Raw genomic sequence first — 57,671 nt, 5'->3', positions numbered from 1 at the left:
CATCCTGTATATGTATCGATGGCTTTCACGGTAGCGGCTGCATCTGTCAGCAAAGAGAAAGCTCCGAAGGCTGTAGCCAAAGTTTTTATCGGAGTATCCGCCGGCATGGTATTGGGTGTACCGGTGACCAGCTACATAGCGAGTGAGGTGTCGTTTACAATGGGAATGATGTTTTTCACGGTGGTGAATGCGCTGGTATTTGTGGCCACCATCCTTTTCATACCCTCCATGCCCGTTAAAGAAAAGCTATCTTACGGTACGCAACTCAATGTGCTGAAAAAGAAGATTATCTGGTATTCCATTATTGCTGTCACCCTGATAAACGGTGCTTTATTCGGATTCTTCAGTTATATGTCTGATTATCTGAGAACGGTTACGGAAGTTTCTTATAGTGCCATCAGCGTCCTGCTGCTGATATACGGGCTTGCCAATATTATCGGAAACGTCATTGCAGGAAAACAGTTAGCCACCAACCCGATACGCAACACGACTTTCATTCCGTTCGCACTATTCACCTTTTATATATGTATATTCATTTTAGGGGAATGGCTTGCGGCAATGGCTGTCATTATCCTGATTCTGGGTATCCTGGCAGGATACGGGCAAAACACCATGCAGTATATGATAACCGAAGCTGCTCCCGAAGCTCCGGATTTCGCTAACGGCTTGTTCCTATTATCTGCCAATCTGGGCACAACGGTGGGTGCGGCAGCCTGCGGAGCATTTATCACTTTCTTCGATACACGCTATTCCGTAATCGGTTCTTTGCTGTTTCTTGCGGTCAGCATAATATTCGTTGTTCTGAGAATTCGCACGGTGCAATCTTCGAAAACAATAAAACTGAAAGTCGTAGTACAATGAAGCTTTTTTAAATAAGCGATTATAAAAGAAGTATTTGTCTATGTTTTCTGTATACAATGCGATAATCTGTAATTTGGGTTATTATGTCTGTAATCCATCTACAAAGAGTATCACTTTTACACCGTAATTTTGCAATGTAAGTAATAGACATCAATTCTCATTAATCATTCACCCAAAGAAAATATGAAAAAGATATTATTTTCAGTAGTGGCATCCTTTATGATGCTCGGCGTAGGTAGTGCTTCGGCACAAACCGATGCAGACAATTTCTACAAAAGTGATTTAGTAAACATGGAGAAAGTATCCTTCTCCAATCAGTACAAAATGAAAGTGGCCGGAAACCTTTTCCTGCCCAAAGATATGAAAGCAGGAGAAACGTATCCCGCAATCATCGTCGGGCACCCGATGGGAGCAGTCAAGGAACAAAGTGCGAACCTCTATGCGATCAAGATGGCCGAACGCGGTTTCGTCACCCTCTCCATCGACCTGTCCTTTTGGGGAGGAAGTGAAGGAGAACCACGCAACAGCGTCTCTCCGGAGATTTATGCGGAAGACTTCAGCGCAGCAGTCGATTTCCTCGGTACACGCCCGTTCGTCGACCGCAACCGTATCGGCGTAATCGGTATCTGCGGCAGTGGAAGTTTCGCCATCAGTGCGGCAAAAATCGATCCGCGCCTGAAAGCCATTGCAACCATCAGCATGTATAATATGGGTACAGCAAGCCGCAACGGACTGAAACACGCACTGACCCTAGAACAAAGGAAACAAATCATTGCCGAAGCCGCCGAACAACGTTATGTAGAATTTCTGGGCGGAGAAACGAAATATACCGGCGGCACCGTACACGAACTGACGGCAAACTCCTCTCCGATTGAACGCGAGTTTTATGAATTCTACCGTACAGAACGCGGAGAATTCACCCCCGAAGGTGCAACATCCCTGACCACCACGCACCCCACCCTGGCAAGCAACACGAAGTTCATGAACTTCTATCCGTTTGCCGATATCGAAACCATCTCACCGCGCCCCATGCTTTTCATCACCGGAGAGAATGCACACTCACGCGAATTCAGCGAAGACGCCTACAGCAAGGCTGCCGAACCCAAAGAATTATACATCGTGCCCGGTGCAGGCCATGTGGACCTTTACGACCGGGTCAGCCTCATCCCTTTCGACAAGCTGGACTCTTTCTTTAAGGAATACCTGAAATAATACCGTGAAGATTATGAAATATTACTTAGTACTCATTTTTATGACGTTGACATTGTCCGTTTGGGGCACATCATGCAGCGACGATGCTCCTATACCCGAAACAGGGCAACAGATACCTCCGGGAAGTACAGACGACGATGAGCCTCCGGTTAATCCCGGCAATGACGACGATGATGACGATAACCCTATGAGCAACAATCTAAAAATAACAGTCGGCTCCGCCTCATTCAATGCCACACTGGAAAACAATGCGGCGGCAACAGCCTTCAAGGCATTACTGCCTATGACCATAAACATGTCCGAACTGAACGGCAACGAAAAGTACTTCTACCTATCGGGAAACCTGCCTACCGCATCTTCCAACCCGGGAACCATCCGCACGGGCGACCTGATGCTTTACGGCGGCTCCTGTCTGGTACTTTTCTATGAGACTTTTTCAACATCCTACAGCTACACTCGCCTGGGGCGTGTAAATAACCCTTCGGAACTGGCATCCGCCCTCGGTTCGGGCAGTGTAACCGTAACATTCGAACTACAATAAAAACAAAGAAATTATGGAAATTATCAAAGACAAAGAATTCGGAGGCGAACGCCCTCTGTTTGCCACTCACGACCTCCAACTGGAAAATGTAACCATCCATGCAGGCGAGTCCGCACTGAAAGAATGTAGCAATATTGTGGCAGTGAACTGCCGCTTCGAAGGGAAATACCCATACTGGCACAACAATGGCTTCACCATAAAGAACTGTTTCTTCACAGAAGGCGCCCGTGCCGCACTTTGGTACTCGCAGAATGTACAAATGACGGATACCGTAGTGGAAGCACCGAAGATGTTCCGCGAAATGGACGGCATAAAACTGGAAAACGTGCAACTTCCCAATGCCTTGGAAACCCTTTGGTTTTGCCGCAATGTAGAACTCAGAAACGTACAGATTGACAAAGCCGATTACCTGTTCATACACGGTGAGAACATACGCATTGAAAATTACAGCCAGAACGGCAACTACTCATTCCAGTATTGCAAAAACGTGGAAATCCGCAATGCCATCATCAACTCCAAAGACGCCTTCTGGAATACGGAAAACGTAACGGTGTATGATTCCGAACTGAATGGCGAATATCTGGGCTGGCATTCCAGAAACCTGCGTCTGGTGAACTGCAAAATTTCAGGCACGCAACCACTCTGTTATGCCCACGACCTGATTATGGAAAACTGCACAATGGCCGACGATGCCGACCTTGCATTTGAATACAGCAGCCTCCAGGCCACCATCAAAGGTCCGGTTCACAGCATAAAGAATCCACGCACGGGAAGCATCACGGCCGAAAGTTACGGAGCCGTCATCATAGACGAGAACATCAAGGCCCCCGGCAATCGCAAACTGAAACTTTGGGACGACCAGACCTGTTTTGACGAAACGCAAGAAGAGATGCAATATGCAGCACAACTTTGATGAAATCATTCCACGCCGGGGCACGAATTCCTATAAATGGGATTCTGCCACTCCCCCGGGTGTACTGCCGATGTGGGTAGCCGATATGGATTTCCGCACAGCACCCGCCGTGACGGAAGCGTTGAAAAGGCGGGTGGAGCATGGCATCTTCGGATACGTCCGTGTGCCCGATGCTTACTACAATGCAACGATCAACTGGTTCAAAAGACGCCACGACTGGAGAATAGAAAAAGAGTGGATTATCTATACCTCCGGAGTAGTACCGGCGCTGTCGGCAATCATAAAAGCCCTGACCAGCCCCGGCGACAAAGTCCTGGTACAGACTCCGGTGTATAATTGTTTCTTTTCGTCCATACGAAACAATGGATGTGAAATCGTTTCCAATCCACTGATTTATGAAAACGAAACTTACCGGATTGATTTCGATGACTTGGAGAAGAAGGTTGCCGATAGTAAAGTCAGACTCCTGCTATTGTGCAACCCTCACAATCCTGCCGGAAGAGTATGGAGCCGAGAGGAACTGGTACGCATCGGCGAGATTTGCCTCCAGAATCATGTAACGGTAGTAGCGGATGAAATTCATTGTGAACTGGTTTTTCCGGGATATACCTATACGCCTTTCGCCTCCATATCGCAGGAGTTCCTGATGAATTCCGTCACTTGCATTTCCCCCAGCAAGGCGTTCAACCTGGCAGGAGTCCAGATTGCCAACATCGTGTCCGCTGATGCCGATGTACGCAAGAAGATAGACAAAGCCATCAATGTGAACGAAGTCTGCGACGTAAATCCATTCGGAGTGGAAGCTTTGATAGCCGCCTATAACGAAGGGGAAGAATGGCTGGAAGAACTGAAAAGGTACTTGTTCGATAACTATAACTACCTGAGAAGTTTCTTCGCCGAACATCTGCCGGAGTTTCCCGTAACGAAGCTGGAAGGTACTTACCTTGTGTGGGTGGATTGTTCCGCATTAAAGCGTACCTCGGAAGATATAGTGACCTCGCTATTGGAACAGGAAAAACTCTGGCTGAACGAAGGCAGCATGTACGGAGACACCGGAGAAGGCTTTGTCCGCATCAACATAGCCTGCCCCCGGCAAGTATTAACAGAAGGTTTAGAAAGGTTTAGGCAATGGAAGAACCGAATAAAGCAAACAGGAACATAACCGGTATCATTACCGGCTATTTCCTTATCTATGTAGTCTGGGGATCTACCTATTTCTTCATAGGTGTAGCATTAAAGGACCTGCCTCCTTTTCTGCTCGGAGCTTTACGGTTTACGGCCGCCGCACTTATACTTCTCAGCATATGCCATTTACAGGGAGAGAAAATATTCAGGAGAAGCCTGATAAAGCGCTCTGCCGTCAGCGGAATTGTATTGCTGTTCATAGATATGGCCGTAGTGATGCTGGCACAACGCTACTTAACCAGTAGCCTGGTAGCTATCATCGCTTCTTTCACCGCACTCTGGATTCTGCTGTTGGATGCCCCAATGTGGAAAACTAATCTCCGCAATCCTCTTACAATCGCAGGTGGAATCATCGGTTTCGGGGGCGTCATTTTGCTTTATTTGGAACAACTCAATGCAGCAAACCTGCATCCGCACAGTGAACGCGGAATCTTACTTCTTATTTTCGGATGCATATCCTGGGCACTGGGCACCTTGTATGCCAAATACCGTTCTTCCCGCGAAGAAGAAGTAAATGCGTTTGCCGGTTCAGGCTGGCAGATGCTTTTCGCCAGTGGTATGTTCTGGATTTGCAGTGCTGTGAACGGAGATATGCAAAGGACCGACTTGTTGAATGTTTCATCTGCAAGCTGGCTGTCACTGGCTTATCTGATATTCTTCGGTTCCCTGCTTGCCTATTCTGCCTACGTCTGGCTGCTGAAAGTGCGGCCTGCGGCAGAAGTCGGCACCCACGCCTATGTCAATCCGTTCATTGCCGTACTTTTAGGAGTAACCATGGGAAACGAACAAGTGACCTTCATCCAATTGGGCGGACTGTTCATCATACTACTGGGAGTCATGCTGATAAGCAGGAAACAGAAGAAGAAACAACCACCCGAACCCATATAAACGTCTCCGTTTTCTCCGGATAGAAAGGAAGAGAAAGAGTGATAAGGTGGTAAGGTGATAGGGTGATAAAGTAGCTACGCTATATATCGCAGAGATTTGTCAGAATTTATCAACAGCAATACAGGTTTTTATAACTTTCTGATTATCAACATCATTAAACCACGCCCTATTCAGTATACGACTGAACCCTATTAAGTATACGACTGAATGGCATTCAGTATACGACTGAATTAGGTTCAGTATACGACTGTTTTAGGAACATACATCATTTGTAGACAATATACACCACTACCCTGTTTTTTTAGTTCATAACCTAATAATAATAAACTAAATAAAACTACCGATTCGCATAAATTAGTAACTTCGCAAAAGCGTATTTTAGAAACAGAAAAACATCATGGAATATAGAACATTAGGAAATACCGGTTTGTCAGTCAGCGCCATCGCATTAGGGTGCGAAGGTTTCGTTGGCAAAACAGAAGAACAGACATGTGCAGAAATGGATTTCGCCATCAGTAAGGGAATCAACTTTATTGATATGTATGCCTCCAACCCCGATTTACGCAGCAACATCGGCAAAGCGTTGACAGGCCGCCGTGAGCAATTTATCATCCAAGGACACCTGTGCACCACCTGGGAAAACGACCAATATCTGCGTACACGCGACATCGACAAGGCAATCGCCTCCTTCGAAGACCAGTTGGCACGCCTCGATACCGACTATCTGGATATCGGCATGATACACTATGTGGACAGTGAAGAAGACTTTCATGAAATATTCAACGGTCCCGTCATCCGGCTGGCCCTGCGCCTGAAGGAAGAAGGCAGAATCCGCCATATCGGACTGAGCAGCCACAACCCCACCGTTGCACGTATGGCTGTGGAAAGCGGACTGATTGAAGTGCTGATGTTCTCCATCAATCCTTGCTACGACCTGCAACCGCCCACTGAAAACGTAGATGACTTATGGGCCGATGAAAACTATGCTCACTCCCTGCAGAACATAGATCCGGAACGGGAAAGGCTCTACGAACTGTGCGAAGAGAAAGGTGTAGGACTCGATGTGATGAAGGTATATGGCGGCGGAGATTTGCTAAGTGAAACCAACTCACCCTTTGGCAAAGCTATGACTCCGGTGCAATGCATCGAATATGCACTGACCCGTCCGGCTGTTGCCTCCATCATGGTGGGGTGCAGAAGTTGTGATGAGATGCAGGCAGCCATCGACTGGTGCACCGCCAGTAAAGAAGAAAGAGATTACACCGCCGTCATGGCAGGCATGGAAAAGTTCACCTGGAAAGGCCATTGCATGTATTGCGGACATTGCGCTCCCTGCTCCGTAGGCATCGACATAGCAAGCGTGAACAAGTACTACAACCTGACCATTGCCCAGAACGAGATACCCGAGACTGTGCGTGAGCACTACAAAGCCCTCACACACCACGCCTCAGAGTGCATCCAGTGCGGGCAATGCGAAACGAACTGTCCCTTCGGAGTCGCCATCATCGAACAGATGGAAAAGGCTGCGGAGAAATTCGGATATTAGCAGAGCGAACGCTGTTTCACTTTCCACGCATAGAGCAGCACCACGACGAACGAAAGCAACGGAACAATAAACGAGAAAGACATATTGGTCTGATCAGCCACATACCCCATCATGAGCGGTCCTACCGCTCCTCCGATGGGGGACATCATCAGATAGGAAGATGCACGCTTGGTATAGTTCCCCAATCCTCTCAGTGAAAGTGCAAAGATGGTGGGGAACATGATAGCTTCAAAAGCATATCCCATGAACAGGGCTACCAATGATAAAACTCCCAGATCAAACACCACCAAGGCCGTAGTAACCACCGTACCCACCGCACAGAAAAACAACACCTTCTCCGCCCGGATATACCGCATGATCCAACTTCCGGCAAAACGACCGCACATAAACAATCCCAAACCACCGAACGAAAGCACCACAGAAGCATCACGGGCATTCATCCAACCATCATCCACCACATAATTAATAAAGAAACTGTTGATTGAAATCTCCGCTATCTCATAACAGAACAGACTAGCAATACCGAAAATAAACAGCTTGTGCGACCAAAGCCCACGTGCTCCGTCCTCGCCCACTTCTTCCTCATCTTCTCCATGCACAATCTCCGGCAGACGGATTTTATAGAACACCAGTGCCACCATCAGCACTATAATTCCCATCAATGTGTAGGGCAAGGATATATTGCTTTCACCCCCTTCCGAGAATAATAACAACCCACCGATAAGCGGCCCGCATATACAGCCCAAGCCATTGAATGACTGCGCCAAGTTAAGACGGCTGGCAGCCGTTTCACGGTCACCAAGCTCCGTCATGTAAGGATTAGCGGCTGTTTCCAGAAACACCAGTCCGCAGGCTATGACAAACAGGGAGAAAAGAAAGAAATTGAAAGACATCCAGTATTCTCCGGGAATGAAAAGCAGGGAGCCTATCCCGTAAAGCAGCAAACCGAAGACCACCCCTTTACGGTAGCCATATTTGTTGATAAACAGTCCCGCAGGGATAGCCATCACGAAGTATCCCAGATAAAACATCACTTGCACCCATGCCGAATGGGCACGTGTAATAACCAGCACATCTTGAAAGTGTTTATTCAGCACATCCAGTATGGCATGTGCAAATCCCCATAAAAAGAACAGGGAAGTAACCAAAATAAAAGGAATCCGATATTCCTTCTTTACCAAATTTTGCATACAGAATTTTCTTATAAGCAGCGTGACGCTGCACCCGGATTTCCATGCGGGCTAGAGATGCCACGGCCAATTTTCCGGCCGCAAAGATAGGCAAGAAGTTTCATAGTACGGCAAATTCCCGTAACTTTGTGCCTGTATTAAATAGTATAAGATGGAAGCTAAAAAGAAAATAAGATATCTGGTATCATTAATGATGATTCTGATAATGGTCGGTTTAGCGGAATGGACGGGTGAAAAGGAAATTCTATTTCCCGAGATGACGGCACTGATTGTGGGTCTTCTGATTATTGATAAACGAGTGTGGAACGTTAGCCGTTGGCAGATTATCCTGCTGATGTCTCTCGGAGCTGTAGCTGGCATTTGCATCGTGAGATACTCGCCCTTATACTATGTAATCAACCTATGCCTCGCATTTGCTTTCGCCGGCGCCTGTCTGCTGATGAGCCGGGCTACATTGATTCCTTTGATTTCCGCCTGCGTGCTACCCGTTTTACTCCACACGGAAAGCGTCATTTATCCCATTGCCGTCTTTTCGATGTCAACAATGGTGGTAGCGGTGCAAATCATTATGGAGAGATGCAGAATACGAAGCCGGATACCGGAGAATAGTTCCGTAAAACCCGGTAAGAGAGAGTTGTTCAGATGGTTCTCCCTATTATGCTTTGTGGGACTCATATCCATGTTTGCCGTCAGCACCGATTATCCTTATATGATATTGCCTCCGCTAATGGTTACTTTTGCGGAAATGGTAAATTCCAAAGCAGGATTCAGGAACCGTCCCACACAAGTATTCCTGTTCCTGACTACCGCAGCCACGCTGGGAACCGTATTTCAAATTATCGGATACCGTCATCTCCACTTGCCGGCAACCGTCATTGCCTTATGCATTGCAGCATCCTTATTCTTCATCTTCGAATGGACAGGAAAATACTTTGCTCCCGCCGGGGCACTGGCTTTCATCCCCATGTTGCTGCCGGAAGAAGGATTGGCATGGTTACCTTTACAAGCATCCATCGGTGCAGCGCTATTCATTACTATCGCAATGGTCGTCTTCCAGAAATGCTACCAATGGAGTCGGGCGCAAATTATTTTCTGTGCCACCCCTACTCTTTTACGTGAATATATGAACCGCAGAAAACGAAAACAGCAATCATAAATATCCTCCTCGAAAAACAATATGAAAACATCTCCCAAACAATACATTGAAACCCCACGCCTGATTCTGCGCGACTGGAAAGAAGAAGATATCCCCGTTTTTGCCCGACTGAACAGTGATGACAAGGCAATGGAGTTCTTCCTCAACAAACTTTCCTATCAGGAAACCCTCGATTTCTATAATCGTATTCAGAAAGAATTCTCTACCAACGGATACGGACTATATGCAGTAGAAAAGAAAGAAGCCCCTGCATTTATCGGTTATGTAGGATTGCATGACGTTACGTTCGATGTAGACTTTGCCCCAGCCGTAGAGATAGGCTGGCGTCTGCTCCCCGAAGTCTGGAATCAAGGATACGCCACCGAAGCCGCTTCTGCCTGTCTGGAATATGCAAAGACGGCATTGGGACTGAAAGAATTATATTCCTTCACCTCGCTCCCCAACAAACGCTCGGAGCGTGTGATGCAAAAGATAGGTATGGTAAAAAATAAGGAATTCAATCACCCATTAGTCAGTCCCGGTCATCCTTTACGCAGACATGTACTATATAAAATATCCTTGGCAAATATCTAGTCAATATACTGCCCACGAGTACCTGTAAGGCACATAAAAAAGGGCTACACCCTTTATCTCGGATAGCTACACCCTTTACCCCAAAAGGTGTAGCCATCCTGAGAAAAGGGTGTAGCCTTAGAAAAGAAAAGTTTTTCATCTTTAAAGAAAAGCGCAATATACCATAAGAAACTCTAATGCAAATAAAAAACAATTATCGCTTTTTTATTAATAAATCATGAATTAAAAGTTGCCGTATCCAACTATTGTATTACCTTTGTCGCAGTTTGAGTTACGAATCGTTATCGTATAGTTCTCCTTTTTATATCTTATTAAGCAGACCTCTCCTTTAATTATCCCCTCACTCTTACATTAGTATTTATTTAATTAAAATTTCAAATGAACATTTACATTTCAGGTTTAAGCTTTGGCACAAATGATGCCGACTTGAACGAATTATTCTCAGCGTATGGAGAGACCTCTTCTGCTAAAGTTATTATGGACAGAGAAACCGGAAGATCCAGAGGATTCGGTTTTGTAGAAATGACCGACGATGCAGAAGGACAAAAAGCAATTGACGAACTCAACGGAGCAGAATACGACCGGAAAACGATTTCAGTAAGCGTTGCACGCCCTCGCGAAGAAAGACCCCGCAACAACGGATATAATTCCAGACGTTATTAATGTCTACCCTACAAACAAGAACAGGAGATATAATCTTCTGTTCTTGCTTTTTATCAATCAAAAACAACAATACAAAGAAAAGAACATCGCTAAACGAATAGAATACCAGAAGTATATTTATCCGCTTGCAGTCTTGTTACAATATCAATTTTATGAAACCATTTTTTATTGGAAATATAGAGATAAAAACACCTATCATACAAGGTGGAATGGGAGTCGGAATTTCATTGTCCGGCTTAGCATCAGCCGTTGCCAATGAAGGCGGCATAGGTGTTATTTCATGTGCAGGCTTAGGTCTGCTATACCCCAAAGGCAAAGGCGACTATACCGAAAAATGCATTTGCGGACTTAAAGAAGAAATTCACAAAGCCCGCCAAAAAACGAAAGGAATCCTCGGAGTGAACATCATGGTGGCTCTTTCCAATTATGCAGAAATGGTCCGCACAGCCATAAGCGAAAAAATCGACGTAGTCTTTGCCGGTGCAGGACTTCCTCTCGATTTACCTTTATACCTGACGCCGGAAAGCAAAACGAAGTTAGTACCCATCGTATCTTCTTCAAGAGCTGCAAAAATAATATGTGACAAATGGGAGAAGAATTATAATTATCTGCCTGATGCCATAGTAGTAGAAGGCCCCAAAGCCGGAGGGCATCTGGGATTCAAGAAAGAACAGTTGCAAGATGCCCAATACGCTCTGGAAGCATTGATACCCGAAGTAGTAGCTATCGCAACAAGTTATAAGGAAAGAAAAGGCATTCCCGTAATTGCCGCAGGTGGAATCTCCACAGGTGAAGACATTGCACGGTTCATGCAACTGGGAGCTTCGGCCGTACAGATGGGAAGTATTTTCGTAACTACCCAGGAGTGTGATGCTTCGGAAACTTTCAAAGAGGTCTATATTCATTCCAAGCCCGAAGATGTTCTCATCATCGAAAGTCCTGTAGGTATGCCCGGACGAGCCATCGACGGAGAGTTTATCCGCAATGTGGAAAAAGGCCAGGAAAAGCCCAAGTGCTGCTCATTCCATTGCATCAAGACGTGCGACTATCAGAAAAGCCCTTATTGCATCATCAAGGCATTGTATAATGCAGCCAAAGGCAATATGAAAAGAGGATATGCATTTGCAGGCAGCAACGCTTTCCTCTCCGACAAAATACGCAGTGTGAAAGAGGTGATAAGTACATTGAACACTGAATTTCTTTTAGCAACCTGCCAATTAGTCCCAGCGAAAATGAAAACTTAAAAAACAATTCGATATGATGAAAAAGAGTATTATCCGACCAGAGACAGGGTCTTCCAATCAATTAACAGAGAATGCTATCAAAGAGCACAAGAAAAAAGTGGGAGAAGTAATCCTTGTAGCAATCACTCCACGGACAACGATTGAGCTTCCGGCTCATCTATCTCAGGCTGAAATAGCCGAACGTGTAGAGCTTTATAAGAAGCTGCACAGTTCGAAAATATAGTTTCAGTTTATTTTCATCAATTGACTATAACAGAAAATCCCTGAAGTTTAACACCTCAGGGATTTTTTTATAATCATACGACGAGAACCTTTCTTTAAGCTTCTATCCCCGTCACCGTCTTCAATAAATAGCCTATCAGAAAACTTATTCCGGCCACTGAGAAACTCAGTATTGCCATTTCCGAAAAGCGGCGTTTGAAGCTCTCGTTCCGGGCTATGGCATAATAATAATTGAAGAAAGCAATGATGAGCAATGCCATCAGAAGCATAATGCATAACGCCATGACAGGGCTCGACAAAAGAATGAACGGCCCCACCAAAGCTACCACAGTAATGATATAAGCAATACCAGTATAAATAGCCGCCTTAACCGGACGCTTGTTTCGTGTCTTTTCCGATTTTGTAGAAAGATACTCGGAAGAAGCCATAGAAAGTGCTGCTGCAATTCCCGTAATACTTCCGGTCAAAGCTATCAGTTTCGTATCATTCAATGCCAACGTAAAACCTGCCAAAGCTCCCGTAAATTCCACTAATGCATCATTCAGACCAAGCACCACCGACCCCATATATTCCAATCGTTCCTCGCTAATCATTCCTATGAGTTTTTCTTCATGATGCTGTTCGTCTTGCGCCATCTCAGCAAAATGTTCCATATCAGGATACTGAGAATAGACACTCGTTGTTTCTTTCTCTCCCAGCTCCAACCGCCGGACAGCGAATGTAATGCCTAACAGGCGTACCAGCCATACATAGAAAAAGATTTCCCAACGATTGGAAGTAACCTCCCGATGGGTGTAACTGCGTAACGTAGCATAGTGCCTGCTTTCATCTTCTGAAATACGTTGCAGAATTTTCCGGTTTTCCGGATCTTTTTCAATAGTTGCCAGCTTCTTGTATATGATACACGATGTGATTTCTTCCCGCTGGAAGCCAATTATCTTCTTCAGTAACTCTTCTGTTTCCTGTCTCATTTTTCTATTAATTAAGTAAACGCAAAATTATGAATAATCGATGTTATACAACAATCAAACCCATAATTGTTTTCATGAGGACATCAGTTTTTTCTCGAAAAGAATCAGAAGACAATAAAGATACAGTTATTTTAGAATAAGGAAAGTTGGTCGGTGCGAAAGCTTTTCATCTCCCGCTCCACAATCATGACAGCAGGGTCTAAACTGACCCTGCTAATCATATCGCCACCCTACTCTTCTTTAGACGACGGAACCACGTAATCTTCTTTAATGAACTCATCATACACCCTTTTAGGATGGTCGAACGGAGCTACCCCCGTACGGTCTTCATTAAAGTTCTCACGCCGGAACTTTTTCAATTTTAGATTGTCTTCAGCATATTCCCTCAGTTTCCTTTTCTCCTGACCATACAAAGAGCTGGATAGTACTTCAGATTCCAACAGACTCTCTTTAGGAGTGATGGATGGTAATAAGTTCTGTTCCAAGAGTCCGCGATACGCCCCATTATACTCACACCAGACATTATTGCCCAGAACAAACAAACGATAGGTATAGTTGGACCATGCTGTTTTGATAGTTATTTCACGAGCATAGATTTCTACTGTCGCTTCCGAGGCATAGCTCGGATCGCGAATGACAACCAGTTTCCGACCTGAAATATCTTCCTTTACAGAAGTAATCCATCTTTCACCATGCAAGATTTCTTCAATAATTTCAGGCAGTTTTTCTTTAATTTCAAAATGTATTCTCATGTTCTTTGCCTGTGGGTCAGGACTTTTTTATTACCCCCAATTTGATATATGCCCCTAAAGATAACGAAAATTCATTTGAAAAACAATAAGTGCTGCGAAAATATTATCTATTTGCCATCCGATAGATGTTTTCCATATCTTCACGATACAATATCTTCAAATTTCCTGTCGTTCCCTTTCCGCCGGAACTGCACTTATCCGCCATCATTCTGATTTCGTCATCCGTAGCCTGCCGCCCTATCAACTGACAAATGCTGACAGGCATCCCGATAGCACGATAGAAATTCTCCATGGCTTCAATACCCGCCAAAGCTGTATGTTCAGCCGATTTAAAATCATTCGTCACTCCCATCACATTTACGGCAAACTGTGCGAAGCGTGTCACATTTTCCTTATAAACATATCGCGCCCAACTTCCCCAAAGAGCCGCCAGACCTGCACCATGAGCCACATCGAAGAGAGCACTCAATTCATGTTCAAGTTGGTGTGTAGCCCAGTCTCCGGTAGTTCCGCATCCCGTCAGGTCATTGTGTGCCAAACTGCCGGCCCACATAATCTGTGCACGATGAGCATAATTTTCCGGAGCTTTCAGCACTTCAAAAGCACTGTCTTTCACGGTACGAAGAATACCCTCGGCCACAGCGTCCGTCACGGTCATGTCGTCATCGTGAGAGAAGTAACGCTCCATCGTGTGCATCATAATGTCCGTCACGCCGCATGCTGTCTGATAGTTGGGCAGTGTAAAAGTACGTTCCGGATTCATCACCGCAAACTTGCAACGGCATAAGTCATTGGAGTACCCTTTCTTCAAGTCACCATCCTCGTTGGTGATTACAGTGCTGTTACTCATTTCACTACCTGCCGCAGGAATCGTCAGTATGGCAGCCACCGGAAGACAAGCTTCCGCCTCCAACGCCCGACAAATCTTGCCGAGTAAACCGGAGCGCTCAGCACTCTGTCCGCCATAATGTACCAGAACATTCGTCCCACCGCATTGTTTCACCAGTTTCCCTGTTTTCTCTTCCGAAGCTACTCCAAATACAACTTCCGTGGGAGCATAATAAATAAAGTCTCTCATTGTTCGATATGATTGCTTGGTTATTATACAAAGATAAAACACGAATATCAAAGATACAAAGTTTATAGAAGTTATAACCTGCCAAAGGAATTATTCACACTTCTTTAATCCTGCATGGCAATTTCCTCTTTATCCCTTATATTCTTCTATATATATTTGATAATTACTTTTAGCAAATTCGGTTCTTTCCTGTAAAATAGGCTATTTAACCGAATTTGTACCGAGTTTATACCGAGTATGTACCGAATCTATATCGAATTTATTATATACACTCTCTCTTACTTAAATATATGGGCAATTTACAAAACTTGTATCCATTCATGCTCGTTCCCTATTCCTATCCATTCAGAATATAACTTTTCTTTATGTCTGATAAAAGAGTATGAATAGGTTATCCGGGCAGAATGGCATAGTTTTGTAACGAATTAAACAGAATATATCATGTATAAGCAAATTATTCGTCCGTTACTTTTTTTGTTGAGCCCTGAGAGAGTACACTCTCTCCTATTGTCCGCTTTGCAGTGCTATGGTCGCTTGCCGTTCGTTCGCTCCTGGGTACGCCACTATTACAAAGCTACGGATAAGCAATTGGTCTGGAACCAGCTCGTCTTTAAAAACCGGATCGGTCTTTCTGCCGGATTTGATAAGGGCGCCGAAGTTTTCAACGAACTTGCCGATTTCGGATTTGGCTTTATCGAAGTAGGAACCGTGACACCAGATGGTCAGCCAGGCAATCCAAAGCCGCGCATTTTCCGTCTGCCGAAAGCTGCTTCACTGATTTCAAGGACAGGATTTAATAACCCCGGATTAGACATTGTGAAACGTAACTTAGAAAACAAAACCGATGCATATTTGCTCGGTATCAATATCAATAAGAATCCCCAATCAGAAAAAGAAGAAGCCGTGAACGATTTCTTAAGACTATATGCCGGCCTGTATAGTCTGGCGGACTATTTCACACTGAATTGGGGTTCCATAGAGGTGACTTTGATGCATAAGGTTCTGGAAACGCTCACCGCCTTCCGGAGTAAACAGAAGATTTATCGTCCCATACTCCTGAAAGTACCTGCCGATATTACTCCCGAAGGAATGGATACAGTGCTTAATTGTATACAGACCTACAGACTGCAAGGAGTGATAGCCACCGGCCCCACAATGGACCGCTCAAATCTATCCCCCTATACAACCGCCCGGTTAGAAGCTATCGGTGCGGGTGGAGTAAGTGGAAAAGGTATCGGAAAGAAATCACTCGAAGTCGTAAAATATCTTCGCACCCACAGTGAGAAAGGTATGCTGATTATAGGGACAGGCGGTGTGATGAGTCCCGAAGATGCCAGGCAAATGCTGGCAGCCGGAGCGAATCTGATACAGATTTATTCCGCTTTCATCTACGAAGGGCCGGCAATTGTTAAGAATATGATTAAAGCTATCCATTAGAATAAGAAACAATCGTTATCTTTGCACGGTAATTACCAACTAACTAATTCCGATATAAATATTATGGCATTTACCAACAACATTATGATTGTCCGCCACAGATTGCTGACAGAACTGGTAAAATTGTGGAGAGACAACGAACTTGTAGAAAAAATAGACCGTCTTCCCATCGAACTGAGTCCGAGAAGATCAAAGCATGCCGGGCGTTGCTGTGTACATAAAGAGCGTGCCGTATGGAAATACAAATCGCTACCGCTACTTGGCTTGGATATGGAAGATGAACAAGACGAATTAACCCCATTGTCAGAGTACGCAGCGCATGCACTGGACAGAGCCGAAAATGGGAAACCGAAAGATAACATCCTATGCGTGATTGACGAAGCATGTTCGGCTTGTGTACAGATCAATTACGAAATCACCAACCTTTGCCGTGGTTGCACCGCCCGCAGTTGCCAGACCAACTGCCCCAAAAAGGCTGTCCACGTGAAAGAAAGCGGACAGGCATGGATAGACCACGATGAATGCATCAGTTGCGGTATTTGCCACAAGAGTTGTCCGTATCATGCAATCGTCTATATCCCCGTGCCCTGCGAAGAAGCTTGTCCGGTGAAAGCCATCAGCAAGGATAAGAAAGGTATCGAACACATCGACGAAAGCAAATGTATCTATTGCGGAAAGTGTCTCAACGCTTGTCCGTTCGGAGCTATTTTCGAGGTTTCTCAGGTATTCGACGTCCTGCACAAGATACGCAAAGGAGAAAAAGTAGTAGCCATTGTAGCACCGTCTATTCTGGGACAATTCAAGACCACTATTGAGCAGGTATATGGCGCACTCAAAGCTGTAGGATTCACTGATGTCATCGAAGTGGCTCAGGGAGCTATGGATACGGTCAGCAACGAGGCACATGAATTGATAGAGAAGCTGGAAGAAGGACAGAAGTTTATGACTACTTCCTGTTGCCCGTCATACATTGAGCTGGTGAACAAGCATGTGCCGGGAATGAAACCCTACGTATCGAGCACCGGATCGCCTATGTACTACTCCGCGCGTATTGCGAAAGAGAAACATCCGGATGCGAAAGTGGTGTTCATCGGTCCTTGTGTAGCCAAACGAAAAGAAGCACAATGGGATGATGCTGTGGATTTTGTCATGACTTTCGAAGAAGTAGCATCTGTATTGGACGGACTGAACATCCAGTTGGAACAGGCACACCCTTATAGCATGTCGTTCGCATCCGTACGCGAAGCACACGGATTTGCACAGGCAGGTGGTGTAATGGGGGCTGTAAAGGCTTATCTGAAAGAGGAAGCAGACAAAATTAATGCCATTCAAGTAGCTAACCTGGATAAAAAGACTATCGGTTCTCTGCGTGCTTATGCCAAATCGGGAAAGGCTCCGGGACAGTTCATTGAAGTGATGGCATGCGAAGGCGGATGTATCACAGGACCTTGTACGCACAATGAAATTGCAGCCGGTAAGCGTCAGTTTGTACAGGAATTGGCGAAGCAGGAAAAGACTTATTAGATAAGTAGTAAGTAGTTAGTAGTAAGTAGTGAATAGTTAGTAGCTTATTAACTTTGATAGAATGAAAACTTTGATTGCTAAACTCCTGCAGGAGCACCATCTGGATGCAGAAGAATACAAAGCTCTGCTGCTTTGCAGGGATGTCGATGCCCTGATATACCTGCAAGAACAGGCACGGGAGGTAGCACTCGGACAGTTTGGTAATCGGGTATTTATTCGCGGGCTGATTGAGATAAGTAACCGCTGCCGCAATAATTGCTACTATTGTGGCATACGGAAAGAGAATCAAAATGTTGCACGCTACGAGCTGACGCAGGAGGATATTCTGGATTGTTGTCGTGAAGGATATACACTCGGTTTTCGCACCTTTGTATTGCAAGGTGGCGAAACACCGGCTGCAAAGGATGACGGGATGGTTGAAACAATCTCTTCCATCCGGCAGGAATTTCCGGATTGTGCCATAACCTTGTCGTTAGGCGAGAAATCCCGTGAGGCTTACGAGCGCTTTTTCCGGGCAGGAGCCAACCGGTATTTATTGCGGCACGAAACGCACAATGAAGAGCATTACCGCCACCTGCATCCGTCCGGTATGTCCATAAAACAACGGCTGCAATGCCTGATGTGGTTAAAAGAAATCGGTTATCAAACCGGGACGGGAATCATGGTAGGTAGCCCCGGACAGAGTGTAGACCATCTGGTGGAAGATATTCTTTTTATAGAACAATTCCATCCGGAGATGATAGGTATCGGTCCGTTCATCCCGCATCACGACACTTCGTTCGCCACTGCCCCTCCGGGGAGTATGGAAATGACCTTAAAACTCCTTTCCATCTTCCGCCTGATGCATCCCGGAGTGTTGCTGCCTTCAACAACAGCATTGGCCACCCTCTCCCCGGACGGAAGAGAACGCGGCATACTGGCAGGAGCCAACGTGGTAATGCCCAACCTTTCCCCCCGCAACCAACGGGAGAAATATACACTTTATGACAACAAAGCTTCTCTTGGTGCCGAAGCCGCAGAAGGATTACAGCAATTAGAAGAGAAGTTGGCAGCTATAGGCTACCGAATATCGAAAGAAAGAGGCGACTATAATAGTGGTTAATGATAAATGATTAGTGATTAGCCGGCTGCAGAATAAAGAGCTAACGACTAATCACTTATCACTAACAACTAATCACTTATCACTAACCGTTAATCACTAAAAACATGTATAATGTTAAATCAAAACAAGCGGAAGAGTTCATCGATCATCAGGAAATTCTGGATACGCTGGACTATGCCCTTTCCAATAAAAACAACCGCGTACTCATAGAAAGCCTGATTGAAAAGGCTGCCTTGTGCAAAGGTCTGTCCCACCGCGAAGCTGCCTTGCTATTGGAGTGCAACCAGCCCGACCTGACGGAACGTATCTTCCATCTGGCACGGGAAATCAAACAAAAATTCTATGGCAACCGCATCGTGATGTTCGCACCGCTATACCTTTCCAACTACTGCGTAAACGGTTGTGTCTATTGCCCTTATCATGCCAAAAACCATACGATAGCACGCAAGAAACTGTCACAGGAAGAGATACGTCAAGAAGTCATTGCCTTGCAGGACATGGGACATAAACGTCTGGCCCTAGAAGCCGGCGAAGACCCGCTACGCAACCCCATCGATTATATTCTGGAATCCATCCGGACCATCTATGGCATCCGCCATAAGAATGGTGCTATCCGGCGGGTAAACGTGAATATTGCCGCTACAACGGTAGAGAATTACCGTCGGCTGAGAGATGCAGGTATCGGCACTTACATTCTTTTCCAGGAAACCTATCACAAGGGGAATTATGAGACCTTGCATCCCACAGGCCCTAAAAGCAAGTATTCCTATCACACCGAAGCTATGGACCGTGCCATGGAAGGTGGTATCGACGATGTAGGTATAGGTGTATTGTTCGGGCTGAATACCTATCGGTACGATTTCGTAGGATTATTGATGCATGCCGAACATCTGGAAGCTACGTTTGGCGTAGGTCCGCATACCATCAGCATACCGCGCATTTGCCCTGCCGACGATATTGAGACGAAAGATTTCCCCAATGCCATTTCTGATGAAATGTTCTGCCGCCTCGTTGCGGTAATCCGCATTGCAGTACCTTACACCGGAATGATTATTTCCACCCGTGAATCGGAAGCAGTACGGCGCAAGGTGTTGGAATTAGGTATTTCACAAATCAGTGGTGGTTCGCGCACCAGCGTAGGCGGGTATGCCGTGCCGGAAACAGAAGAGGAGAACTCGGCTCAATTTGATATCAGCGACCGTCGCACGCTGGATGAAGTGGTAGGCTGGTTGCTTGACCTGGGACATATCCCCAGTTTCTGTACGGCTTGTTATCGTGAAGGACGGACAGGTGACCGTTTCATGTCTCTTGTCAAACGAGGGCAGATAGCCAACTGCTGCCAGCCCAATGCACTAATGACATTAAAAGAATATCTGGAAGATTATGCCTCACCCGAAACGCGGGAAAAGGGTATCCGCCTCATTCACGAAGAGATGGAGCGCATTTCTAATCCAAAGATTAAGGAGATAGCGATGAGAAATCTGTACGAGATAGAAAACGGAAAAAGAAATTTCAGATTCTAAGAAGAAGTTGATGTATTCAGTTCATACATAAACAAATTAAAACCCTATGAACCAGACTCCCAATGCCAACCGCCTGCAAATCGCTCTCTTCGGACGGAGGAACAGTGGTAAATCCAGCCTTGTCAACGCATTGACGGGGCAAGATACTGTCCTCGTCTCCCCCACTCCCGGCACAACTACGGATCCGGTTACGAAAGCGATGGAAATTCATCCTTTCGGCCCCTGCCTATTCATAGACACTCCGGGATTTGATGACGAAGGTGAATTGGGAGAAATGCGCGTGGAACGTACCCTGAAAATCATAGAGAAAACAGACATCGCCTTGTTCCTTTGCGAAAATGGAGATGAAGAAGAACAAGCATGGATAAAACGCCTGAAAGAGCGGAATATCCCCATAGTGCTCATCTTGAATAAATCCGATATTCGCCCCGACATTGGACCCCGGGCTGCACAGATTGAAAAAGTTTACGGAGAACATCCCGTCATTGTAAGTGCTCAAAGTGGTACCGGCATCCGCGAAATCCATCGCGCTATCCTGGAGAAGCTCCCTGCTGATTTCGGGGAACAAACCATCACCGGGAATCTGGTAAAGGAAGGAGATGTGGTATTATTAGTCATGCCACAAGATATTCAGGCCCCTAAAGGACGTCTGATTCTCCCCCAAGTGCAGACTATCCGCGAATTACTGGACCGGAAATGTCTGGTCATGAGTTGCACCACCGATAAATTGGGAGATACATTACGTGCGCTCGCCTCTCCGCCCCAACTGATTATTACAGACTCACAAGTATTTCAGACTGTCTATCAACAGAAACCGGCAGAAAGCCGTCTCACCTCTTTCTCCGTACTCTTTGCCGGCTACAAAGGAGATATACATTATTACGTGGAAAGCGCCGCCGCCATCGACAGCCTCACAGAGCAATCACATGTACTGATAGCCGAAGCCTGCACGCATGCCCCACTGACAGAAGACATAGGAAGAGTAAAACTCCCCCGCCTGTTGCGGAAAAGAATCGGCGAAAGATTAAAGATAGATATCGTTTCGGGAAATGATTTCCCTGAGGATTTATCCGGATACAATCTGATTATCCATTGCGGTGCCTGCATGTTCAACCGCAAATATGTACTGAGCCGCATCGGGCAGGCAAAAACACAGAAAGTGCCGATGACAAATTATGGAATAGCAATTGCACATTTAAGTGGAATACTTGATAAGATCAGTTATTAAATGTTCTCCGGGCGAATGATTATTTGCCCGGAGAACACACTCCTTTTTCCGGGAAGTTACTATTCCAACTCCTCCAGTACTTTCTTCACATCCACCGCCTGTAACCTTCCATACACCTTCTCCCCAATCATCACCACCGGTGCCAACCCGCACGCTCCTACACAACGCAGGCAATCGAGTGAAAACTTCCCGTCCGGTGTAGTCTCCCCTACTTCGATACCCAGCACGCGCTTGAATTCCTCAAGCAATTTCTCCGAACCACGTACGTAGCACGCCGTTCCCATACACACCGAAATAGGATGTTTACCTTTAGGAGTCATCGTAAAGAATGTATAGAATGTTACCACACCATACACACGCGATACCGGAACATTCAGCTTTGCAGCAATCAGGCGCTGCATCTCTTCCGGCAGATAGCCGTGCAAATGCTGCGCTTCATGAAGTATATTAATTAGTTCGCCCGGCTGGTTGCCATGCTTGTCACAAATAGCACGCACTTGTTCAGCAACGTCACAGGCTAATTTAATATCTGACATAGTTTCTCCGTTTTAATAAGTTAATCAATCGCCTTATTGAAATAATGCGTATGCAGCAACCGTTCCGCAGTCTCACTCAGCGGTTTGCCCAGATATTCCTCGTACAATGTCTTGATGTACGGATTCTCATGCGACTTGCGCAAAGGCTTCTGTGCATCTTCCCGGTACAGTGCATTGGCACGTGCATACAGCACTTCCGAGTTGCCATGATGCAGCGGTTGTCCGCCACCACCGATACAGCCACCCGGGCATGCCATAATCTCAATCACATGATACTCATTCCGCCCGTGGCGAATATCTTCCAGCAGATGGCGTGCATTACCCAGACCATGGGCAATACCCACCTTCAGTTCAAAACCATCCAGATCAATCGTCGCACGGCGCACACCGGCCAGACCACGCACCTGCTCAAAGTTTACATTCTCCAATGTCCGCCCGGTATAAATCTCATAAACCGAACGCAATGCCGCTTCCATCACACCACCGGTTGTTCCGAAGATGACACCGGCACCCGTTGAAGCTCCCATCGGATGATCAAATTCCTTATCCGTCAGTAGCGTAAAACCTATGTTAGCACGTCTGATAAGTCGTGCCAGCTCACGGGTGGAAATAGAATAATCCACGTCCGGACTGCCATCTGTCTTAAACTCATTGCGGTCGCACTCATACTTCTTCGCCAGACAAGGCATAATAGATACCACTACCAGCTTTTCACGCGGAATACCCATCTTCTCCGCCCAGAATGTTTTGGCAATGCTACCGAACATCTGCTGCGGCGAGCGTGCCGTAGAAGGAATATCAAGCATATCGGGGAAATGATGTTCAAAGAAATTCACCCATGCCGGACAACAGGAAGTCAGGATAGGCAGGCGAACAGATTTATCCCCATTCATATAACGTGTCAGGCGGTTCAATATCTCGGCACCTTCTTCCATGATGGTAAGGTCTGCTGCAAAGTCTGTATCAAATACATAATCAAAACCCAATTCACGAAGGGCGTACACCATCTTTCCCGTTACTAACGTCCCGGCAGGCAGTCCGAACTCTTCTCCCAGAGCCGCACGAACAGCCGGAGCTGTCTGTACAATAACTACCTTATCCGGATTTTCCAGATCCAGCAACAGGCGGTTAGTATGATCGCGTTCCGTCAATGCCCCTACCGGACAAACAGCTACACATTGTCCGCAATAAGTACATTCACTGTCACTCATCATCTTATCGAAAGCCGGAGCAATCGTAGTATTGAAACCACGGCGAATGGCTCCCAAGGCGCCTACTGTCTGTACTTCATTGCATACACTCTCGCAACGGCGGCAGAATATACACTTATCCATATTCCGCACAATGGACGAAGTGACTTCACGCTTACGAGGCGAAAGCTCCCCACCATTATAAGGCATCCGCCGGATATTGAAACGCAGCGCCAAAGTCTGCAACTCACAGTCGCCGCACTTCGGACAGGTAAGACAATCATTCGGATGATCCGAAAGTATCAGTTCAGCTACCACCTTGCGGGCATTCATCACACGCAGGGTACTGGTACGTACTACCATTCCTTCTGTACAACGGGTAGCGCAGGCGGGAGCCGGATTACGACGTCCTTCCACCTCCACGACACAGATGCGGCACGAGGCCGGATTATTCTTAACGCAAGTGCCCTTCAAATCAATATGACAAAGGGTGGGTATATCTATACCGATTTTCCGTGCGGCTTCCAGGATAGTCGAACCTTCGGGCACGGTAATATAATGGCGGTCTATTTGCAGGGTTATTTGTTTTTCTTCCATTTTCTTTCAGTTTAGTTCCCTTAAACTACATTGATTGCTTTGAATTTACAGCGTGCCATGCACATGCCGCACTTAATGCACTTGTCCGGATTGATGACATGCGGTTTGCGCACATCACCCAGAATGGCATCCGCCGGACAATGTTTAAAGCAAAGATGGCAACCAATGCACAATTCCGGATTAATAGTATAAGTCAGTAATGATTTGCACTGCTTCGCCCGGCAAGTTTTATCCCTCACATGCTCCACGTATTCATCATAAAAGTTATTGAGCGTAGACAGTACCGGATTGGGTGAAGTCTGTCCCAGCCCGCACAAGGCGGTATCCTTTATCACCTTTCCCAATGTAGAGAGTGCATCCAGATCTTTCATCGTGCCCCGTCCTTCGGTTATCTTGTTCAGCAGTTCCAGCAGACGCTTGTTACCAATACGGCAGGGCGTACATTTTCCGCATGATTCTTCCACCGTAAAATCAAGATAGAAGCGTGACACAGAAACCATACAATCATCTTCATCCATTACAATCATACCACCGGAGCCCATCATCGAGCCTTCCGCCAGCAAGTTGTCAAAGTCAATCGGTGTATCCAGGTGCTTTTCTGTCAGGCATCCCCCCGAAGGTCCACCCGTCTGCACCGCCTTGAATTTCTTTCCTCCCTTAATGCCACCGCCAATTTCATAAATCACCTCACGCAGTGTCGTACCCATTGGCACTTCTATCAAGCCGACGTTATTAATCTTACCGGCCAAGGCAAATACTTTTGTCCCTTTCGAACGTTCCGTACCGATAGACGCGAACCATTCCGCACCTTTCGTCAGAATGATAGGAATATTGGCAAGCGTCTCCACATTGTTCACATTGGTCGGCTTGCCCAGATAACCGGCTTCGGCAGGGAAAGGAGGTTTCAAAGTAGGTTCACCGCGCTTTCCTTCCATAGAGTGGATCAGGGCAGTTTCCTCACCGCATACGAATGCTCCCGCACCGTAACGTATCTCAATATCAAAACTGAAATCCGTACCGAATATATTCTTTCCCAGCAGCCCGTATTCACGTGCCTGGGCAATAGCTATTTTCAATCTTTGTATGGCCAACGGATATTCTGCCCGGATATATACCAATCCTTTCGGAGAACCAATGGAATAACCGCAAACTGCCATTGCCTCAACAATGGAGTGCGGATCACCTTCCATGATGGAGCGGTCCATAAAGGCACCGGGGTCTCCTTCATCGGCATTACACACCACATATTTCATATCAGCCTGTTGCTTATGGGCAAACTCCCACTTCTTCCCTGTGGGGAAACCGCCGCCGCCGCGTCCGCGAAGTCCGGAACGTTTTATCACGTCAATCACTTCCTCCGGCTTCTTATGGAGCAGACTATCTGCCAACGCCATATAGCCATCCAGTGCAATATATTCCTCAATGTTTTCGGGATCGATGAAACCACAGTTACGCAAAGCGATGCGCATCTGCTTCCGATAGAAATCCATGTGCTTGGAGTCACTGACGGTCTTCTCCGTCTTCGGATCGATGTAGAGCAGCCGTTCTATCTTTCGTCCCCCGATAATATGCTCTCTGACTATCTCGTCGGCATCATCAGGAACCACCTGGGTATAGAAAGTGTTATCAGGGATAATCTTTACGATAGGTCCCTTTTCACAAAAGCCGAAACAGCCGGTAGTGATAAAGTCCACCTTGTCGGCAATATTATTTCTCTCGAGTGCTTGCTGAAGACGTTCAGCAATAATGTGGCTGTCGGATGCCTTGCAACCTGTACCACCACAAATCAGAATTTGCAGATGCTCGGTTCCCAATGCCAACCCACAGCATTGCGTCGCAACCGTCTCATTGCTTTCTTCGCGTAACAAGAGCGTGCCTTCTGCCCTTTTCTTGATAATTTTCAGATCATGGATAGTTAGTACTTTCATTTTGTAATAGATTTGGGGTCGGGAACAAAGATACAAAAAGACTTGAGATTACAAAAGGAAAGCAACAAAGATTACAGGAGGGAAAATACAAGCCTATAGATTACAATATGACATAATTCACAGATAACAATATATAAGTATTCACGAAAAGGATATTCACTATTTATAGGTATTGTCCCATCTCCTCATTTGGTGGTAAAGGAACTTTGAAAGCCGTAGAAAACGTAAATACTGTCATCTCTCCGGCCCTCATCGGCTGGTCGGCATTGGAACAACGTGCCATTGACAAGAAGATGCTGGAACTGGACGGTACTCCTACTAAATCAAAATTGGGTGCCAATGCCATTCTGGGCGTTTCTCTGGCTGTAGCCAAGGCTGCTGCAAATTACCTCGACATACCTTTATACAGATATATTGGTGGAGTAAATACTTACGTTATGCCTGTCCCCATGATGAATATCATCAACGGTGGTTCACATAGCGATGCTCCCATTGCTTTTCAGGAATTCATGATCCGCCCTGTAGGTGCACCTTCTTTCCGTGAAGGCCTGCGCATGGGTACTGAAGTATTCCACGCCTTGAAGAAAGTATTACACGACCGCGGCCTGAGCACTGCCGTAGGAGATGAAGGAGGTTTTGCCCCTGCATTGGACGGTACTGAAGATGCACTGGATTCCATCATGGCAGCTATCAAAGCAGCAGGCTACGAACCGGGTAAAGATGTAAAAATCGGTATGGACTGTGCATCCTCTGAATTCTATAAGAATGGAGTGTACGACTACACTATCTTCGAAGGTGAAAAAGGTAAGAAGCGTACTGCAGATGAGCAGATTGATTACATGGAATATTTGATTAATAAATACCCGATTGACTCTATTGAGGACGGAATGAGCGAAAACGACTGGGACGGCTGGAAGAAGCTGACCGAACGTATCGGCGATCGTTGCCAGCTGGTAGGAGACGACTTGTTTGTAACAAACGTAGAGTTCCTTGCCAAAGGCATTGCTATGGGCTGTGCCAATTCTATCCTCATTAAAGTCAACCAGATCGGCTCGCTCAGCGAAACGCTGGATGCTATCGAAATGGCTCACCGTCACGGCTATACCACGGTTACTTCCCACCGCTCCGGTGAAACGGAAGACGCCACTATTGCCGACATCGCTGTAGCAACCAACAGCGGGCAGATCAAGACCGGTTCGTTAAGCCGCTCCGATCGCATGGCTAAGTACAACCAACTGTTGCGCATCGAAGAAGAACTAAACGGACTTCCAGTATATGGCTACAAAAGAATAAAATAATGCTTTGTAATGAATAAGTCATAAAAGCAAATGAAGAATGTGGATTGATATTCCCAATCCCGTCATCAAGCTATACTTATTAAGGCTATTCCGATGGGCTTTAAGGTGAAATTTTACAGCATAAAAATCACATTGATAAACTTCTACCCACACCCAGTACCACTGGTGAGATTTTGGAGATTTAAAAGTATAAAGTAATTTATATTTTAGAAAAGTAGTTATCGGATTGACTTCTGGATATACATCAACACGAAGGCGTTTCAGTTCTTCTGTAGGAACTTTGACAAATCCGTTACCAGACATCAATTTTTCTTTTTCTTCTTTAGAAAAAGTTCCTGATATCTCATTCAGATTTACAACATTCTTCTTTAAGATTTTGCTGTTTTTATATTCCTTTTCAAGTTCCCCATAATGTCTTATTCTTTATCTTACTACGAAGGTACAAACTCTTCATTAATAAACAATCTTTTTCTATTTTTCTTTTCTATAGATCATTATACTTAACTTCTATTACATCAAAAACATAATAAAAAAGGTGCTTGCGTAGGCACCTTTTTTATTGCGTATACTTATTTCTGAACCTCTCCTTTTTCATTGAAAAGAACAGGGTTCTCTGTACCGGCTACATCCACCAATGTTACCTTGTAAGTCTTAGTTCCATCCTCAGCAACTTCAACAGCTGCTTCTTTGATAGTTGCTTCCGAGTAATTTTCTTTAATGGCATCCTGAACTGCCTGTGGGAGTTCCTTCACATCAATCGGTTTAAACTCGTTGATCATCGTTGCGATTTCAACATCTGATACCATGTTGTCAGCAAATGCTACTGAAGTACCCAATCCCATTACCAATGCTACTGCTAAAAATAACTTTTTCATAATTCAAATTGTTTAAGTTAAACATTTATTGTTTGCTCTCACATAATATAATACAAGACGCATGCCAAAGCTGTTACTTAAGTCATATTTAGCTATATATCAGCCATTTGAACAAACAATATATAAAAGTATTTTCCTATTTTGAGTATTTTTTCCACAATTATGTGGAAATCTGTCCACAAACAAAAAAGCCACGATCCGAATGGATAGCGACTCTTCTTTCTATATCCTCACCATACCGTTCAAAAAAAACGGGAGCTTTTTTAATAGACTATGAGAGCAGGAAATTATTATCAAAACTATCGGGAGGTAAAACTCCTGGTAGTTCATTACCTCTTTATCTCTTATTTATCTCCTTAATCACTTATTCAACAACTTTTTAGCTCCATTCTTTGTTTAGATGAGATAAAAACTTTAATCCATAATCCATGAAAGTACATGAATACCAAGCAAAGGAAATTTTCTCCCAATATGAAATTCCGGTAGAACGGCATGTGTTATGTAATACACCCGATGAAGCAGTCAAAGCTTTCCGGCAATTAAGCACGGACCGAGTAGCTATCAAGGCTCAGGTACTGACTGGAGGACGTGGAAAGGCCGGAGGCGTAAAGTTGGCAAACAGTGAGGAACTAGTAAGACAACATGCTCAGGAAATCCTGAATATGACCATCAAGGGATTTCCCGTTACCCGGATTTTAGTCAGTGAAGCTGTGGAAATTGCAGCTGAATATTACGTCAGCTTTACCATTGACCGCAATGCACGTTCAGTTGTACTTATCATAAGTGCGGCAGGAGGAATGGATATTGAAGAAGTAGCCCGGAAAACACCGGAAAAAATCACCCGTTATCTTATCGATCCACTGATTGGACTCCCCAAATATCTGGCACAACGTTTTGCCTTCGCACTTTTTGAACAACCGGAGCAGGCTAAGCGCATGACCTCCATCCTGCAGGATCTCTATAAAGCCTTTATGGAAAGTGATGCTTCACTGGCAGAAATCAATCCGTTAGTATTGACACCCCAAGGTATACTTCTGGCTATCGATGCCAAAATGGTATTCGATGATGCAAAAGGACTCAGCTATGTACGCATGGATGGAAATATAGGTTGCATGGTAAACGGAGCCGGACTGGCAATGACTACAATGGATATGATTAAGCTTTACGGCGGTTCACCGGCCAACTTTCTGGATATCGGCGGCAGTTCAAACCCTGTAAAGGTTATTGAAGCCATGAAGTTATTACTGAATGACTCGAAAGTAAAAGCCGTTTTCATCAATATATTCGGCGGAATCACCCGTTGTGACGATGTAGCGATAGGATTAATACAGGCTTTTGATCAGCTGCAAACGGAAATACCCGTCATCGTAAGACTGACGGGAACCAATGAGAATATCGGCAGAAAACTATTAAAAGACAGTAACCGTTTTCAGGTAGCGGAAACCATGAATGAAGCTACCCTAATGGCAGTAAAATCAGTGAAAGGAGAAATATTATGAGCATACTCATCAATAAATCGACCCGCTTGTTGGTACAAGGTATTACGGGCAGGGACGGACATTTTCATGCTGCTAAAATGAAAGAATACGGCACACATGTAGTAGGCGGCACCTCTCCGGGTAAAGGAGGCAGTACTGTAGACGGACTTCCTGTATTCAACACCATGTACGAAGCTGTAGAGAAAACGCAGGCCAATGCTTCCATTATATTCGTCCCCGCCAACCATGCGGCAGATGCCATCATGGAAGCTGCAGATGCCGGAATCAAACTGATTATTTGTATCTCCGAAGGCATCCCTACTCTGGACGTGATCAAGGCTTACCGCTTCACCCAACTAAAGGGAGCAATGCTGATCGGTCCCAATTGCCCCGGTTTAATTTCACCGGAGAAAAGTCTGGCGGGTATTCTTCCCGGCAATGTTTTCAAAAAAGGAAATATCGGAGTGATCAGCCGTAGCGGAACTTTAACTTATGAGATCGTTTACCATCTCACTGTCAATGGCATGGGACAGTCCACTGCTATTGGTATGGGAGGTGATCCCGTGGTAGGTCTGTATTTTCGTGAACTGCTGGAAATGTTCCAGAATGATAAGAATACGGAAGCTATCGTCATGATCGGTGAGATTGGTGGCAATGCAGAAGAACTGGCGGCAGAGTATATACAGAAGCATGTGACAAAACCTGTTGTCGCTTTTATTGCCGGGCAATCAGCGCCTCCGGGAAAGCAAATGGGACATGCAGGAGCAATCATTTCCGGTAATTCCGGTTCTGCCGAAGAGAAAATTGCAGCACTCACGGCAGCAGGTATACGAGTGGCAAAAGAACCGGCAGAAGTTCCCATCTTATTAAAAGATTCACTTCCAAACAAATAACATAAACCTGTTGGCGAAATTTATTCATTTCTGTACAAAAATGAATAAATCTATGTTTTTTGTGTGTAATTTTTACCTCTTTTCTTTCTTGTCTTGTCACTTTCCCCACCCTCCCTCAGATACCTTCTGGATGGGGGTACAATGAGTCAGGGACTGAAAGGTATTCAGTCAGTGAGTGAAAGGCATTCAGTCCCTGACTGAATCAGATTCACTCAACGAGTCGGAGGAGTAGCTGAAGGGAAGGAAGATATTTACGAGTTTTTTGTAACTATAATTACCAACTGATGAAATATACAATGAATCATTATCTAACTCATATCGGAAAAGTAATGAATAAAAAAAGAGTGATAATGTGGTAAGGTGATAGGGTGATAAAGTGGCTGCGCTATATATCAAAGAGGCTTATCCCGCTATCACTTTATCACCCTACCACCTTATCACATTTTGTTCATATCCCGAAAGAAAGAAATTAATTCCGCCAACGGGTAACATAACTACATTTTAAATCAACTCATAACTGGCGCTCTGGATAGGCATATCCAGATTATGCAATACCTTTTCAAGCAGAATTCCCTCCCGGTTATCGTACTCATAGCCAAAAGTGGCACGGATACCCTGAAGGATAAATTGCGTGGCACGGTCCAAGGCAATAGGAAGGCTGTCACCTTGCAATAAGGCTCCGGTGATGACGCTCGTAAAGGTATCCCCCGTTCCCGGATAGTGAGCAGGCAGATAGGGACAGGTTATTTTCCAATAACGATCTCCTACCCGATTGTAGGCATATACCGAAGTCTTGTGACTTTCTCCATGGACAGGGACGCTTGTAATAATAACTACCTGAGGTCCGGCATCGGACAAAAGCCGAAGATAGGATTTCAGTTCTTCATCCGTATTATCCGCTTTATAAGGTTTATCCATCAGATAAAAAAGTTCGGTCAGATTCGGGGTTATCACATCGGCTTTTGCTGCCAGATGACGCATCTCCCGGATCATCGATTCATCAAAGTTTGTGTATAGCCGTCCGTTATCTCCCAATACGGGGTCAACTACCACCAAGCTGTCCGGCTGGCGGAAGTCATCAATAAAATCCGAAACAATCTGTACCTGACGCGGAGCTCCGAGATATCCTGTATAGAAAGCATCAAACTGTACATCCAGCTTTTTCCATTCGGCAATAATTCTAGGCATTTCATCCGTCAGGTCAAGAATAGAGAACTCCGGATATTGCGTATGACTGGAGAGCACAGCCGTAGGTAAAGGGCAAACCTGAAAGCCCATGGAAGACAAAATCGGAATTACAACTGTAAGGGATACACGCCCAAAACCAGACAGGTCATGAACGGCAGCTATTCTCTTTACTTTATTTGTATACATTTTGGTTACTACATTTTTCTTTCACATAAAAAACTCCCCGCAAAGATAATCTTACGGGGAGTAAACAACAAGCCAAAAGAGAAAATGTTTGATTCAATTAAAGTTTAGGAATTAAGCTAATGCAAGTATCAGTATTTGTGCAGTAAGCACACGTAAAAACATGGTAAGCGGATAAACAGTGGCATATCCCACCGCAGGAGCATCACACGAAGTCAGATCATTGGAATACGCCAACGCGGGCGGATTCGTGGTTGAGCCACCCAATACTCCGATCAACGTATAATAGTTCAATTTAAAGACATATCGTCCGACAAGCCCGGCTATCAGCAAAGGAACAATAGTTATGATAACACCATAACCTACCCAGACATAGCCACCGTCATAAATCACCGTTTCCACAAATCCTTTACCGGCACCCAATCCCACACAAGCCAGGAAAAGGGAAATTCCTATCTCACGCAGCATCAGATTGGCACTCATGGTAGTATAAGTAATCATTTTGTACTGAGGGCCGAAGCGACTGATCAGAATGGAAACAATAAGAGGTCCACCCGCCAATCCTAACTTTACCGGCTGGGGAATACCCGGAAATACGAAAGGCGTACTACCCAGGATACATCCTAACGCTATCCCCAGGAATATAGGTATCAGATTAGGATGATCCAAGCGTTTCATTGAATTTCCCAATACTTTTTCCGCATGACTGACCGCCAGCTCGCTACCAACAATAGTAACACGGTCGCCCATCTGTAATTGTAATTGCGGAGCAGCAACCAAGTCCACTCCCGAACGATTCACACGGGTAATACTGGCTCCGAAATTATTACGTATCTTCAATTGGGAAAGCATCTTTCCATTCAGTTCAGGTTTCGTTATCAAGATACGACGGGAAATCAGTTTCTTATCCAATTGCTCCCATTGCATATCAATCTGCTTACCGAAGAAGACGCTAATAGCTTCAATATCTTTAGGGGTAGAGATAACCAAAATTTTATCATTCAGATGCAATACCGTATCTGAATTAGCCAATTCCGTTTCTTGCCCGTCATGATACCGTACACGCGAAATCACAAAATCACGGTTCATCAGCGGACGTATATCTTTTATCTTTTTCCCGTCGATAGCTTCATTACGGATTTCAAACGAAATAGGACGCACAGTGAGTTCCTGTATGTGTCCGAGTCCACGTTCAGCTTCCGCCTCTTCTGTCTTGGTATTGATACGCAAAATATATTTCAAGGCTATCAATGACAAGATAATACCGACTACACCCAGCGGATAAGCAACCGCATATCCCAATGCTATCTCAGGGGCATCTATTCCGTTCAAATCACTGTTTGCCTGCTGGGCAGCTCCAAGTCCCGGAGTATTTGTTACCGCACCGGAAAGGATACCGACCATAGTAGTGATAGGCGTACCCGTGACAAAATGTAATATAATCGTGATGACTACTCCCAGAAAAACGACCAGCATAGCCAACAGATTCAAGGTAAGTCCGCCTTTTTTGAAAGCAGAAAAGAAACCGGGTCCCACTTGCAACCCTATGGAGTAAACAAACAAGATCAGACCGAACTCTTTCATAAAATGAAGCAAGTGTTCATTCAGAGTCATATCAAAATGCCCGAATACAATACCCACAAAAAGTATCCATGTGATACCTAATGAAACTCCCGCCACTTTGATTTTAGCCAGCATGATGCCAAATGCTATCACAAGTGAAAGGATCAGTACGGAATGAGCCACTCCTCCACCCCAAAGATCAGGGTATCCTTCAAAAAGGTTCTTCAATAGTTCCATAACTTAAAGCATATATAATTTTATCTTCATATAATCCGTTTAAAGTCTCCCCGGAGAAATCACTTCTACGGGGAGACGCACACATTGAAACATAACTAAATCATAGTGGCATATTGCCGTGCTTTTTAGGTGGGTTGCTCTGACTCTTGTTATGCGTCATTTCTAACGCCTGAATCAGCTTATACCGGGTATCACGAGGCATGATAATCTCATCAATAAAACCACGCTCGGCAGCCCGATACGGATTAGAAAACTTAAATTCATATTCCTGGATCAGACCGGATTTTTCTTCCGGTGTAACATTTCTATATAATATATTCACAGCACCTTCGGCTCCCATCACAGCTATTTCAGCCTGCGGATAGGCCAGATTGATGTCTGCCCCTGTCTGTTTGCTGGACATCACAATGTACGCACCGCCATAAGCCTTACGGGTTATCAGGGTAATTTTAGGGACAGTAGCTTCTGCATAAGCATAGACGATTTTTGCCCCGTGACGAATGATGCCATTATGCTCCTGCGTCACGCCAGGCAGGAAGCCCGGTACATCTTCGAAGGTAATCAACGGAATGTTGAAGCAGTCGCAAAAACGGATGAAACGTGCAGCCTTATCGGAAGCGTCTATATCCAGCACACCAGCCAGATAAGCCGGCTGGTTGGCTACAACTCCTACCGAACGACCATTCAGACGGGCGAAGCCAACCACAATATTCTTTGCAAAATGGGGCATCACTTCAAAGAAATATTGGTTATCCATAACCGGCTCTATTATATCCTTAATGTCATAAGGAATGTTCGGGTCTTCCGGAATCACAGTTTGAAGCTCTTCTGCCTGACGTCTGGCATCATCCGTACAAGGAATAAGCGGAGCATCCTCCATATTATTGGAAGGCAGGAAGCTGAGCAATTCGCGTATGGCCAGCATGGTTTCTTCTTCAGTGTTACACATGAAGTGAGTAACGCCACTCTTACTGCTATGTGCATAGGCTCCACCCAACTCTTCCTTGTCCACTTCTTCATGCGTAACCGTTTTCACTACATCCGGCCCTGTGATGAACATATGGCTTTTCTCTTTCACCATAAAAATAAAATCCGTCAATGCAGGTGAATAACAGGCACCGCCGGCACATGGGCCCAGAATAGCTGAGATTTGAGGAATCACCCCGGAAGCAATCGTATTCTGATAGAAAATAGAAGCATATCCTGACAAACTGCCGACACCTTCCTGAATACGGGCACCTCCCGAATCATTCAGAGCAATAACCGGAGCGCCATTTTTGAGTGCCAGTTGCTGTACTTTCACTATTTTCGCCGCATTAGTCTCACTCAAAGAACCGCCATGCACCGTAAAGTCATAGGCGTACACAAATACCGGACGACCGTCAATCTTGCCATAACCGGTCACCATGCCATCACCCGGAATCTGTTTTTTCTCCATTCCGAAATTGGTGCAACGGTGATTTACAAACTTGTCCAACTCATTGAATGTCCCTTTATCCAGCAAGGCTTCTATGCGTTCGCGTGCGGTCATCCGCCCGGCAGCATGTTGTTTTTCTATCTTATCAATGCCTCCACCCTGCGAGGCACGCTTATTAAGTTCTTCAAACTGATTATATATTTCTGTCCTTTCCATACTTATTCTTCATTTATAATATCCAATGTCATTAAAATCTGGTTACTGCTCACTGAATCACCTTCCGCCACCAAGATTTCTCTCACTACACAGTCCGAATTGACCTTATAGTTGCTTTGCATTTTCATAGCTTCAAGCACCACTACAATATTTCCCGCCGACAAACGGTCACCTTTCTGTACAGGAATCTTCATAACTTTACCCGGCATCGGAGCAATAATCTTATCGTCCTGTCTCTCTTCTCCTCCTTTTCGCATACGCAAGTATTTCACCTGGGTATCTGCTATATCCACATGATAAGAGCGATAGAACAAATTCACATCATAGCTTTTTCCTCCTTCACCGCGGATGACTTCCGTATTGTAAGAATTTCCGTCGTGTAAGATGGAGCAGCTGCCGTTTTCTGCCATGGCAATATCCACATCGTAGATTCTTCCATCAACATTCAACCGGACTTTATTATCTTCTTTACTGACCAACGTCACGTCGGCAACGCGGTTTCCAATATGTATTTCCATTAACTACTTCCTCCCTCTTTAAATACGTAAAACTCCTTTTTGCAAACCGAACTCACGCCAGCGACTGATAGGACGACCATCAGACGATTGCGTGGAAGAATTCTCTTCCAGGTTCATCAGGTAATCTATATAAGCGGCAATCATGGCAATATTCTCAATTTCTTCATTATTACTGTTAGGACGCTGCAACATACGCGTGTTTTTCTCGATAAACAGCGTGTTGTATTCTCCCTTTACGAAATCGGGGTTGTGCATGATACGCTTCAGATAAGTAAGATTGGTCTTCAATCCGGTAATTTTATACTCATACAGCACACGGCGCATACGCTCAATGGCATACTGCCGATTGGTGGCCCATACGATCAGTTTTCCGATCATGGGATCATAATAGATAGGAATCTCATACCCTTCGTAAACATAGCTATCGATTCGGACACCGATACCGTTCGGTTCAGCCAATAACTTAATGATTCCCGGAGACGGCATGAAATTATTCTCTGTATCTTCCGCACAGATACGACATTCGATAGCATGTCCCCGCTGAAACAAATCTTCCTGTTTAAGATGCAACGGATAACCGGCTGCAATCATGATCTGTTCTTTCACTAAGTCCACACCCACCACTTCTTCGGTAATGGGATGTTCCACTTGCAAACGGGTGTTCATTTCCAGGAAATAGAAATGACGGTGCTTATCCACCAGAAATTCGATAGTACCTGCACCCGAATAGTTCACTGCTTTGGCGGCAGCCACAGCCTTCTCTCCCATCTCTCTGCGTAATTCCGGAGTGAGGAAGGGAGATGGACTTTCCTCCACAATTTTTTGATTTCTACGCTGAACAGAACATTCGCGATCGAATAAATGAATCACATTGCCATGATTATCACCCAATACCTGAAATTCAATATGATGGGGTTCCTCCACAAATTTCTCCAGATATACCGTATCGTCACCAAAAGCAGACATAGACTCCGAGCGGGCGGTATTGTAAGCCTCAACCACTTCATCCTCACTATGTATCAGTCGCATACCTTTTCCACCACCACCCATAGAGGCTTTCAGCATCACGGGATAGCCGATCTTATTACATATCATCACAGCCTCCCCGGCACTCTGCAAGGGTTGTTCCGTACCGGGAACTACCGGTACTCCGGCTGCAATCATGTGTTTACGGGCTGAGATTTTATCACCCATCGCTTCCATTGTTTCGGCAGAAGGCCCGATAAAAATAATGCCTTCTTCTTTGCAACGACGGGCAAAGTCGGCATTTTCAGATAAGAAACCATATCCGGGATGGATGGCATCCGCTTCATGCTGCCGGGCAGCACGAATTATATTCTCTATATTCAAATAACTGTCTCTGGAAGCTGCCGGACCTATCAAACAGGCTTCATCGGCATACATGACGTGTTTTGCTGCACGATCCGCTTCCGAATAGACAGCTACTGTACGTATTCCCATCTCTTTGCAGGAACGCATTACACGTACAGCAATCTCGCCTCTATTGGCAATCAATACTTTTTTAATCATTGTTCTTCTTGTTTATCGCAAAGGGGTGCATCACATACATCCATAACAATACCCTCTTTGACTGCCGTCAGACAGTCATGACATAAACAGCCCGGATAATTCTTTTGCAAATAAGCACGTTGCTGCTCATTCAGTCGTACCGTAGCGCAATGGCATGACAAAATCCGATCGTGCATACACTCAAAGGTTGCACCACAACGCGGACATACCTTTTTCATAGGCATCCCTTTCGCATTAATTAAATTAAAACAATTATACGTTCGTACTGTTCCCCTAATCCCACGAGTAGCAACAGACTTTAACGAATGGCAGGTCTTCTGACTGACTCCCTCTCTGATTCCTTCCCGGCCTCCAATTCACAGCCAGTGGCTAAAGTATTTATCAAGAAAGTTATGGAGCTTCACAGCAGCGGGACTGTCCGGGATTTACACCCGATTCCCTTTTAATCCAAATGAAAGAAATGTTCATCCGAAACCAATTCGGGGCAAAGATAGTGGAAATTATCATTGGAGATGCTTTTTAAAACAAAAAATATAAGCAGGGAATATTTTTTTCTATCATCCGTTGGATTATAGATTTTATTTCTAACTTTGTCAGCGATAACGGTTTCCAAATCACCGCAAGCGTGAAACGGAATTAAAAGGGAATCCTGTGAAAATCAGGGACTATCCCCGTAGCTGTAAGTTTCATCTCCCTACCATGTGGAGAAAAGATTGTGGCATTCTTTAGCCACTGGTCCTGCAAAGACCGGGAAGGCGCCACAACGGAAACAAGTCAGAAGACCTGCCGATATCTGTAATCATTCAGGCTTTCGGGTGAAAAGCAATAGAGTGTATCCTCCAAGATTCATTTTATTACTTACTCTCCTTATTTTGCCGTTTGATTTAGTATAGCTAACTAAACAAGGAATATTTATTTGTTAAATCTTAAATTACAGGTATGATCAATTCGGAGACTTTCATCGTCAAAAGAGATGGGAAAAAAGAAGCGTTTTCACTTGATAAGATCAAGAACGCAATTAGTAAAGCATTTTTATCTGTCGGCAGTTTTGCCACACAAGATGTGATCACCAACATACTCAGCCGCGTGAACATCAGTGATGGAACCAGTGTAGAAGATATACAGAACCAAGTAGAAGTGGCACTGATGGCTGAACACTATTACAGTGTAGCAAAAGCGTTCATGCTATACAGACAGAAACATCTGGAAGACCGGGAAGTACGTGACAAGCTCCGTTTTCTAATGGATTACTGCGATGCCTCCAACCCTGCCACCGGTAGCAAGTATGACGCTAACGCCAATGTGGAAAATAAAAATATAGCCACACTGATAGGCGAACTCCCCAAATCGAACTTCATCCGTCTGAACCGCCGTTTGCTGACTGACCGCCTGAAGGACATGTACGGCAAGGAACTTTCAGACCGCTACATCGAATTGCTGAACCAACACTTCATATACAAGAATGATGAAACCAATCTTGCCAATTATTGCGCAAGCATCACCATGTATCCGTGGCTGATCAGCGGAACCGCATCCGTAGGCGGTAACTCCACGGCACCCACCAATCTGAAGTCTTTCTGCGGAGGATTCATCAATATGGTATTTATCGTATCGAGTATGCTCAGCGGCGCCTGCGCCACACCGGAATTTCTGATGTATATGAATTATTTCATAGAAAAAGAATACGGAGAAGATTACTATAAACATCCGGAACAACTTGCCGACCTTTCCTCCAAACAAAGAACCATAGATAAAATAATCACCGATTGTTTTGAACAGATCGTATATTCCATCAATCAACCTACGGGGGCACGGAATTTTCAGGCAGTATTCTGGAATGTGGCTTACTATGATCAATATTATTTCAACAGCCTTTTCGAGCATTTTGTCTTCCCGGACGGAAACGCTCCCCATTGGGAATCATTGAGCTGGTTGCAAAAGCGCTTCATGAAGTGGTTCAATAAGGAACGTACCAAAGCCATTCTTACCTTCCCCGTAGAAACAATGGCTTTGCTGACCAAAGACGGAGATGTATTGGATAAGGAATACGGTGACTTCACGGCCGAAATGTATGCGGAAGGGCACTCTTTCTTTACATATATGAGTGATAATGCCGACTCGTTAAGTAGCTGTTGCCGCTTGCGTAATGAAATACAGGATAACGGATTTAGTTACACCCTGGGAGCAGGCGGCGTATCTACCGGATCAAAAAGCGTGTTGACTATCAACCTGAACCGTTGCATCCAGCATGCAGTGAAATCCGGATTGCTTTATCATTTCTTCCTTGAAGAGGTAGTAGATCTGGTACACAAAGTACAACTGGCCTATAACGAAAACCTAAAGCATCTGCAAAGCAAAGGAATGTTGCCTTTATTCGATGCCGGATACATCAATATGGGACGCCAATATCTGACAATCGGTGTAAACGGGCTGGTGGAAGCCGCTCAATTCATGGGAATTGAAATCAACGATAATCCTAAATATGAAGCTTTTGTGCAGGAGATTCTGGGAATAGTTGAAAAATACAATAAGAAATATCGAACGAAAGATATACTCTTTAACTGCGAAATGATACCGGCTGAAAATGTAGGTGTGAAACATGCCAAATGGGACAAAGAAGCCGGTTTCCAGACATTCCGCGAGTGCTATAACAGCTATTTCTACATTGTAGAGGATGAGTCGCTGAACGTCATTGATAAGTTCCGTATGCATGGACACAGGTATATAGAGCATCTGACGGGTGGTTCGGCACTCCATATGAATTTGGAAGAACATCTAAGCAAAGAGCAATACAGACAATTACTTCGGGTAGCCGCCACTGAGGGCTGCAATTACTTTACTTTCAATATACCTAACACGGTTTGCAACGAATGCAACCACATTGACAAAAGATACTTGAAAGAGTGTCCGGAATGTCATAGCCAAAACGTGGACTATCTGACCCGCGTCATCGGCTATATGAAGCGAATCAGCAATTTCTCTCAAGCTCGGCAAAAGGAGGCTGCCCGAAGGTATTATGCTGAAGTACACTGATTACGACATTGTTTTCCAAGAGATACCGGATGAGGTGACATTGGCAATCAACCTGTCCAATTGCCCGAACAGGTGCAAAGGTTGCCACAGTCCTTATCTCCAACAAAATGTCGGAGAGCTATTGACAGAAGAAAACCTTTCCATACTTTTACAAAAGTATGGAAAGGCTGTTACGTGTGTTTGCTTTATGGGCGGAGATGCGGATCCTTATGATGTAGCATATTTCGCAGATTTCCTGCAAAGGCAACAGATCGCTCCGGTGAAAGTAGGCTGGTATTCCGGAAAACCGAAATTACCTGCAGAATTCCCCATACAGAATTTTCAATATATCAAACTCGGGCCCTATCTGGAAAATCGCGGCAACCTGAAGTCCGAACATACCAACCAGCGGCTTTATAAGATTACACAGGAAAAAATGGATGATATTACCTACCGATTCCGACAGTGAAAAACATTCTTTTGACAACAAATTCCTCAAAATATAAAAGTTATCTCTATATTTGCCCACTGAGATCTTAATGAGGAATAGAAAACAGGAGCAAAAAGATATATGAAAGAGAAGCCAAATATTGACTGTGAGAAATATCGCCAGATTGCGCAAATGGCTAAAATGGGTTGGTGGGAATCGGACCTGAAAAATCGCCAATATATTTGTTCAGACTTTATCATTGACTTACTCGGACTTGAAAGCAACCGGATCAGTTTCGAAGATTTCCACGGAAGAATACGGGAAGACCATCGGGAACGGCTCAGAAATGAATACTTTTCGCTCACAAACATAGAAACCTATGAGCAAATGTTCCCCATCCAGGCAAAAGATGGAGATATATGGGTATATTCTAAAATAAGTTTCAAACAACCGGATGAAGAAGGTTATAGAAATATGATAGGATATCTGCAATGCATAGATAACCGTACTGGAGAGATGAATGAGAACATTGATTTCCTTCAGGTAAATAGTTTACTTTATCAACAAAACAGTATTTCCTATTCATTGCTCGCTTTTCTACAATCGGATGATATTACACAGATTATCAATAAAATATTGGCAGATCTCCTCAAACAGACCAAAGGAGACCGCACCTATATATTTGAGATAAACAGAGAACATAAAGTGCAAAGTTGCCTTTATGAAGCAACAGCCGAAGGAATATCCCAGGAACTGGATTTCTTACAGAATGTACCTTGGGATGATTCTCTCTGGTGGGATCGCCAAATCTCAGAAAAGAAATCAATCATTCTGAATACATTGGACGATATGCCACCTGAGGCAAAAGTTTACCGTGATACCTTGGAGGTGCAAGATATTAAATCAGTAATGGTGGTTCCTCTCCTATCGAAAGATAAGGTATGGGGGTATATGGGCATCGATATGGTCAGAACGCACCGCAGCTGGAGTAACATCGACCATCAATGGTTTTCGTCTTTAGGAAACATCATCAGCATTTGCCTCCAATTACGTAAAGCGGAACTTCAGGCTAAAGAGGATCGCCTCGCATTGGATCACAGTGAAAAAATTCTTCGCAATATTTATAAGAATCTGCCAGTAGGTATCGAGCTTTACGACAAAGACGGGTATCTGGTAGATATGAATGATAAAGAACTTGAAATATTCGGCTTGGCGGATATGAAGGAAGCACTGGGGGTATCACTGTTTGAGAATCCCAATATCCCCGAAGACGTGAAAGAAAAATTGCGTGCCAGAGAAAATGTGGACTTCTCGATCAATTATGATTTCTCAAAGATCGACCGATACGTCACAAGTCGAAGAAAAGATATTATCAATCTTCAAACCAAGGTGGCTCTGCTTTACGATTCACAAAATCAATTCAGCAATTACCTGTTTATCAATATAGATACAACAGAAACCACCAGTGCATACACCAAAATACAAGAGTTTGAACATCTGTTCCTCTTAATAGGTGACTATGCCAAAGTAGGTTTTGCCCATTTTAATGTAATGACGAGAGACGGGTATGCCCAGGATACATGGTATCGGAATTTAGGTGAAAAAGAAAACACTCCCATGCCCCAGGTTATCGGAGTATATTCACATGTGCACCCGGAAGATTGCGCTGTCCTGAAACAATTTGTAGATCAGGTTAAAGAAGGGAAAGCCACAAGTTTAAGTAAAGAAGTACGCGTTAACAGAGGTAACGGAAAATATTCGTGGACCAGTATAAACGTAATGGTTAGGGATTATCGTCCTCAGGATGGAGTTATTGAAATGCTGTGTATCAACTATGATATCACTCCCTTGAAAGAGACAGAACAGAAGCTGATCATTGCCCGTGACAAAGCCGAAGAACTGGATCGTTTGAAATCTGCTTTCCTTGCTAATATGAGTCATGAAATACGTACTCCGCTCAACTCTATCGTTGGTTTTTCCAGTCTGCTGGCAGAAACAGACGACAGGGAAGAACGCCAGGAATATATCAAAATAGTAGAAACAAACAATGAATTGCTTCTGCAACTGGTTTCTGATATTCTCGATCTTTCGAAGATAGAGTCCGGAACATTCGATTTCGTACGCTCCGATCTGGATGTAAACGAAAGCTGCATGAAAATCATCAAGTCGCTGGAGATGAAAGTACCGGAAACTGTAGACCTGGTCTTTGAGAAGTATATGCCCGATTGTCATATTTATACAGACAAAAACCGATTCATGCAAGTCATAACCAATTTCATAAACAATGCATTGAAGTTTACGAAGCAAGGCACTATAGCTTTGGGATATGAACAGACGGCACCCCACGAAATAAAATTCTATGTACGTGATACAGGTGTCGGGATTCCCAAAGAGAAAATTGATAGCATATTCGAACGGTTTGTGAAACTTAATACTTTTGTACAGGGCACCGGTCTTGGACTTTCCATCTGCAAAAGTTTAGTATCTCAGATGGGAGGAAAAATCGGAGTGGAATCAACTGAAGGAGAAGGTTCATGCTTTTGGTTTACTCATCCGTATTAATCATTTTATTTTGTACCTTTGCGCCCGATTTATATTAGAGACGCAACCATCATGCAACAGAATACACAACGACCGGTAAGTTCGATAGCTTATCCGATATTGACCGCATTAAGTATTTCTCATTGTCTGAACGACTTATTGCAATCCGTCATAACCGCCACATATCCGCTTTTCAAAGAGGACTTAACGTTGAGTTTTGCACAAATCGGATTGATTACGCTGGTTTATCAGATGTCCGCATCGGTGTTCCAACCCGTATTCGGATTATTTTTTGATAAGCGCCCGTTTGCCTGGACACTACCGATGGGGATGTTGTTCACTATGACCGGATTGTTGAATCTGGCCTTTTCCACAAATCTTTATTGGGTATTGTTCTCAGTGTTCATCATAGGTATAGGTTCTTCCGTACTTCACCCGGAAGCATCGCGCATCACTTCGCTCGCCTCCGGAGGCAGAAGAGGCCTGGCACAATCCCTGTTTCAGGTGGGTGGCAACCTGGGAGGATCATTGGGTCCGTTACTGGTAGCTTTAATTGTAGCGCCTTATGGCAGACACAACATCGCATTATTCGCAATTTTATCAGTGATAGCAATCATGGTAATGATACCTGTCGGCAAATGGTACAAAAGATACATTACCCGGATGAAACGTGACCATATTGCCCTACAACCTCATATGCAGATGCCTTTGCCTATGGAAAAAACGGTTCTTTCCATTTCTATCCTGCTGATACTTATCTTCTCCAAATATATTTATATGGCAAGCTTAAGCAGCTATTACACTTTCTATCTGATTGATAAATTCGGAGTAAGTGTACAGGACTCCCAACTTTACCTCTTTGTGTTTCTTGTGGCTACAGCCATCGGTACACTAATGGGTGGTCCTATCGGAGATCGTATCGGAAGAAAGTATGTCATCTGGGGTTCCATCCTCGGTGCCGCACCTTTCAGTATGCTGATGCCTCATGTTGGCTTGCTTGCCACAATTATTATGAGTTTCTGTGTCGGCCTGGTTCTTTCATCTGCTTTCCCCGCCATCCTGTTATATGCGCAGGAGCTATTACCCAGTAAACTGGGACTGATTTCCGGATTATTTTTCGGATTTGCTTTCGGAGTGGCAGGTATTGCTTCGGCTGTATTGGGAAATATGGCGGATAAGTTCGGCATCGAAGCTGTTTATAATGTCTGCGCTTATATGCCGTTACTCGGATTGGTTACCTGGTTTTTGCCTGATCTGAAGAAAAACCGTAAGCAAATACCTGATTAGTATGAAGAAACTTATAAAATCATCCAAATGGGCAAGACGGATCAAATGGTCTATCCTGACCGGCACAATCCTCATCTTTGCAGTAATAGTTTGCGCTAATTACGCAGTACGCCATACAGCAAAAGCGTTTATATATCAGAATATCGATTCTATTCCCCAGAATAAAGCAGGTCTTCTGCTTGGAACCTCAAAACTATTACGTTCCGGACTTCCCAACCAATACTTCCAGAATAGAATACAGGCAACGGTAGACTTATATAAAGCTGGTAAAATAGAAGTGGTTGTAATCAGTGGTGACAACAGTCGCGAAGGTTATAATGAACCGGAAGATATGAAGTCGGAGCTGATGTTACGCGGTATTCCTGAAGATAAGATTTATCTGGATTATGCAGGATTCCGCACTTTAGATTCCGTAGTTCGCATGGAAAAGATTTTCGGACAGAAAAGCTTCACAATCATATCGCAGAAATTTCATAACCAGCGTGCCATTTACATTGCGCATGCCAAAGGATTACAGGTCGTAGGATACAATGCCGAAGACGTGAATGCCTACAGTGGTTTCAAAACACAACTCCGGGAGAAGTTTGCCAGAGTTAAGCTCTTTCTGGACTTGTGGACCGGCAAAAATCCGAAGTTTCTGGGAGAACCGGTAATCATTCAGTAACTTCCCACCCATCATACCTATAAGTGGTTAGGCACAAAGAAACATTTCATTATTTGTGGGTATTTCATAAACCCCTCTGATGCCGTTACTTTGCAACCGTACAAATTAAACCATTTTATAGCATGAAGAAAATAGGAATATTTTATGGTTCCTCAACCGGAACTACACAAGGCATTGCCGAAACAATTGCTTCTAAACTAGGTGTCCCCGCATCCGATGTAATCGATGTCAGCAAAATGAATGCCGACATGGTAAAGGAATATGAAGCTCTTCTCTTAGGAACTTCTACCTGGGGTGACGGTGAACTGCAGGATGACTGGTATAATGGCGTTAAAGTGTTGAAGGAATCAGACTTGAAAGAAAAAACAATTGCTCTGTTCGGTTGTGGTGATTCCGAATCTTATTGCGATACATTCTGCGATGGCATGGGTATCATATACGAAGACATCAAGGATTCCGGCTGCACCATCATCGGTAAAGTATCTGCAAAAGATTATTCTTTCTCCTCCTCTATTGCTGTTATCGACGGTATGTTTGTCGGACTTGCTCTTGATGACATCAACGAAAGTGATAAGACGGAAGAACGTATCGACGCTTGGGTGAACGACATAAAAAATCACTTGGCATAATTTTCTCTTATTCCATAGCCTTATGACAATATCTGACATTAACCCGGTAGAATTGAAAGAGAAGATTTTATACTCGGGGCAATGTTAGATTATGATATATGTGCGCAATGCGAACGGTACTGTGAAAGAAAAGTCCGATGCGCTTGATTAATTTTGCATGTGTTTAGTTAGTTGTTTTTTGTAAAAAATGCCTGCGGATTCCGTAGGCATTTTTATTATATCATCCGAAAATAGAAAGATAATCAGGCATAGCTATGCATACCGCCCAGTAGATAATTTACTCCGAAGTAAGTCATCAGCACCGTAAGGAAAGCCAACACCATATAAGCATGGAAAAACCGGGGTTGCCGGAAGACGGCAAGCGATGGTCCGTGGAATGCCGCACCATAGATTAAAAAGGTGATCAAAGCCCAGACTTCTTTCGGGTCCCAGGCCCAATAGCGCCCCCATGAAACATTTGCCCACACAGCACCAATAAAAATTCCCGCCCCCAGACAAAATACTGCCGGATAGAGCATCAACCGACTGAAAAGCATCAATTGCTCTACACGAACCTTACACTGTTCCTGAATCTCCGAATCGATTGCCTTTTTTCGCCAGCCTCCTATGCAGAATGCCAGTAATCCATTTAGCATCATAAAGGCAAACAATGCATAAGATACCATAATCAGAGAAACATGGATACTTAACCAAGGAGACAGCAACACAGGCATCAGAGGAGTGATCTGAGGATTGTTCTGCCCAAGATAAGCCACTAACAAGGCAAAACCCGAAATGAGCAATCCAAAAGGCAACGTAAAAGAGAAGCGACGCCGGAATATGCATGCAAGCAGAAGTGTACACAGTGCCATAAACTGCATGGTTTCATATCCATTGCTCAGTGGAATACGCCCGCCAATATACCACCGCAAACAGTAACCAAAAAGTTGAAAAAGAAATGCTGCATAAAGTGCAACTGTAAAAACTCTCCATGCCTTACCTGCCGAACGATGCATGCTGCAATAAAGTAAATAAAAAAATGCCAGCATCCCTACAGTCAGATTGAACATGAACAACAGTTTGCTGAATGGAATGCGATTGTACAATATTTCAGCCTGTACCTTTACGTCAGACAGTGGTTTTATACTCCCATCTTCCGGTAAAGTACGGATAAGCATTCCACTCCGTAGCATCAGTATCAATCCTACCTTTTCATCCGTTTCCATAATAGCCTTTTCCAACGAAGTCATTTTCATGTGTGGCTTTTGTCCGACCTTCCAAAACTCCTGCAAGCGATAGTTTTGTCCATCAAACAAATCAGTAAGACGGGCATAGGAAGAAGGTAATCGGAGTAAATGACGAAGTTCCGCACTCTTTATATAAATCATCGGTTCATTCTGCCAAACCTCCGGACGGAGTAACCAACCTCCGACAACCTGTTCGGGTGTCATGCCACCATAAGAAGGTTTCCCGGTCAGTTTCAATACAAAGTCCCGTGCAAGTGTATTAAAAGGTACTACGCGATCATGATAAATCACTTGTTTGGAAGCCAGACTATCCGCCTGTCTGAGTGCAAGTGCCGGAAGGCTTCTGTTTTCTGCTTGCACCACCATTCCCGTAGCCATGAGCAACCACACAAACATTCCCCCTTTTCGAAGCAACGGATGCCTGAGCAATCTACGGAATTCCCCACTATGACTGACAAGCATCCACAACATGGAAATACCCAGCAAAATATATCCTGCATACGTAATTCCTATTCCCCACGGATCATAATTCACCGACAACCAGCTCCCCTCCTTATCATCATCAAAAGAAGACTGGTAAAAACGATACCCCTGACGAGAGAGGATACGATTCATGGAAACAGGTTTCGCACCACGGATATAGCTGACATAATCTGCCGGAGCTTCCGTCCCCGGATAATACTCCACCCGGAAACTGTCCAGACACAATGTGAATGGTAATTCGATCACCCGCTTACTGTCTTGGTCTATGAAAGTTCCCACCTCAGTGCCTACAGTGAGATGCATATATCCTTTTTTGCTGCATGAAAATGTAATCATGGCTCCCACCAAGATAACGAGGAAGGAGCCATGCAACAACAATGCCGGGAGATGCCGCCACAACTGCCGCTCAATCAACACGACAACTGCCAATGCGGCAAGTACTCCCCACAAACAACAAAACCAAACTGTATGATAAACATACTTTTCTACAAACTCTGTTCCGTGTACATGCTCCACAAAGGTCACCACAGCGAGCAAAGCCACCAGACAGATATATAAAAAGACGAGACTTTTCTTCAAATTAAAAAGGTGCATATTCTTTATTCTTCAAAGCCTTAACTCCCATACATTCCATTTCGATCAACCAGCCGGGACGACATACAGGCGCATGTACAAATACTTTAGGAGTATCCGGGAAACGCTTGTCATACATACTCTTCACAACTGCATAGTCTGCAATGTCACGCAGGTAAACAATCATATGTCCCAAATCATCAAATGTGCACTCCGCCTCTTTCAGCAAGGCTTCTACATTTTCCCACATCCGTTCCGTCTGCCTGCGGATGTCGCCGGGGTATACCACTTCCCCTTTATTGTTGATACTTGCCGTACCTGAAATAAACACTTGACGCCGGTCACCGTAATCGACATACGTTCCGCGTTCAAAGCTGACACCATACTCATAAGTAGGATTCAGATGCGTAGGAGCATAAAGGAAGTGTATCTGTTCCGGCTTTAAACCTGCCACAGCATAGGTATCCATTTGCACCAATACTTTAGGATCAGCATGACGTCCGCCGATACCTGTACTGGCAATATAGTGTGTCTTTTCCGTCAAATTCTGAGTAACGAAAACCTCATTACGTGCCTTTACCACACCGGCATAATTCACATCCACATTCTGTACGAAGAACCAGGTACGGATACAGTTATCCGCCAATTTACATCCTTGTTCCATAAGTTGCATCACGTAGTCATTCAGCAACAAACGGGTCTGGTATTCAGAATTTGCAGCACGATTGAAAACACTGCCTCCCCACAGGTGGCGGTACGCATTGTGCTTTACTTCAAACAGTCCGTTGTGCAGCACTTGTGTCTGCACATTGGTCTGTAAATAAGCCCACAAAGCTATTTTCGTCCCATCCAAAGGGGGTTGCTCTACCACGGAAAGAGCACAGTCGGAACTTTCGGTAGTGATAGCCAGCAGGAGGTCAGCCTGATTGGCGGTATCACTCAGGAAATAACGTTTAAACACAGCCATGGCACCTTTCAATTCACCTGCAAGCAAATCATTGTAGGCATTGACTACTGCATTTAACTGTTCCTCATAAGTGTCTTCCGGCCGAATAGAGTGAATCATTACATGAAACTCTGAAACGCCTTCTTTTACTTCATATTTAAAAATCTCGGTTAATGTATTCTCTGATTGGTTGGTTGTTTTTTTGTTGTTCATTTCCAATATCGTTTACTCGTTATTCAAAAAAATACCTTCGTTTATCCAATTATCTATCAGTTTCAATAAGGGTTGCTCATCTTCTGACAGCATATCGGTATGGTTCATACTCGTATCACCAGCCCTGTTCAAGACCAAATGTAGAAAACTCTCTTCTGCACTGCCGGGCTTCACCAATAGTATATCACTATTCTTATGCGCCGGCTGGTTGACCAACGCATGATAGCTCTTACCCTCCGTCAGAAATAAATTACCCGATGCAGAACCGGTCTGCCCATGGCACGCTACACATCTTTTATCGAAAACCTGTGACTGGATGGAACTGAACATACCCACGTCCAGTGTTCCCACATCCATTAATATAGTATCTGTAATAGCTGCGAGTTCTTCATCTTCCATCGTCTTAAATTCGACAATGCATTCGCGCAAACGACTGATCACACACAATTTGAGTGATTTCACATCATCACTGATACCTCCCAGTGTCATAACGATATCTGTTCCGTCGGTTACATTGACTGGCAGTGATTTCGTTATAACGGCGTATTCACTTTTATCATTGAAGCCTGCCACAACGACACTATAATCATCCGTCCAATTGCTGATACCACTGAAACGACCTGTCAACTTTAGGACGCGGCCGCCACGCTGCACCTCTATCTCCTTCTCATAGATTCTTCCATCATCACATGAACAGAAGCAGAGTGTCATCCAGATAGCAGCAAAGAATAATATACATTTCTTCATAACTACTCTCTTTGTTTTTTAGAAAGTATATTGCAGCATTACTGTTGCAGAATGAGTGGCCAGACCTAAATTATCATTATCTCGGTCGAGCTGTGTATCGTGACCCGTACGGGCAATATACTGGTACATAGCCTGAAGTTTTAGGTTACAACCCTTAAAGAAATAATTCACACCCACAGCCGGCATATTCAGAAATCCGTCATCACCGGTACCATTACGGTTAAAGAAGTCATAACGCAAGGCAGCCTGCAAACGGGGAGCGACAAAGTAACCGCCCTGTACATAACCACCCAGGTAATTGTATGTCTCATTTATTTTCTGACGATCGGTGAAGCCCACATTCATATAGTATGCTTCGGCGCCCAGATACAGTTTATTCTTTAACATGGCAAATTCCACTCCCACACGGGTATCATTGGTACTTTCATTCTCACTTTCCACATTGATTGAAGCCGATACACCGAACATGATCTTATCTTCATTCAAACGGTTAGGATTACCTTGAGTGGACGGCATCACACCTTTAGGCATATAAGTAAAGCGCCCCGCATACAGTAAAGAAGGGATATGCCAATCATCACTCAGAGTTTTTGTAGCTGTATTTACAGAAGAACCGGTACCATTGAATAAACCTACTTCATAGCCAAATTTATCAGCTAACAATCCGTGAATTTCAACACCGAGGTCAAAACCGGTACCGATGTTAGGCGTTACCGCATTCAAGGAATAAGGCAGAATGACGGCGGAAGTCAATGATACTGGCAACTGCGGCAACAATGTTTCGCCCAACGTCGTCAGATAAGCATGTGAGAAAGGTGTTTTGAATTTACCGACACGCACGGCAAACTGTTTTTTAAGTTGTACATCGAACCATGCTTGTTGAAGCAATGCTCCCCCACTGGCAGCCGCATTGATAGAAAGATTAAAGGCTACTTTACCAAAAGCTTTACCAGTGAAGCCCAATACAGCATAGGGAATTGAGAAACCGGAATTAGCTACATTATCCTGATTGTATGCCTTATCCAGACCTTCATCATCGTACCAATTGAAATTTGCACAAGTCTGTACCAACAGATAGGGCTTGAATATAAAGTCTCCCTTCTTGGTTTCTATCGTAAATCCCTCTCTTCCGGCAAGTGACACTACACCGTTTTCTGTATCTTCTTCATGCTGTGCCATAGCAACCAACGAAAGGGCAGCCATTACAACCATTAAAATTAATTTCTTCATAATTGCTTGTATAATACTTATTGGTTTTATTGTTCGTTATTTGTTTTATAATGATTTCAGAAATGCGACCAAAGCATTACGATCTTCTTTACTCATCTTTTTGAAGAGATTTTTCGATGCTTCACCTTCACCACCGTGCCACATGATAGCCTCAACATAGTTGCGAGCACGTCCATCGTGTAGGAAGTAAGTATGGCCATTCACAGTTTCCTGCAATCCGATACCCCAAAGCGGAGTCGTACGCCATTCGTTACCGCGGGCCAAACCGCTTACATAGTTATCATTCAGTCCTACGCCCATAATTTCAGAGCCCATGTCATGAAGCAGGAAGTCCGAATATGGATGAATTGTCTGACTACCCAGCCAGGGAAGGCGGGTTCCGTTCAATAGTACAGAGCCACGTGGTTTTGTGTGCAAGGTGGTTACATGGCAGAGATGGCACTTCGCCTTATAAAAATTCTGCTCACCCTTGATCACTTGTTCATTATTCACATTGCGACGTGCCGGAACACTAAGGCTCTGCATGTAGAGATCTACATTCTCCATTTCTTCCGTAGATACATCCAACTGGGCATAAGAAAGTCCCATCATACTGCCTTGATTTACTTGTGCCTGTCCTTCACAGATTTCTTCGGGATAGCGGCTGTTCGTAACTCCCATATCGCTGGAGAAACCAAGTTCCACTGTCAGGTCGGCATGCTGTGCTTTATTACCGGACAAGCCTAAACTTCTCACTCCTCTCTCGGAGATATAGTTGCAACGGCCACTGATACCATATTCCGGATAATTGCTTTTAGCAGCCAAAGCTTCAATTTCAGTGGGATCGAGCGCCATCATTTGTCCCATACCTACGTGGCGCAGAGGAATACGCACCGTACAGAACAGGTCTTCGGGTTTGATACTGTCCGCATACCATTCATAAATAGAATAATTGGGTTTGCAGAGTTCATACGTCTCACCATCAGGGAACTGGAAAGTCTCATAGGTATATTCCACTTTCAGTTTTCCCTCGGGCTTCACACCATAAATAGCCTGATCATGAAGCACACGTCCATAATCCTGAAAGAAAGCTCCATTCTTACGACTAATATAAACCAACATAGACGAAAAGCCGGAGCTACCGGAACCACCTTCGCTCCACAAAGTAGGTTGCGTACGTCCGGCATTTCGGTGACAGCTACCACAAGAATAACCGGCATAAACCGGTCCCAGTCCTCCACCTATTCCATTACTACTGGTGCGGATATCATCATACAATTTGTCACCACGGGTGAAACGTTTATCGTATGCCCCTGTTATCCAGTCAGCAGACCTGTCATAAGCATAAGAAGAAGTCAGGAAGTTGGTAGCAGTACCGGCAGAGAGGGCAAAGCCGGCAGGTACTTCTATATTATCCACATCAATTCCATCATTTTCGCAAGCAAACAATGCCAGAAGCGAAAAACAGATTGGAAATGAGTATTTTAATAAGCCATTCATTCGTTATTGAATTATTATTGCAAAATACGTAACTAACATTTATCTTTTTAACGCAGATGTTGCGGAAACAACAGAATATTCATTATCCCGCTGTTTCCGCAAAATCTGATTTCTAACAAGTAAAAATCTTACTGAATGGTACGGGCTTCGCCATCTTTGAAGATCAAATATTCCAAAGTGTGGTAACCACGCAAAGCTTGTGCACCGGCAATTTTATCATCTTCTTCATCATAGTCACCATCCCAGTTCAAGTCTGAATAGTTACCGGAAGTCAGGATCTGTACGATACCATCCTGATCGAGTGGCCAGCTATCCATATTGGGGTCAAGACCTTTGTCGGCAACCGGACCAAAAAGGAATGCCTCACTGGTTTCCCACGGTGTACGAGCAGCAAGCCATGCTGTGGCGCAAGCCTTGAAGTTAGCATTGCTGGGAGAAGTACGGAATGTCTCAACAGCATCGAAAAGAGCCTGATTTCCCGCTTTCAAATCAGAGTAAGTAGGTAATACAACTACATCCACATAATTTTTTACGACTTCAGCCAACACTGTTTTATCAATACCTTCGATACAACTCTTCAAACTACCCTTGAGTACTCCCTCTAAAGTGGCACATGCTTCCATAGCAATTACTGCTTCCGGACTATTGATATTGTTGCGGAAAGGACTCGGGATAGCCCAAATTGCTGCTGCTGCATCATCAATCGCCTTTTTTACTTCAGTATCAAGATTAGCATTTACTGCAGCTACTGCTTTTGAGAGGGATGACTCGCTAATAGCTCCTGTACGTGTTCCGTAATAAGCATTGCGAATAGAATAGATATTGTTACGATAGTCTTCACGAGAATGCCAGCTATACCATGACTCTACAGCATACAAAGCCTTTTCTTCATTATTATGTATGAAAAGATCGTAAGGGTCACCAATTTTGGCAGTACCTACTTCATTGGCAATGTCTACACAGCCGTCAATCAACTGCTCAACACTCGTCAAAGCATCTTGATTCTTAAAGAAATCTGCATAACTTCCACCTTCATTGTATTTAACTGCCCAGTCATCATAAAGAGCAGTAGCATCATTCACCAACAATTGTGCAACTACTCGCATGTAATTTCCCCAACTACTTGCATTCTCTGCCGTATAGTCAAGATTTTTAGCGTCTATAGTCGTAGTGTCATCATCACTACAAGCCGTAATGGAACACATCATGCCCAATGAAAGAGCCGACAAATAAAAAAACTTTTTCATATTACTTAAACATTAAATTAATTATAAATACCTATTTGAACTATCTCTTGGTAAACCAACCGACATAAGCTATACCGATAGCAAATTCATTTTCATTGTTATATTTAGTCGATCCAAATACCTTGTTCGTACCAATATGACGGGTAGTATAATCGGCCTTCACAACCAGATTCGGCAATGCAAACCAGTTAACTCCTGCCGTCCATTTGCTTACCTGACAGCGTTTCTCCATTGTAGCTGAACCTTCTGCCTCTTCCTGCGGGTTGTAGTATTCATAACGGGCATAAGGATAAATAACCGGACATTTCTTCTGCGAGAAGAAAGCACTCAGGTTGAGACCAGCCTCCAAGCCATAGCACAGAGCATTCTTAGCTACATTACGCATAGCACCATGATAATAATTGGAGTTATTGGAAAGAGTAACCTTGCTGATCTTGGAAGAATTCTCTAAATCACCATAAATGATATTACCACGAGCGGTAACATATTTATTTTTATACTGTGCATCGGCAGAGTAGATTTTCACTGATGAGCGGCCTACGCTACTATACTTATAATTCTTATCTGCATTGGCCGTCACGTCATTACAATAGTAAAAAGCAGCACCTACACGCAGTCCCGGTACTCCTTTATAGTCCAGACGTGCTACATAAGCAGGCGAAGTAAAGTTATCTTGTTCAAAGAGTCCCTGCTTACCACCGGCAACCCAGTTATCGCGACCAAATCCATCAGCATTCAAGCCGGCAACAATCATTGCCTGATAATCAAAGCGCGCATATCCTTTACCAAAAGAGCCGAAGAATTCCAATCCTGTCTCATGCCAGGTAGAAGGAATAATTGTGGTTTCACCCTCAGGACGAGATGTTCCAAAGAAGTTGATAGGCTCATGGTGTGCATTGGTCAATCCCATAGGTACAATCAAATGACCGGCACGAACATTGAAAGCCGAATGTATCAGACGGGTAATGTGAAACTGCTCAAGAGCAACTTCTCCCCCCTTTTCCATTTCTGTTTCATACTCACCGTTTTCTGAATTCTCAAGTTCTGTTTCAATACCTACACCTCCTGCTTCAAACTCTATTTCAGCACCCAGTATCCACTTGGAATTAAACTTGTAGTCAAAAGCCAACACAAAACGAGGAATTGCAATGTTATTGCGATGATCACTGTTATCGACCCCACCATAGAAACGATTCGTTCCGTAGTTCATAAACTTTGCTACCATTTCTCCGTATCCACCAAAACGGAACTTTTCGTAGTCGTCATCTTTTGTTACCTGTTTTATTCTCTCTTTCTTTGCCGCAGTTTCAGATACCTCTTCTGTTGAGGTTACTTTTTCAGGTTCATTAGCCCGTAAAGTATTGTTAAAAAGCAAGAAACCTAAGGCGAATAAGCAAGTTAATTTTCTCATCTTTTATCTTAAATTTTATTGGCGCAAAGGTAGAGGGAGTTGAAAAAGCGGGCAATACCCAAATATGAGTATTGTGTTATTAAAAATAATAACAAGTAGGTACTTAAATGAACACTATTTCTTTTTGTTCTTTTTTACAAAACAGTAATTCACTAAAAAGACAGCTGCAAAGATCACAGCAATCCAAATAAAACTAATAAATATCAAATAGCGGTTATAAATGTATTCTCCTTCTTCAGGAACATGATTAAGCATGCATAGCAAACAGTTACACTGAGGATTATCAGCATCATGCGAAAAGTAAGAGTACAGTAAAAAAGATAAGCTACCTGCAAAAAGAATAATAATAGCTATTATTCCCCATCTCTTACAACTTAAAGGTCTGTCAATTGCCTTTTTATAATTCGTCAGTTTCACCATATAGTAGTCTATAGTTAGATAATACGCGCAAAGTTGCATGCTTTCAGTGACCTTGGCAATACCCAATAATTGTGATTTTTATAAAAATCTAACAAAAAACCATCATTAATGGGTATTTCAGGAAACGGGGATTCTTCCCTACTTTGCAGTCAAGAAATAAAACTTATGCAATACCCTAAAGATGACATACAAAAAGAAATTTTGAAAGCTGCCGAAAAGGTATTCCTCGAAAACGGCTTTCCGAAGGCTTCCATGCGCGAAATTGCGCAAGAAGCACAGGTAGGGTTGAGCAATATCTATAACTATTTCAAAAGTAAGGATGATATTTTCTGTACGGTGGTACGGCCTGTAATCAGTGCATTCGATAGAATGCTGCACGAACATCACGGTCGTTATGGAGCAGATATCATGGAAATGTATTCCACAGAATACCTAAGATATGTGATAGAAGAATACATGACATTGATACAAAAGCATCGCAAATTGTTGGTATTGTTATTTTTCCATGCACAGGGTTCTTCACTGGAAAACTTCAAGGAGAACTTCACCGAACGCTCCACATCACTCGTGAAAGAGTACTTCAGAGATATGAAAGAGAAACACCCGCAAATGAATATCAATGTAACCGACTTTTCTATCCACCTGCACACGGCATGGATGTTCACCATGTTTGAGGAATTAATCATGCACCGAGTCGGGGTAGAAGATTTGGAACAGATAGTCACAGAATACATCACATTCGAAGTAACTGGTTGGAGAGAGCTTATGAAAATATAAGCTCTCTCTTTTTTTGAATGAATCTGAATATTGTTCGTTTTTAAACACCGGAGGGAGCCAGGTTATAAGTAGAGGTCAACCAGGATGCCTATATGACTGAGTATATTATCATCCGTATTGATGGTATGAATCATCCGTATTGATTGTAGGAATCATTGGCATTGATTGTAGGAATCATTAGCATTGATTCTATACTCAGTATAGGAGTCATCACAGATTAACAGCAGGCACAGGCTATTACTCTTTATCCCTTAGCCCTGCAAAGAGTGAATGCCTGCCTCAAAAGAGAAAACTCACACTAAACAAAATTATAAATTATGAAAGAGAATTTCTCCATTGCCGGAGGGCGTATCCTGACGCTGATGAACGAACCGGAAATGCCAGGGAATAAAGAGGCTCCGGCAAGCGATGATATTACTTTCTACCATGTGCCATTCGGTTATCAGAAAAAAACAAGTACTGCATGATGTATCGGTAACACTGCGTAAGAATACACTCACCGCTCTGGTAGGTCCTTCGGGCAGTGGAAAAAGTACCATGCTGAAACTATGCGCACGCTTTTACGATCCGCAACAGGGGCAGGTTTTATTTAATGGAGTAGGCATGATGCGATTGCCCAAGGGGTATGATACGCAGGTCGGTGAAGGCGGTTGCACCTTGTCCGGTGGAGAGAAGCAACGCATTTCCATCGCACGGGCTATATTGAAAGAACCTCCCGTAGTGCTTCTGGATGAAGCAACGGCTTCACTCGATCCGGAAAATGAAGTGGAAGTACAGCGTGCCATCAATACCCTGATTGCGGGACGTACAGTAATCGTGATTGCCCATCGCCTGAAGACGATCAAGAATGTAATCATACTATTTTCCGCCACGACAATTTTATCGGCTGTCTTTCAGCCG

48 protein-coding genes, 3 pseudogenes and 2 riboswitches (1 of these 53 running past the window's edge) are annotated in these 57,671 nt (G+C 44.2%); of the genes and pseudogenes, 29 read left to right on the top strand and 22 right to left on the bottom strand.

The features are described from left to right. The 7 genes from DW182_RS12780 to DW182_RS12750 all read left to right on the top strand — a co-directional run. Nucleotides 1–861, top strand: partial view of an MFS transporter gene (locus DW182_RS12780; RefSeq protein ID WP_118295777.1) — the 3' portion only. The gene continues 345 nt to the left of window position 1, outside the view; 861 of the gene's 1,206 nt are visible here — the last part of the coding sequence; its start codon lies beyond the left edge, outside the window; it ends in the stop codon at nucleotides 859–861. 183 nt (nucleotides 862–1,044) lie between these two features. Beyond that, on the top strand, nucleotides 1,045–2,073 hold the full coding sequence (locus DW182_RS12775; protein WP_118295776.1) for an alpha/beta hydrolase: 1,029 nt from the start codon (nucleotides 1,045–1,047) through the stop codon (nucleotides 2,071–2,073). A 13-nt stretch (nucleotides 2,074–2,086) separates the two neighbouring features. Continuing rightward, nucleotides 2,087–2,614 (top strand): cyclophilin-like fold protein, encoded by a 528-nt coding sequence (locus DW182_RS12770; protein WP_118295775.1) that lies wholly within the window; start codon nucleotides 2,087–2,089, stop codon nucleotides 2,612–2,614. Nucleotides 2,615–2,627: 13 nt separating this feature from the next. After that, entirely contained in the window at nucleotides 2,628–3,527 is a 900-nt protein-coding gene (locus tag DW182_RS12765; protein ID WP_118295774.1) for a DUF3737 family protein, read from the top strand. After that, complete coding sequence (locus tag DW182_RS12760; protein WP_118295773.1) at nucleotides 3,511–4,689, top strand: MalY/PatB family protein; 1,179 nt, start codon at nucleotides 3,511–3,513, stop codon at nucleotides 4,687–4,689. Before DW182_RS12765 ends, DW182_RS12760 begins: the two co-directional genes overlap by 17 nt. Then, the gene (locus tag DW182_RS12755; protein ID WP_118295772.1) at nucleotides 4,656–5,600 is read left to right on the top strand and encodes an EamA family transporter; all 945 of its coding nucleotides are present in this window, start codon (nucleotides 4,656–4,658) and stop codon (nucleotides 5,598–5,600) included. The genes DW182_RS12760 and DW182_RS12755 overlap by 34 nt, the downstream gene beginning before the upstream one ends. Before the next feature lie 397 nt (nucleotides 5,601–5,997). Next, nucleotides 5,998–7,146 (top strand): aldo/keto reductase, encoded by a 1,149-nt coding sequence (locus tag DW182_RS12750; protein WP_117707146.1) that lies wholly within the window; start codon nucleotides 5,998–6,000, stop codon nucleotides 7,144–7,146. Here DW182_RS12750 and DW182_RS12745 read toward each other — a convergent pair. Further along, the gene (locus DW182_RS12745; protein WP_117707147.1) at nucleotides 7,143–8,336 is read right to left on the bottom strand and encodes a sugar MFS transporter; all 1,194 of its coding nucleotides are present in this window, start codon (nucleotides 8,334–8,336) and stop codon (nucleotides 7,143–7,145) included. The two genes, DW182_RS12750 and DW182_RS12745, sit on opposite strands and share 4 nt — an antisense overlap. Before the next feature lie 151 nt (nucleotides 8,337–8,487). On the opposite strand from DW182_RS12745, the gene DW182_RS12740 reads away from it, so the two are divergent. The 5 genes from DW182_RS12740 (at nucleotide 8,488) to DW182_RS12720 (ending at nucleotide 12,195) form a co-directional block, all read left to right on the top strand. After that, nucleotides 8,488–9,492 carry an HPP family protein gene (locus tag DW182_RS12740; protein WP_118295771.1) on the top strand — a complete coding sequence of 335 codons (1,005 nt, stop codon included), beginning with the start codon at nucleotides 8,488–8,490 and terminating at the stop codon, nucleotides 9,490–9,492. Between the two features lie 21 nt (nucleotides 9,493–9,513). After that, entirely contained in the window at nucleotides 9,514–10,065 is a 552-nt protein-coding gene (locus tag DW182_RS12735) for a GNAT family N-acetyltransferase (protein WP_118295770.1), read from the top strand. A 378-nt stretch (nucleotides 10,066–10,443) separates the two neighbouring features. Further along, nucleotides 10,444–10,728 (top strand): RNA-binding protein, encoded by a 285-nt coding sequence (locus DW182_RS12730; RefSeq protein ID WP_117707150.1) that lies wholly within the window; start codon nucleotides 10,444–10,446, stop codon nucleotides 10,726–10,728. A 152-nt stretch (nucleotides 10,729–10,880) separates the two neighbouring features. Further along, on the top strand, nucleotides 10,881–11,972 hold the full coding sequence (locus DW182_RS12725) for a nitronate monooxygenase family protein (protein WP_117707197.1): 1,092 nt from the start codon (nucleotides 10,881–10,883) through the stop codon (nucleotides 11,970–11,972). Nucleotides 11,973–11,988: 16 nt separating this feature from the next. Next, entirely contained in the window at nucleotides 11,989–12,195 is a 207-nt protein-coding gene (locus DW182_RS12720; protein ID WP_369862749.1) for a hypothetical protein, read from the top strand. Nucleotides 12,196–12,289: 94 nt separating this feature from the next. On the opposite strand, the gene DW182_RS12715 is transcribed toward DW182_RS12720, so the two are convergent. The 3 genes from DW182_RS12715 to DW182_RS12705 all read right to left on the bottom strand — a co-directional run bounded on the left by DW182_RS12715 (nucleotide 12,290) and on the right by DW182_RS12705 (nucleotide 14,995). Further along, on the bottom strand, nucleotides 12,290–13,165 hold the full coding sequence (locus tag DW182_RS12715) for a VIT1/CCC1 transporter family protein (protein ID WP_117707151.1): 876 nt from the start codon (nucleotides 13,163–13,165) through the stop codon (nucleotides 12,290–12,292). 230 nt (nucleotides 13,166–13,395) lie between these two features. Next, complete coding sequence (locus DW182_RS12710) at nucleotides 13,396–13,917, bottom strand: hypothetical protein (protein ID WP_025830640.1); 522 nt, start codon at nucleotides 13,915–13,917, stop codon at nucleotides 13,396–13,398. Nucleotides 13,918–14,020: 103 nt separating this feature from the next. Next, nucleotides 14,021–14,995, bottom strand: a complete 975-nt coding sequence (locus DW182_RS12705) for an iron-containing alcohol dehydrogenase (protein ID WP_118295769.1) — start codon at nucleotides 14,993–14,995, stop codon at nucleotides 14,021–14,023. Nucleotides 14,996–15,436: 441 nt separating this feature from the next. On the opposite strand from DW182_RS12705, the gene DW182_RS12700 reads away from it, so the two are divergent. From DW182_RS12700 to hydF, 5 genes are all read left to right on the top strand, one after another. Further along, complete coding sequence (locus tag DW182_RS12700; protein ID WP_118295768.1) at nucleotides 15,437–16,432, top strand: quinone-dependent dihydroorotate dehydrogenase; 996 nt, start codon at nucleotides 15,437–15,439, stop codon at nucleotides 16,430–16,432. Nucleotides 16,433–16,495: 63 nt separating this feature from the next. Then, nucleotides 16,496–17,956 carry a 4Fe-4S dicluster domain-containing protein gene (locus DW182_RS12695; protein WP_118295836.1) on the top strand — a complete coding sequence of 487 codons (1,461 nt, stop codon included), beginning with the start codon at nucleotides 16,496–16,498 and terminating at the stop codon, nucleotides 17,954–17,956. A 61-nt stretch (nucleotides 17,957–18,017) separates the two neighbouring features. Further along, a complete protein-coding gene (gene hydE / locus DW182_RS12690) occupies nucleotides 18,018–19,058 on the top strand; it encodes a [FeFe] hydrogenase H-cluster radical SAM maturase HydE (protein WP_118295767.1) in 1,041 nt (346 codons plus the stop codon). Between the two features lie 104 nt (nucleotides 19,059–19,162). Next, nucleotides 19,163–20,581 carry a [FeFe] hydrogenase H-cluster radical SAM maturase HydG gene (gene hydG / locus DW182_RS12685; RefSeq protein WP_118295766.1) on the top strand — a complete coding sequence of 473 codons (1,419 nt, stop codon included), beginning with the start codon at nucleotides 19,163–19,165 and terminating at the stop codon, nucleotides 20,579–20,581. A 46-nt stretch (nucleotides 20,582–20,627) separates the two neighbouring features. Next, a complete protein-coding gene (gene hydF / locus DW182_RS12680; protein WP_118295765.1) occupies nucleotides 20,628–21,809 on the top strand; it encodes a [FeFe] hydrogenase H-cluster maturation GTPase HydF in 1,182 nt (393 codons plus the stop codon). Between the two features lie 59 nt (nucleotides 21,810–21,868). Here the strand turns inward: hydF and nuoE are convergent, their stop codons facing one another. From nuoE to nuoF, 3 genes are read right to left on the bottom strand one after another with little or no spacing between them, the layout of a single operon-like run. Beyond that, entirely contained in the window at nucleotides 21,869–22,345 is a 477-nt protein-coding gene (nuoE, locus tag DW182_RS12675) for an NADH-quinone oxidoreductase subunit NuoE (RefSeq protein WP_007665079.1), read from the bottom strand. 20 nt (nucleotides 22,346–22,365) lie between these two features. Further along, entirely contained in the window at nucleotides 22,366–24,132 is a 1,767-nt protein-coding gene (locus DW182_RS12670; protein ID WP_118295764.1) for an NADH-dependent [FeFe] hydrogenase, group A6, read from the bottom strand. 20 nt (nucleotides 24,133–24,152) lie between these two features. Next, a complete protein-coding gene (gene nuoF / locus DW182_RS12665; protein ID WP_118295763.1) occupies nucleotides 24,153–26,060 on the bottom strand; it encodes an NADH-quinone oxidoreductase subunit NuoF in 1,908 nt (635 codons plus the stop codon). A gap of 188 nt (nucleotides 26,061–26,248) precedes the next feature. Here nuoF and eno point away from each other — a divergent pair. Beyond that, nucleotides 26,249–27,358, top strand: a pseudogene (gene eno, locus DW182_RS12660) (phosphopyruvate hydratase); the annotation flags it as partial. 569 nt (nucleotides 27,359–27,927) lie between these two features. Here eno and DW182_RS12650 read toward each other — a convergent pair. Beyond that, nucleotides 27,928–28,233, bottom strand: a complete 306-nt coding sequence (locus DW182_RS12650) for a hypothetical protein (protein ID WP_117692559.1) — start codon at nucleotides 28,231–28,233, stop codon at nucleotides 27,928–27,930. 428 nt (nucleotides 28,234–28,661) lie between these two features. On the opposite strand from DW182_RS12650, the gene DW182_RS12645 reads away from it, so the two are divergent. Together DW182_RS12645 and sucD are read left to right on the top strand one after the other, a co-directional pair. After that, nucleotides 28,662–29,732: a succinate--CoA ligase subunit beta gene (locus DW182_RS12645; protein WP_021967333.1), complete on the top strand. Its 1,071-nt coding sequence runs from the start codon at nucleotides 28,662–28,664 to the stop codon at nucleotides 29,730–29,732. Then, nucleotides 29,729–30,604, top strand: coding sequence for a succinate--CoA ligase subunit alpha (gene sucD / locus DW182_RS12640; protein ID WP_021967332.1), 876 nt, complete (start codon nucleotides 29,729–29,731; stop codon nucleotides 30,602–30,604). Before DW182_RS12645 ends, sucD begins: the two co-directional genes overlap by 4 nt. Before the next feature lie 501 nt (nucleotides 30,605–31,105). Here the strand turns inward: sucD and DW182_RS12635 are convergent. The 6 genes from DW182_RS12635 to DW182_RS12610 form a co-directional block, all read right to left on the bottom strand. After that, nucleotides 31,106–31,978: a pyridoxamine kinase gene (locus DW182_RS12635; RefSeq protein ID WP_117692560.1), complete on the bottom strand. Its 873-nt coding sequence runs from the start codon at nucleotides 31,976–31,978 to the stop codon at nucleotides 31,106–31,108. Nucleotides 31,979–32,089: 111 nt separating this feature from the next. Continuing rightward, complete coding sequence (locus tag DW182_RS12630) at nucleotides 32,090–33,775, bottom strand: putative transporter (RefSeq protein ID WP_117692562.1); 1,686 nt, start codon at nucleotides 33,773–33,775, stop codon at nucleotides 32,090–32,092. A 100-nt stretch (nucleotides 33,776–33,875) separates the two neighbouring features. Next, nucleotides 33,876–35,408 carry an acyl-CoA carboxylase subunit beta gene (locus DW182_RS12625; RefSeq protein ID WP_007216218.1) on the bottom strand — a complete coding sequence of 511 codons (1,533 nt, stop codon included), beginning with the start codon at nucleotides 35,406–35,408 and terminating at the stop codon, nucleotides 33,876–33,878. Nucleotides 35,409–35,410: 2 nt separating this feature from the next. Continuing rightward, on the bottom strand, nucleotides 35,411–35,926 hold the full coding sequence (locus DW182_RS12620; protein ID WP_007216217.1) for a biotin/lipoyl-containing protein: 516 nt from the start codon (nucleotides 35,924–35,926) through the stop codon (nucleotides 35,411–35,413). Between the two features lie 18 nt (nucleotides 35,927–35,944). Further along, entirely contained in the window at nucleotides 35,945–37,456 is a 1,512-nt protein-coding gene (gene accC / locus DW182_RS12615; protein ID WP_117692564.1) for an acetyl-CoA carboxylase biotin carboxylase subunit, read from the bottom strand. Beyond that, nucleotides 37,453–37,680 (bottom strand): cysteine-rich CWC family protein, encoded by a 228-nt coding sequence (locus tag DW182_RS12610; RefSeq protein WP_118295762.1) that lies wholly within the window; start codon nucleotides 37,678–37,680, stop codon nucleotides 37,453–37,455. Before DW182_RS12610 ends, accC begins: the two co-directional genes overlap by 4 nt. Nucleotides 37,681–37,745: 65 nt before the next feature. Next, nucleotides 37,746–37,950, bottom strand: a riboswitch (cobalamin riboswitch). A 92-nt stretch (nucleotides 37,951–38,042) separates the two neighbouring features. Further along, nucleotides 38,043–38,262, top strand: a riboswitch (cobalamin riboswitch). A gap of 133 nt (nucleotides 38,263–38,395) precedes the next feature. Here DW182_RS12610 and nrdD point away from each other — a divergent pair. From nrdD to DW182_RS12575, 7 genes and pseudogenes are all read left to right on the top strand, one after another. Then, nucleotides 38,396–40,489 carry an anaerobic ribonucleoside-triphosphate reductase gene (nrdD, locus tag DW182_RS12605; RefSeq protein WP_044271305.1) on the top strand — a complete coding sequence of 698 codons (2,094 nt, stop codon included), beginning with the start codon at nucleotides 38,396–38,398 and terminating at the stop codon, nucleotides 40,487–40,489. After that, nucleotides 40,473–40,937, top strand: coding sequence for an anaerobic ribonucleoside-triphosphate reductase activating protein (gene nrdG, locus DW182_RS12600; RefSeq protein WP_117692566.1), 465 nt, complete (start codon nucleotides 40,473–40,475; stop codon nucleotides 40,935–40,937). Before nrdD ends, nrdG begins: the two co-directional genes overlap by 17 nt. A gap of 102 nt (nucleotides 40,938–41,039) precedes the next feature. Further along, nucleotides 41,040–43,460, top strand: a complete 2,421-nt coding sequence (locus tag DW182_RS12595; RefSeq protein WP_118295761.1) for an ATP-binding protein — start codon at nucleotides 41,040–41,042, stop codon at nucleotides 43,458–43,460. Between the two features lie 51 nt (nucleotides 43,461–43,511). Next, nucleotides 43,512–44,726, top strand: a complete 1,215-nt coding sequence (locus DW182_RS12590; protein ID WP_118295760.1) for an MFS transporter — start codon at nucleotides 43,512–43,514, stop codon at nucleotides 44,724–44,726. A 1-nt stretch (nucleotide 44,727) separates the two neighbouring features. Continuing rightward, a complete protein-coding gene (locus tag DW182_RS12585) occupies nucleotides 44,728–45,390 on the top strand; it encodes a vancomycin high temperature exclusion protein (RefSeq protein WP_117707160.1) in 663 nt (220 codons plus the stop codon). A gap of 122 nt (nucleotides 45,391–45,512) precedes the next feature. Continuing rightward, nucleotides 45,513–46,019: a flavodoxin FldA gene (gene fldA / locus DW182_RS12580; RefSeq protein ID WP_118295759.1), complete on the top strand. Its 507-nt coding sequence runs from the start codon at nucleotides 45,513–45,515 to the stop codon at nucleotides 46,017–46,019. Nucleotides 46,020–46,079: 60 nt separating this feature from the next. Continuing rightward, a pseudogene (locus tag DW182_RS12575) lies at nucleotides 46,080–46,166 on the top strand (DUF2023 family protein); the annotation flags it as partial. 95 nt (nucleotides 46,167–46,261) lie between these two features. On the opposite strand, the gene ccsA reads toward DW182_RS12575, so the two are convergent. The 8 genes from ccsA to DW182_RS22525 all read right to left on the bottom strand — a co-directional run bounded on the left by ccsA (nucleotide 46,262) and on the right by DW182_RS22525 (nucleotide 56,060). Beyond that, nucleotides 46,262–48,322: a cytochrome c biogenesis protein CcsA gene (ccsA, locus tag DW182_RS12570; protein WP_118295758.1), complete on the bottom strand. Its 2,061-nt coding sequence runs from the start codon at nucleotides 48,320–48,322 to the stop codon at nucleotides 46,262–46,264. Next, nucleotides 48,309–49,460, bottom strand: a complete 1,152-nt coding sequence (locus DW182_RS12565) for a Rid family hydrolase (RefSeq protein WP_044532138.1) — start codon at nucleotides 49,458–49,460, stop codon at nucleotides 48,309–48,311. Before DW182_RS12565 ends, ccsA begins: the two co-directional genes overlap by 14 nt. A gap of 12 nt (nucleotides 49,461–49,472) precedes the next feature. Next, nucleotides 49,473–50,207 carry a hypothetical protein gene (locus tag DW182_RS12560; protein WP_117692572.1) on the bottom strand — a complete coding sequence of 245 codons (735 nt, stop codon included), beginning with the start codon at nucleotides 50,205–50,207 and terminating at the stop codon, nucleotides 49,473–49,475. Between the two features lie 18 nt (nucleotides 50,208–50,225). Continuing rightward, on the bottom strand, nucleotides 50,226–51,437 hold the full coding sequence (locus DW182_RS12555) for a porin (protein ID WP_117692574.1): 1,212 nt from the start codon (nucleotides 51,435–51,437) through the stop codon (nucleotides 50,226–50,228). Nucleotides 51,438–51,482: 45 nt separating this feature from the next. Then, the gene (locus DW182_RS12550) at nucleotides 51,483–52,916 is read right to left on the bottom strand and encodes a di-heme oxidoredictase family protein (protein ID WP_055171753.1); all 1,434 of its coding nucleotides are present in this window, start codon (nucleotides 52,914–52,916) and stop codon (nucleotides 51,483–51,485) included. A gap of 128 nt (nucleotides 52,917–53,044) precedes the next feature. Next, nucleotides 53,045–54,163, bottom strand: a complete 1,119-nt coding sequence (locus tag DW182_RS12545; RefSeq protein WP_118295757.1) for an imelysin family protein — start codon at nucleotides 54,161–54,163, stop codon at nucleotides 53,045–53,047. Between the two features lie 40 nt (nucleotides 54,164–54,203). Continuing rightward, nucleotides 54,204–55,574: a hypothetical protein gene (locus DW182_RS12540; protein WP_117707164.1), complete on the bottom strand. Its 1,371-nt coding sequence runs from the start codon at nucleotides 55,572–55,574 to the stop codon at nucleotides 54,204–54,206. 114 nt (nucleotides 55,575–55,688) lie between these two features. After that, entirely contained in the window at nucleotides 55,689–56,060 is a 372-nt protein-coding gene (locus DW182_RS22525) for a hypothetical protein (protein WP_370449807.1), read from the bottom strand. Between the two features lie 99 nt (nucleotides 56,061–56,159). Between DW182_RS22525 and DW182_RS12530 the strand changes: the two genes are divergently transcribed. Then, nucleotides 56,160–56,771, top strand: coding sequence for a TetR/AcrR family transcriptional regulator (locus DW182_RS12530; RefSeq protein WP_233564155.1), 612 nt, complete (start codon nucleotides 56,160–56,162; stop codon nucleotides 56,769–56,771). 329 nt (nucleotides 56,772–57,100) lie between these two features. Continuing rightward, nucleotides 57,101–57,671, top strand: a pseudogene (locus DW182_RS12525) (ATP-binding cassette domain-containing protein); the annotation flags it as partial.

It is taken from the genome of Bacteroides sp. AM16-24 (assembly GCF_003471885.1).
Taxonomy (GTDB): Bacteria; Bacteroidota; Bacteroidia; order Bacteroidales; family Bacteroidaceae; genus Bacteroides.
This window is presented reverse-complemented; position numbering and strand designations above follow the sequence as displayed.

Excerpts from the sequence above, each read along its gene's own strand:
- fldA (WP_118295759.1), top strand. The coding sequence starts at position 45,513 with ATGAAGAAAATAGGAATATTTTATGGTTCCTCAACCGGAACTACACAA.
- nuoF (WP_118295763.1), bottom strand. The coding sequence starts at position 26,060 with ATGAAAGTACTAACTATCCATGATCTGAAAATTATCAAGAAAAGGGCA.
- DW182_RS12650 (WP_117692559.1), bottom strand. The coding sequence starts at position 28,233 with ATGAAAAAGTTATTTTTAGCAGTAGCATTGGTAATGGGATTGGGTACT.
- DW182_RS12715 (WP_117707151.1), bottom strand. The coding sequence starts at position 13,165 with ATGAGACAGGAAACAGAAGAGTTACTGAAGAAGATAATTGGCTTCCAG.
- DW182_RS12775 (WP_118295776.1), top strand. The coding sequence starts at position 1,045 with ATGAAAAAGATATTATTTTCAGTAGTGGCATCCTTTATGATGCTCGGC.
- DW182_RS12730 (WP_117707150.1), top strand. The coding sequence starts at position 10,444 with ATGAACATTTACATTTCAGGTTTAAGCTTTGGCACAAATGATGCCGAC.
- DW182_RS12760 (WP_118295773.1), top strand. The coding sequence starts at position 3,511 with ATGCAGCACAACTTTGATGAAATCATTCCACGCCGGGGCACGAATTCC.
- DW182_RS12700 (WP_118295768.1), top strand. The coding sequence starts at position 15,437 with ATGTATAAGCAAATTATTCGTCCGTTACTTTTTTTGTTGAGCCCTGAG.
- DW182_RS12670 (WP_118295764.1), bottom strand. The coding sequence starts at position 24,132 with ATGGAAGAAAAACAAATAACCCTGCAAATAGACCGCCATTATATTACC.
- DW182_RS12725 (WP_117707197.1), top strand. The coding sequence starts at position 10,881 with ATGAAACCATTTTTTATTGGAAATATAGAGATAAAAACACCTATCATA.
- sucD (WP_021967332.1), top strand. The coding sequence starts at position 29,729 with ATGAGCATACTCATCAATAAATCGACCCGCTTGTTGGTACAAGGTATT.
- DW182_RS12590 (WP_118295760.1), top strand. The coding sequence starts at position 43,512 with ATGCAACAGAATACACAACGACCGGTAAGTTCGATAGCTTATCCGATA.
- accC (WP_117692564.1), bottom strand. The coding sequence starts at position 37,456 with ATGATTAAAAAAGTATTGATTGCCAATAGAGGCGAGATTGCTGTACGT.
- DW182_RS12540 (WP_117707164.1), bottom strand. The coding sequence starts at position 55,574 with ATGAGAAAATTAACTTGCTTATTCGCCTTAGGTTTCTTGCTTTTTAAC.
- DW182_RS12695 (WP_118295836.1), top strand. The coding sequence starts at position 16,496 with ATGGCATTTACCAACAACATTATGATTGTCCGCCACAGATTGCTGACA.
- DW182_RS12755 (WP_118295772.1), top strand. The coding sequence starts at position 4,656 with ATGGAAGAACCGAATAAAGCAAACAGGAACATAACCGGTATCATTACC.
- DW182_RS12595 (WP_118295761.1), top strand. The coding sequence starts at position 41,040 with ATGAAAGAGAAGCCAAATATTGACTGTGAGAAATATCGCCAGATTGCG.
- DW182_RS12625 (WP_007216218.1), bottom strand. The coding sequence starts at position 35,408 with ATGGAAAGGACAGAAATATATAATCAGTTTGAAGAACTTAATAAGCGT.
- nrdG (WP_117692566.1), top strand. The coding sequence starts at position 40,473 with ATGCTGAAGTACACTGATTACGACATTGTTTTCCAAGAGATACCGGAT.
- DW182_RS12645 (WP_021967333.1), top strand. The coding sequence starts at position 28,662 with ATGAAAGTACATGAATACCAAGCAAAGGAAATTTTCTCCCAATATGAA.
- DW182_RS12740 (WP_118295771.1), top strand. The coding sequence starts at position 8,488 with ATGGAAGCTAAAAAGAAAATAAGATATCTGGTATCATTAATGATGATT.
- DW182_RS12745 (WP_117707147.1), bottom strand. The coding sequence starts at position 8,336 with ATGCAAAATTTGGTAAAGAAGGAATATCGGATTCCTTTTATTTTGGTT.
- DW182_RS12610 (WP_118295762.1), bottom strand. The coding sequence starts at position 37,680 with ATGCCTATGAAAAAGGTATGTCCGCGTTGTGGTGCAACCTTTGAGTGT.
- nuoE (WP_007665079.1), bottom strand. The coding sequence starts at position 22,345 with ATGTCAGATATTAAATTAGCCTGTGACGTTGCTGAACAAGTGCGTGCT.
- DW182_RS12765 (WP_118295774.1), top strand. The coding sequence starts at position 2,628 with ATGGAAATTATCAAAGACAAAGAATTCGGAGGCGAACGCCCTCTGTTT.
- ccsA (WP_118295758.1), bottom strand. The coding sequence starts at position 48,322 with ATGCACCTTTTTAATTTGAAGAAAAGTCTCGTCTTTTTATATATCTGT.
- DW182_RS12630 (WP_117692562.1), bottom strand. The coding sequence starts at position 33,775 with ATGGAACTATTGAAGAACCTTTTTGAAGGATACCCTGATCTTTGGGGT.
- DW182_RS12635 (WP_117692560.1), bottom strand. The coding sequence starts at position 31,978 with ATGTATACAAATAAAGTAAAGAGAATAGCTGCCGTTCATGACCTGTCT.
- DW182_RS12555 (WP_117692574.1), bottom strand. The coding sequence starts at position 51,437 with ATGAAGAAATTAATTTTAATGGTTGTAATGGCTGCCCTTTCGTTGGTT.
- DW182_RS12530 (WP_233564155.1), top strand. The coding sequence starts at position 56,160 with ATGCAATACCCTAAAGATGACATACAAAAAGAAATTTTGAAAGCTGCC.
- DW182_RS12770 (WP_118295775.1), top strand. The coding sequence starts at position 2,087 with ATGAAATATTACTTAGTACTCATTTTTATGACGTTGACATTGTCCGTT.
- DW182_RS12735 (WP_118295770.1), top strand. The coding sequence starts at position 9,514 with ATGAAAACATCTCCCAAACAATACATTGAAACCCCACGCCTGATTCTG.
- DW182_RS12705 (WP_118295769.1), bottom strand. The coding sequence starts at position 14,995 with ATGAGAGACTTTATTTATTATGCTCCCACGGAAGTTGTATTTGGAGTA.
- hydF (WP_118295765.1), top strand. The coding sequence starts at position 20,628 with ATGAACCAGACTCCCAATGCCAACCGCCTGCAAATCGCTCTCTTCGGA.
- DW182_RS12620 (WP_007216217.1), bottom strand. The coding sequence starts at position 35,926 with ATGGAAATACATATTGGAAACCGCGTTGCCGACGTGACGTTGGTCAGT.
- DW182_RS12585 (WP_117707160.1), top strand. The coding sequence starts at position 44,728 with ATGAAGAAACTTATAAAATCATCCAAATGGGCAAGACGGATCAAATGG.
- DW182_RS12565 (WP_044532138.1), bottom strand. The coding sequence starts at position 49,460 with ATGAACAACAAAAAAACAACCAACCAATCAGAGAATACATTAACCGAG.
- hydE (WP_118295767.1), top strand. The coding sequence starts at position 18,018 with ATGAAAACTTTGATTGCTAAACTCCTGCAGGAGCACCATCTGGATGCA.
- DW182_RS12550 (WP_055171753.1), bottom strand. The coding sequence starts at position 52,916 with ATGAATGGCTTATTAAAATACTCATTTCCAATCTGTTTTTCGCTTCTG.
- DW182_RS12720 (WP_369862749.1), top strand. The coding sequence starts at position 11,989 with ATGAAAAAGAGTATTATCCGACCAGAGACAGGGTCTTCCAATCAATTA.
- DW182_RS12710 (WP_025830640.1), bottom strand. The coding sequence starts at position 13,917 with ATGAGAATACATTTTGAAATTAAAGAAAAACTGCCTGAAATTATTGAA.
- DW182_RS12560 (WP_117692572.1), bottom strand. The coding sequence starts at position 50,207 with ATGAAGAAATGTATATTATTCTTTGCTGCTATCTGGATGACACTCTGC.
- nrdD (WP_044271305.1), top strand. The coding sequence starts at position 38,396 with ATGATCAATTCGGAGACTTTCATCGTCAAAAGAGATGGGAAAAAAGAA.
- DW182_RS12545 (WP_118295757.1), bottom strand. The coding sequence starts at position 54,163 with ATGAAAAAGTTTTTTTATTTGTCGGCTCTTTCATTGGGCATGATGTGT.
- DW182_RS12750 (WP_117707146.1), top strand. The coding sequence starts at position 5,998 with ATGGAATATAGAACATTAGGAAATACCGGTTTGTCAGTCAGCGCCATC.
- hydG (WP_118295766.1), top strand. The coding sequence starts at position 19,163 with ATGTATAATGTTAAATCAAAACAAGCGGAAGAGTTCATCGATCATCAG.